This window comes from uncultured Kordia sp. (assembly GCF_947489565.1).
Classification (GTDB): domain Bacteria; phylum Bacteroidota; class Bacteroidia; order Flavobacteriales; family Flavobacteriaceae; genus Kordia.
Map to the genome: position 1 here is coordinate 230,687 of NZ_CANLEA010000008.1, position 46,273 is coordinate 276,959.

The window sequence follows — 46,273 nt, forward strand, 5'->3', positions numbered from 1 at the left end:
TGAAATCGCATGAAATTAAAGACATATTAGAAGAGCGCAGGATCGAAGCATCTGAAAATTCGTGGGAAAAACTCGCAGGGCAATTGGATGCAAACGACCGAAAAGGCCGTAAAAAAGGATTTTATTACATGTATGCTGCTTGTTTAGCAGTGTTAGTAAGCATGTTGGTGTTTATGTTTGCAAAATCTGTAACGAGCATTGAAGATGGAACACTTGTAAATGAAGACATCAATTCAAAATCAATCATAAAAGAAGAAAAATTACAAAAAGAACAAGAAAAAGTAGAAAAAGAAATCATAAATAATACGCAAATCGCGATTGAAGAAAAAGCTATAAATAATACTAAAGAAGAAGTCGTAGAACGACAAATAGTTCCGCAACCCAAAGAACAATTAACTGTTGAATTACGAAAAGAAATTCAATCAACAATAGCGATACAAGAAAAAGAAATCCAACCGAAAATTGAAACCATTATTGCGCAAAAAGAAGTTGTTGCTGATACAGATTCAGCACTAAAAGAATCAATAATTGCATTGTTACAAAAAGAAAAAATGGCCATTACCAATGCAGAAATTGATCAATTGCTTCTGGAAGCACAACAATCATTAAATCAATTAGACATTAAGGAAGAAAAAGTTGACGTCTTACGATTCGCAACTGCAGACGAATTGTTAAACGACGTAGAATACGAATTAGACATGTCATTCAAACAAAAAGTATTCGAACTTATCAAACAGAAAGTCAAAAAACGAAGCATTGTAGAAGAAGATTAAGTATACAACGCTTCAAAAAAATCATCAACAAACATCATTAAAAAAAACGAACATGAAAACAAGTACTTTGTATTTATGCCTGATATTCCTATGCGTAAATTTTAGCATGCAGGCACAAAAAATTGACAGCAAAACCATCAAAAAACGACAAGATTCTACCGCTATTAAAAAGGAGCAAGAAAAAAAATATTTAGCAGAGCGACTTCGCGTTATTACACTAGAGGAGAAAGAAGCACTCAAATATTCTGTAGAAGAAATAAATGAAAAATTTGAAAAAGGAGAAATAACCTTGCAAGAAGCTGAAAAGCAAAAAAAGAAAGCGGCAAGGCTTGCAGCCGCAACAATTGAGTATCGTATGGCGAAAGCAAAACGAGAAATGCTTACAGATTATTATGTGCAAGAGTATGGATCTTTTATACGATTCGGAGAACTCTTTGATACGAGAATTAGGAAAAAGAGAGCATTGCGATATGATAGACGTACGTATTCCGATATCATATTTGCATTCGGACTGAACAATGCGATTCAAGATGGGAAATCATTGCAAGATTCGGATTATAAAGTTGGTGGATCGCGCTTCTTTGAATTTGGAATTCTATGGAGCACACGTGTCGCAAAAAATCACAACTTTGTACGTTTTCGCTACGGATTAACCTTGCAGTACAACAATTTAAAACCTACAGGAAATCGTGTCTTTGTTGATAATGGAGATGTAACAAGCTTAGAACAATTTCCAAACGATTTACGCCGCTCAAAAATAAGAATGACCAACTTAACAATTCCATTATACTTTGAATTTGGTCCGTCTAGAAAAAAACAAACAGATAGATATGTTCGTTATTACACAAATAACAAGTTTAAGTTTGGAATTGGAGGTTATGCCGGAGTCAATTTAGCCGTAAAACAAAAACTACGCTACAAAGAAAATGGAGAAGGAGTTGATCAAGAAACACGAAGAAACTTCAATACAAATAACTTTGTATACGGTTTAGGAGCTTATATTGGTTGGGACGACATGAGTTTGTATTGTAAATACGACTTATCGCCAATCTTCAAAAGTCCAAATGCAGACCAACGCAACATTTCACTTGGCGTACGATTGGATGTATTCTAAAAAACACTTTATAACGCTATGCGTCACTTCGAGTGATTTTTCAGAATAAGGTGAAGAAAAATTGTATCGAGAAGTACTTTGAAAATAACAAGTTCTAATTAGATCTCGATACAACGAATCACAGATTCGCCACTCGATCTGACGTTTTTCTTAATAGAATTTATATAAAAATTACTTTTTACAACTGATTTTTAATAGTTGTACAGACTCTTATTGTCAAAACACACATGAAAACACTAACTACATTTATCATTATTCTTATTTCGCTTTGCGCGAATGGACAAACGTTACAGCAAGAAATTAATAAAGTAAAAACAAACCTAGATGTATCATCAACGCAAAAATTAGATATGTCTTTAGATGCGCTTGTCTCTGAAATTGGAGACAAGCGTATTATTGCGCTCGGAGAAGATACACACGGAACCAAAGAATTCTATGAACTCAGAAGCATCATCACTAAAAAATTAATTGAAGAAAAAGGATTCAATATGGTTATTTTAGAAAATCCGTATGAAGACTTAGAACGTTTATCTCAAAATCTGCAAACAGAACCGATAGATTCTTTAATGAAGAAACACCTTTTTTCCATCTATCAAACAGAGAAAATGAAAGACTTTTTACTTTGGCTAAAAAAATACAACCAATCACATACGCCAGTTCCATTCAAAGGTTGTGACGATTCGTATCGAGAAATCTTACCAGAAATGCTTTCCAAAGAATTAAAAGCAAACATGACAGCTGCAATGGAGAAGATTTTGGAAGAATTCAAATTGCGAGTGGAGTTATTTCCAAGTGAATTCTATACAAAATTCCCAGAAAAAAAACCTGCAAAAGTTGATAATTACGGATATAATCGTGAAATCTACCGTTTAATCATCAACCTTGAAAAAGAAGTCAAAAAGGAAAACATCGTCTCAAAACGATTGGAAGAATTATTAATGAATGCGAAAAACTCGTATATCAATTATGAAATGGTGTATACAGGAAGTATCATTACCAGAGATATTGTCATGGCAGAGCGTGTTGCGTTTTTTGCGAAAAACCCAACCGCAAAAATTGTAGTTTGGACGCACAATGCACACATTTCAAAAGAAGTCATTATTGATAATGAAATTGGCTTGATGGGAAGAAATCTCAAAAAAGAATTTCCAGAAGAATATGTTGCGGTCGCAATGAGTAGTTTCAGTGGAAGTTACTCGTACATGAAAAAACGCTTAATCAATGATGATCACGACTATGGCGATCAATTATACAAAGAAGAATATCCAGCTTTACCTGAAAATACCTTTGAAGAAAAATTAGCGCAAAACACTGCAGAAGCATATTATTTTCCAGTCAATCAAAACATAAAAAACATTTGTGCCAAACTGCCAAAACAAAAGCTCAAACTATTTGGCTACAGAATCAATACTGAAAAAGACTATTACGAAGTCAGTCCAGGAATCATGTATGATTATGTTCTTTTTGTCAAAAACACGAATGCTACCACACCTTTGTTCAAGTATGAATAGCTACGCATTTTAGAAATTTGCAACCAAAAAGTGTCTGGATTTTCATACCTTTAAATAAACCCGATTATTATGAAAATTCAGATGCTTTTAGTGCTAATTGCAAGTAGTTTTTTGAGCTCTTGTTTGATGTCTGAACCAAGTGAACATAGAGAGTTTATGTCACGATCTGATTGTTATGTATACGAATGCGAAGTTGCGTCTGAGATGTATGTTTTTGGAAAGGTTGAATATGTGAAAATGAACAATGCGGGTAAGTGTGCCAAACTTCAACTTCAAAACACATTCCTATTACATTTCAACAAAGATATTATTGAGGTATATGGTCAGCATCCGAAACACAATATCCGATCAATTATTAAAGAATATGCAAAGCATGCAAGCGACACTACAAAATTAGGGACATACTTTGCTGATGAAGATGGATATTCTGTTACTGTAAACCGACTTTGTAAGGACAAAAAAAATGTGTATTACAATCGTTTTATTCTTTGGAAGAGTCTTGATTTTGAAACAGAAAACGAGCAATCAAAATGTATAAGTCAACAAATACTCACTACTTTTCATGATTGGGATAAAAACAAAAACAGCGAAATCAATGCTTCAAATTTGATTCAGTTTCTAAAAAATCCAATCCAATTACAAGAATTCAAGAAAAAGAAAAATAGGGAATATGTAACTACGAGTGTGCAAAATGGAAAAGCATACTATTTCAATCCAAAAAATAAAGATTCTACATATTACAACTATAACTTTATCCCTGAAAATGTAGCTAGTAATGGAGTTAATAAAATAAAGGTCTTCAAACATGGAAAAAACAAACATAGTTATGAAGATGACACGGAAACATTGATTGAATTAAATATAACGAATAAAGATGAAGCTTTAGGAGAAGCAAATCTTGTCGGACTTTCCAAAACAGCCTTAGAAGCAAAATTTGGAAAAGCGAAGCTTATTTATAAAGGTCAAAGTATTTACAGTTACAAAAATAAAATCTTATGTGTTGATTTTGAAGATGCTGTCATAAAATCTTTTCAATATATTCACTTGAACACTACGGGAATGACGGATGCGCTGCTCGAACAAATATTTGATTAAAATGTCTTGAAACTAGCAGATACATAGTGTTAAAAATGTTTTTCGCATTCAAGTTGCTCTTAAAAATCGTAGTATTTCTTTTGATCTTGCGTAAGATTATTATAGTTTTAAAGGAAACTAACCAGATTCTATGGAAACAAAGAATCTTTCCTAAAAACCATAAAAAATGTCAGAACAAACAGATCCTAATCGTATTGTGAAGGCCGCCATTTATCCGCCAATTGGAGTCATGCGTGTTGGAAACAGTAAAGAGGAGTATTTTCTCGGACCTTTGGTAGATGAGCCAGAGGTGAAAAGTGATATATACGCTTACCGAGATAAAACAGGAGCTATAAAACGTCAAGCGGCTCAATTTCGAATCTACGGATTGAATGCCGATGGAGAAGCCGTAAAGGAATTGACCATGGATAATGCAGATATTACATGGCATTCAAATCTAGCCAATCAAAAATCTTCTTGGTATCAATTTCAAATTGCTTTAGATATTCCAGATGCTTTAGCGCCAGATATTCCACCTTCACTATTAAGAAATATTGATGTGAAAGATCGTAGTTCGTTAATCATCAAAGGAAAACCACAAAAAATATCGAAACCCAATGTAGAAAAAGGGAAGAAGTTTAGAGGTAAATTCTTTTCAAAATCTGTGTATTTGGGAGAAATGCGAACGGACGATAAAGGACGTTTGATCATGTTAGGAGGACACGGAGTTTCTGCCAATGTTGACGGAAATATTGCGGTTACTTTTGCGAATAACGAAGGTTGGCACGACGATATGTCGGACGGACCTGTAACGGCAGAAGTTACTTATGACGGACTCAGCTTAGAAGTAGATCCAGCATGGACAATTTGTGCACCGCCAGATTATGCGCCGATGCAAAAATCAGTCAGAACCATGTGGGATTTAATGCGAAGTGTGGCTGTACAAGCAAAAATGATGGATGCACCAGAAAAACCATCATTCACTAAAGACATACTTCCTATTTTTGAACGTATGACAAACCTACAATGGGTAAACGCAGGATTTGCGGCTGCCTTTGGTTGGGGCGGACAATTTAATTATACAAGTTTGGAATGGGTGCAGAAATTAAACGATCCTTCCAAAGCAAATCTGGAAATGCGCCGCACGATTTCAAACAACTTCCGACGATTTGATCAATCGGGAGCAGAAGCACCACAATTGTGGCCTTGGTTGTATGGAGATGCAGTAGCGATTCCTACGCAAGGATCAGTACGACAACATTCGACACTTTCTAAACTGCAACTCACGTTCTTAGATCAATGGGTTCAGGGAGATTTTGAATCAGATTTTAAAGGCTTTAGTACCAAAAAACGAAAAGAAATTGATGATTATCCTGTCAAAGAACAACCAGACATGCTCACAAAAGCAGCGATGGATTTCTGTTTGGCAGATGCGTTTCATCCTGGTTGCGAAATGACGTGGCCAATGCGAACTTCAGGAATGTATATGGCACCTTTCCGATTAAAACACGCACCGAAAGAACCAAAAACGGATTATTATTACTACGGTTCCACATTGGATAGTGGCGTCTTAGGAATGTCGGCAGGTCCATTGCTTGGCGGACAAATTGCAGGTGGCGTTACCCGTTGGATGGCGGTACCTTGGCAAACAGATACAGCAAGTTGTAGAGATGGATATACAACCGCGTACGATCCGTATTTACCAACATTTTGGCCAGCGAGAGTTCCAAACAATATTCTAGGAGAAAAACAATATCAAGAAGTTTTAGATACGAGTTTGTCTGAGGACGAGCGTAGACTTGCCTTTGCAGATCGTTATTTCTGGTTAGATGACCTTCCATTAGATGGAGAACAGCCAACACAGACCAATCAAATTAATGCGATGGTAAAATATTTTGATAAACTTGCGATTGTACAACATCGAAAAGGAGTCAAAAAAGATAAAAACTTTCCGCCAGAAATGCAGATAGGAATTGTTCCAAGTGAAGCACAAGAAAAAGTATTGTTGGAAGAAACCTTGCAAAAAATTCATGCAATTCTTAAGAGTAAAAAACTCAACAAAAAAGAAACAAGTATTCTCGATACTACAGTAAAACATTTATCGGAGAAGAACTTATTGGATGAAAAACTGCTAATGAGCAATGCAGAAGATCAACTGTTTTCATTAATAAAACATGAACTGACAGACGAATACAAATTGATGCCAGAAATTAAAAAGCTGTTAAGTGTATTAGCGTCTAAGAAGCATAAAGAATCTGGAATGAAAATCACCGATTATTTACGTAAAGAACGTCACGAAACAGGAATTCCTGAGCAATTAATTCGTTTCCAACGTTTCATTCCAAAATAAAATTTACTTGTCAAAATTTAAAACAGACATCTTAATTATAGGTGGCGGTATTGCAGGTTGCATTGCCGCCATTGCTTTAGCAGATATATATCGAGTTACTTTGGTTGATAGATTGGCTGAGCCCAAAGAGAAAATAGGAGAATCATTAGCGCCTGCGGCAAATCGCATCTTAAAAGAACTGGATTTATTAAATGATTTAGAGAAAAAAAATAATCAAGTCTTCCAGCAAAATTTGGGAATGCAATCGTATTGGGGAAGTTCGCAAGTGCAAATTGTAGATCACTTAAGAAATCCGGATGGATTTGTAAAAAGTCTCGATCGAAAAGCGTTTGAAATATTTTTAAGAACAGCTGCTGAAAAACGCGGTGTAACTTGTTTTTGGGAAACGGATTTTTTGAGTAGTACTTATGAAACTACATGGAAAGTTCAGCTGCAATCTGGAAATGCAAAGGAAACGTTTCAAATAGAAGCAGATTTTGTCATCGATGCCAGTGGAAGACAATCGCGTTTTGCCAGAAATCTCGGAATCAAACGAGAAGTCGAAGACAAACTAATCGCATGTTGGATTTCGTTGCCCAATACAGCAGTAAACACAATGAGCACAATCAGTGCTAGCAAAAACGGTTGGTGGTACAGTGCTGTGACGCCAAACAACAAACGTGTTATTGCGTATCATACAGATGCAGACATCATTGAGAAAAGCGAGCTAAAAACAACTGCGTCGCTTCTGGAGTTTGCCAAAGAAAACAATGAAATTTCTGCTTTATTAAATGGAGAAACAACTACAATAGAATTTCATGGAATTGTTGCAGCAAATTCTACAAAACTATCACAAGTAGCAGGAGAAAAATGGGTAGCAATAGGTGATGCGGCTATCAGTTTTGATCCCTTATCATCGCAAGGAATGTTCAATGCAATGGCAAGCGCCATGCAATTAAGAGCATTGATCCAGCAGTTTGGTTTTACAGATACAATTCAAAGCAGATACACAACTCAAATAACACACATTTGGCAACATTATCTAAAACATAAAAGCATTTTTTACCAAGTAGAACAACGATGGAAAACGACTGAATTCTGGAAGCGTAGGAATCGTGATTTTATATAAAAAGGAGTTTATCGCAGAACTCTTAAAGCGATAATAGCAACTTCAATATGCCAAGAAGTCGAAAAAGTTTCAAGGAGTTCATTCTATATTAGTCGAAACTTAGTATTTTTGACGTTCATTCCTAAAAATCCCGAAACCATTGATCTCAAAATCAACCATAGATGCCGTATTTGATATTTCTCGTGTAGAAGAAGTCATCGGTGATTTTGTACAACTCAAAAAATCGGGAAGCAACTTCAAAGGGTTAAGTCCATTCTCGGACGAACGCACGCCATCGTTTATGGTGTCACCTGTAAAGCAAATATGGAAAGATTTCAGTTCTGGAAAAGGAGGAAACGCAGTGGCATTTTTAATGGAACACGAACATTTTACCTATCCGGAAGCCATAAAATACTTGGCAAATAAATACGGAATTGAAATTCAAGAAACCGAACGTACCGATGAAGAAAAAGCTTTAGCGAACGAAAAAGAAAGTATGTATTTGGTGTCGGAATATGCCAAAAAGTATCATCAAGAAACACTTTGGGAATCGCCACAAGGAAAAGCTATCGGACTCACATACTTCAAAGAAAGAGGTTTTACAGCCGAAACGATCAAAAAATTTGGTTTGGGATATGCTTTAGATGAATGGAGTGCCTTTACCGATGCTGCTATCAAAGAAAGTTACAATCTCACCTATCTCGAAAAAACAGGTTTAACGATTGTAAAAGGCGAAAAACGTTTCGATCGCTTCAAGGGAAGAGTCATGTTTCCTATTCATAGCATGAGCGGACGTGTTTTAGGCTTTGGTGGAAGAATCTTAACGAACGACAAAAAAGCGGCGAAATATCTCAACTCGCCCGAAAGTGATATTTACCATAAAAGTAAAGTCTTATACGGTTTATATTATGCAAAACAATCCATTGCCAAAGAAGACAATTGTTATTTGGTGGAAGGATATACCGATGTCATTCAGATGCATCAAGCAGGAATTCACAATGTGGTTTCTTCTTCAGGAACAGCTTTAACTGCGGAACAAATCCGTTTGATAAATCGTTTAACGAAAAATATTACCATTCTTTATGATGGAGATGCTGCGGGAATTCGTGCATCGCTTCGTGGTGTAGATTTAATTTTGGAGCAAGGTATGAATGTGCGCGTATGTACCTTTCCAGATGGTGATGATCCAGATAGTTTTACAAAAAATAATGCCTTAGAAGATGTATTGGCATATTTTGAAAACAATGTAAAGGATTTTATCAGTTACAAAGCTTCTTTATTGATGGAAGTCGCTAAAAACGATCCGATCAAAAAAGCGGAAGTCATCAACGATATGATGTCGAGTATTTCCAAAGTATCCGATCGTATCAAACAAGAATTGTACTTGCGTGAAACATCGCGTATCATGGACATTTCGGAAGAAGTGTTGTTTGCTACCTTGGCACAATTGATGAACAAAGACATCAAGGAAGTCAACAAACAAATCAAGCAAGAAAAAAAGGCGTTTGATGTCATTAAAACAGAGAAAAAATCTGAAAGTGTTGATGTGCAATATGTCTTGGAGCGAAAAATTATTGAAATTCTGCTGATTTACGGCAACATGGAAGCCACTTTTGAAGACTTGATTTTAAAGGAAGATGAAGATGGCGAATTGCAAATGGAACGTGAACTCTTTGAAGCAAAAGTCTTTCAAAAACTCTACTTAGATTTACAACAAGACGAAATAGACTTAGCAAACGAAAAATTCAAAACGATTTATTATCGCGCGATTGAAAAACTCAATGAAACGGGCGATTTGGAAATAGATACTTTTGTCAATGAAATTGAGCCAGAAGTTGCCAATGAAGTCACGGACATTCTTATGAGTGAAGAACGTTACGAATTGCACAATTGGTCAGCGCAAAACATTTTTGTAAAACCAAAGGAAGAAACCATTGCACAATTGACAAGCGAAACAATACTTTCTTTACGTTGCTTCCTAATCAATCTTAAAATAGAAGAACTCAAATTGAGTTTGACACCAGAAACAAAAGTGGAAGAATTACAAAATGTACTAGAAGAAATAAAAGATTACATCTTCCTCAAAAAATCCTTATCTGAGCAGTTGAAAAGAGTGTTATAAGTTTCGTATATTTAAGAAGAAGCATTTACACATGAAAAAAATAATTACGTGCATATTCTTTTTGCAGTCACTGTTTCTATGTTCTCAAAACAATAAAGAGATCGAAGCGGATTATGAAATGCAAGGATATTTTAAGAATTACCAAGAATTCAATCTTGACTCCTTACAAAAGAAAAAGTTTACCTATATCCGTGATATTAATTCAACAAACGGAGGTTTTGAATTTGAAAGAAAATTGGATGAGGGTTTAAAACAATCAATCTACACGATTACTATTGATTATCCTTCGGGTAAATACATGAAGTATAAAGAATATAAGGTTTATGTATTTTCAAAAAAGGACACTATCATTGGATTGATTAATTACGATACATATCGGAAAAAAACGAACTCCTATTTTGATTACGAAAAATTGAGTCTATATGTCAAGCAGCACAATGAATTTTACAAAACGACATTGGAAATTTCAGATTTTGTAGATCAACTAAAACAAATGGAAATCTATGGATATTCATGTGGATATTCTCCTGTAGCGAATGCGCTATTAGAGCATAGAGATTTGTATTTTGATGATCTCAAAAATGCAGAATACTTCAGAGAATGGTTGACATCATTTAACCCAGAATTACAAGCTTACGGACTAGATGCATTAGAACATTTAGAAGAAAATGAACAATTGCCATTATCGCCTTTAGAAAAGAAAATTATCAAATATATAAAGACGCGAAATACCACATTACTACAATGTGGAGGTTGTGTAATCTTTCCAGATAAAATTTACAAAGAAATCAAAACAAAAAAATGATGATATGCACATTCTAATAAAAATACATACATATCATCATCAAAATTTTTTACTGTAGTAAAGGGAAATCTTTACAAAAAATGCAATTACAGTAATTCTAATGCTTTCGCTTGTTGTAGTAAATCAACTAAGTTGTCTACGTTTAACTTACGCATTAGGCGAGCCTTGTACGTGCTCACAGTTTTTTCATTCAGATTTAGCTCTTCAGCAACATGTTTGTTACGTTTACCAGAAGCTAAAAGTTTTAAAACTTCTACTTCTCTTGTAGACAAACGTCTGAAGAATCTGCGGGGTTTGTTTGTGCTTTCGTCAAATGCTAAACGTTGTGCTAATTCGTTGCTGATATAGATGCCTCCATTTGCAACTTTAACAATAGCGTCTTTAATAACATTTGTAGCTACGGATTTCGATAAGTAACCAGAAGCTCCAGCTCTTAATGTGCTTACTGCGTAAACATCTTCAGAGTGAGAACTAAACATAATTACTTTTACGTCAGGGAAGTCTTTTTTAAGTCTTCTCAAAGCAGTAATTCCATTGACTTCGGGAATATCCATTTCAAGTAAAACAACGTCTACATTTTCTTGACTAATAAAGTCAAATAACTCAGAAGTAGTAGCAGCTTTTCCTACTACATCAATCTCTGTAGAGTTCTTGAATAAGGATTTAATTCCTTTTCGAACAATGGGATGATTGTCTGCAATTAATACTTTAACCATAATTTAGTTTTTAAAGTTATTATATAAATCAGACCATCACATAAATAAAGCCTCGTTTATAGGTATGTCATGCTAACATAAAAAACGAATCAATTTTTATTTCAGGTTTAGGGGGTCTGTAGCAACAAATTTAAACAAATTTTTATAAAAACTATTAAAAAAGGTGATTTTTTATGTAAGATTTTGCGGTATTATGCAGACTGGAATTGGAATCATTTTGTGTTGGTTCGCTGTATTATATCTTTTGTAAATTTTGAATACTTCTTGTTGTCTTCCAGTAAAATCCGTTGCAGTTTTTCCTGCATCATTCATGCGCATTGCCCACTCCAGCTCGTCATAGTTAGCGCCAATTTGATCTTCATCACTTCGCGCATCTCCAAACAAGCCATCGGAAGGTGCAGCTTTCATAATAGAGCTAGGAACTTCGAGTGCTTCACCAAGCATATATACCTCACTTTTCATCAAATCTGCAATAGGACTTAAATCAACACCGCCATCGCCGTATTTTGTGTAAAATCCTACACCAAAATCTTCTACTTTATTTCCGGTTCCAGCAACCAATCTTCCTAATAAACCTGCGTAATAATACAGTGTAGTCATACGCAAACGCGCTCTGGTATTTGCTAAAGCCATATCAACAGTTGCTTGTGCGCCTTCGAGAGAAACTTCGGTTTTAAATTCCTCAAAAACAGGTGTTAAGTCTGTACGCGTATCTGTCACATTATCAAAGCGTTCTTTCAATTGTTTAATATGTTCTTGCGCACGAGTTACATGACTTTTTGCTTGATGAATTGGCATTTCAATACACAAAGTCGGTAAGCCAGTTTTTGCGCATAAAGTAGAAGTCACAGCAGAATCAATTCCGCCAGAAACACCTACAACAAATCCATTTACTCTTGCGTTGGTAGCATAGTCTTTTAACCACGCTACAATATGATCTATAACCTTGTCAGTTTTCATCTATTTATCTTTAATTTTTAATTATTTCTATCGGATGGAATTTGCCAATCATGTTTTTCGTTGTTTTCAACAGAAATATCATGGCGCATTTCATGTTTTTCGATTTTTTTACAAGATAAAAAAAGTAACTTTGCACACAAAAATAGACTCGCAATAAAATTTATAATTATAGATTGCGTTTACTTATCTGATTAATAGAAGTTTTTATGAAAAAAATATTGTATTTCTGCTTGCTAATTCTTGCAGTAGGATGTGCCGAAGAAAATGCACTTGAAAAAGAAATCGCTGCCATTCCAATCGATATGAATGTGGTTCGATTTGATCAAGTGTTTTTGGACGCAAAGCCGTCAGATTTACCAAAACTGAAAGAAGCATATCCGCTATTTTTTCCGAGTTCTGTACCAGATTCTACATGGATTTACACAATGAACGATCCATTGCAAAAAGAATTGAAAACTCAAATTGATGAGGTATTTACGGATTTTGCGACTGTACATCAAGATATTAAATCTTTATTGCAACATATCGAATTTTACTTTCCAGAATACGATCAGCCCCAAGTGTTTACAGTAACTTCTGAAGATTATCGCAAAAAAGTCATTTTGCATCAAGATATGATTCTAATTGCATTGAACACGTATTTAGGAGCAAATCACAAATATTATGAAGGAATTCAGAAGTATATTTCTCAAGGTTTTGAAAAGAAAATGATTGCTGTTGATGTTGCGAGTGAATTTGCATTTTCGCAAGTACAAACATCGCGTGAACGTACATTTTTAAGCAAGATGATTTATTATGGGAAAATACAATACATAAAATCACTCTTAGTGCCAAAAGCCAGTGTTGCTATGCAATTTGGGTATACAGAAAGACAAGCAGATTGGGCTGCGGCGAATGAAAAACAAATTTGGACGTACTTTATAGAAAAAGATTTATTGTACAGTACAAACAATAAATTAGACGCTCGCTTTTTGAATTTGGCGCCTTTCTCAAAATTTTATTTAGAATTAGATAACGAATCTCCAGGCGGAATTGGTCGCTATATTGGTTATCAAATTGTAAAGGCATATATGGAAAATAATGATGTATCTTTGCAAAATCTTTTGGGAAAATCTTCCAAAAAAATATTTAACAATTCAAAGTACAAACCAAAGAAATAATGGCGAAAAAAACGACGTCCGAAATAAAAGTTGCAGTAACTGTCGATGAGAATAATGTGCCAGAAACAATCAATTGGACCGCAAAAGATGGTGGTATAGAAAATGAATCTTCAAAAGCAGTAATGTTGTCTGTTTGGGATCATAAAGCACAAGAAAGCTTGCGTATCGATTTATGGACAAAAGACATGCCTGTAGACGAAATGAAAGTATTTTACCATCAAACATTAGTCTCTATGGCACGCTCATTTCAACGTGCTACCAATGATGAAAAAATGAGCGCTACAATGATGGATTTCTGTGATTATTTTGCAGAAAAGTTAGAGATTGTTAAAAAGTAATCAACAAAAGCTCTTGGAAATCTTAGGATATACTATATGGAAACCTCTTGTAACATGTCAAGGAATTTGCGATAAAGAACCATTTGAAACTCCCTTACTAATCTTTATTAAAAATTTTCCTGAATTGATAAATGAATTTTATGCAGGAAATGAATTTTGGATCACACCAAAAGAAGAATATGTTGATTTCTTAAAAACACTTATATCTGAAAGACTTGAGTTTATAACTAATAAAGGAGATTGGAGAGCTGACTTCTCAAAAGAACAATTAAAACTTTTTGAAAACTCAGAAATGATTGTTCAATCTGCTTTTTTGGGAAAACAATATGAGATGAATATGATGGATCGATTTAATTCTATTACAGTAAGTTTAATCTCTTTTTATGATAATTTAGTTGCTGTTAAGCAAGGCTCAGGTCTCAAAGTTATTCCTAAAGTAAACGGATGAAGATGAATGTCTAATCTTTCTCTAAAATCTCAATGCGTGTTTTGATAGTACCTGTTTCTTCCAGACGGATAATCTTAAACAATAGTCGAATTAAAAATCCAGGATTGATTACGATTTCAGCCTTTTTAGTAACTTTTACATCGCGTTCTTTAATTAATGTTGGCCAATCTGTTTTGGGCGAAGAAGCTAATAGTTTAGCATATTTCCAAGCGCCATCTCTGGCAAGTTTCATGCTAAAATCAATCAAAATAGTATCAAACTTTTCGGTGACTTTTATGATCTTCGCTAAAAACGTCCAGATCAATGACAACTCTTTTTCTACGTCGTGAACTAGTTCGCTCAAAATTTCATTAATCTTATTAAAATCATCATGTAAATCGTTGATGTCTTTTCCTTTCATCACTTCAGCCGCTGCAATTCCTAAATCCAAATTAATGTGTGCATTCATGCCCAATAGCAAATGTTGTAGCACAATCAACCAATAACTATCTGCTTTTTCAAAAGCAATTTGCCAAGAAGTCGACGGTTGCGTTCCGTTTTTAAACTCAGTATATGCTTTTAGGTAACGATTCGCAAAAATAACATCTAGCTTTTCCATGCGCGGATTATCGTCAAAAAAACCGTTATCAATACCTTCCTTCACTTTGCAAGTCACTTTGTGATACAAGGCAGCAAAATATCCCATAGTGCTGGGAATTTCTTTATTCTCTTCAATGATTTGATTTAAAAATGAAATTACTTCCTTAATCGTAGTTGCTTGCATGGTTGGATTTTTTTAATCTCTTAAAAGTATAAAATTATGTGAAAGTTGAAAAGGAATCTGTCTTTAATGCGACTTATGTTTTAGTATTGAGATATGAGTATTTCGTATTGAGTAGCTTGATTTTGTCTTTCTATCTTTATGACAGCTAAATTCATCATGCTATTTAAAAACTGCTATTTAGAATAAAAATTAATGAAAAAAATCATTTTCATATACAATGCACGATCAGGGAAACTCAATAGTTTGCTCGATGTTGCACATAAATTAATTAGTCCCAAAACCTATCAATGTAAGTTATGTACAATAACACACGATACGTTTACGGAAAATACACTTTGGAAAGAATTTAGAAAAAACACATCGCTTCCGCTGGAATTTTTTCATAGCGACGAATTTGAAAAGCAACACAAAAATATAGAAACTAAATATCCAGTCATCTTTCTTCAAGAAGATCAAAAACTAACAGAATGGATTCCGAAAAGTGAGATAGAAAAAATAGAAACGACTCAAGAATTGATTCAGTTGATAAAATCTAAATCAAAAACTATGAATTTTTCAAATCCTCATTGATTTGTCCAATAAAATTCAATACTTCGTCGCGACCAATAGCTTTTGATGATGAAGTCACAAAATATTGTGGCATTTCTTCCCAAACATCTTCCAGTAATTTTGCGCGATATTTCTCGACATGCGTGTCAATTTGTGAAGGACGTAACTTATCAGCTTTGGTGAAAATAATGCAAAAAGGAATCTGATTTTCGCCCAACCATTGCATAAATTCTAAATCGACTTTTTGCGGTTCATGACGAATATCTACCAAGACAAATCCGCATACCAACTGAGTGCGTTTTCTAAAATATTCTGTAATAAATTTTTGAAAAACTTTCTTTGCACTTTTAGAAACACGTGCATATCCATAACCTGGTAAATCGACCAAAAACCATTCATTATTAATCTTAAAATGATTAATTAATTGAGTTTTTCCGGGTCTTCCCGAAGTTTTAGCCAGACTCTTTCGTTGTGTCAACATATTGATCAATGATGACTTTCCAACGTTTGAGCGTCCGATAAAAGCATATTCAGGAATTGGATTCTTTGGACATTTTGCAACATCAGAGTTGCTCATCACGAATTCGGCAGATTTGATTTTCATAACTGACTAAAAATTACGTTTGGTCAGCCAATCTTGCAAACATTCATTAAACTCTTGTGGATGTTCCATCATAGGAGCGTGGCCACATTTATCAATCCAGTATAAATCAGAATCTGGCAATAATTCATGAAACTCTTCAGCAACATTTGGTGGTGTTACCGTATCGTTTTTTCCCCAAATAATTCCTGTAGGAATGTTCATTTTAGGTAAATCTTTTCCCATATTATGACGAATAGCACTCTTAGCAATTGCCAAGGTTTTTATCAACTTACTACGGTCATTTACGGTCGCAAAAACTTCGTCAACAATCTCTTTTGTAGCAACAGCAGGATCGTAAAACACGTCTTCACTTTTCTTTTTAATAAACTCGTAATCACCACGTTTAGGGTATCCATCACCCATAGCGCTTTCATACAAACCAGAACTTCCTGTAATCACTAAACCTTTTACTAATTCAGGATACAATTTTGTAGTTAGTAATCCGATATGCCCGCCAAGTGAATTTCCAAGTAAAATGGCTTTATCGAGTTTTTTATGGAGTATAAATTCTTTGACATACTTCGCAAAATTCTTTACGGTTGTCTTTAAAAGTGGCATTGTGTAAATAGGCAACTCGGGAATTAAAATTTTATATCCTTTCGTTGAAAAATTCTCAGTAACGGCTTCAAAATTGCTCAAACCGCCCATTAAGCCATGCAAAATAACGATAGGTGTTCCTTCTCCTAATTCGAGATAATTGAATTTCCCTTCCTTTTTAAAGCTTTCTTTCATTAATGGCTATCATTTTTAACAAGAGACAAATATAGGCATTTCGAAATTATTAAAATGCTTTTTTTTTAATGTCTCAAAAATTAATAAAACATAACAAAAATATTCCAAAAAACGAAGGTTTTGGTTTAAAAATCCCACTTTCAACGAGTTGATTTATAGCCTATTTACGGGCTTTTTAGAAGAAAAATGGAAAAACTTATCAACAAAGTGGTAAAATGTGGTAAAATGTGGTAATTTTTTCAATATATTTGAATCTTATAATAGGTAAGCCATATTCTCACGTGATAAATTTAATTGGAACATACGAATGTAAAGTCGACGCCAAAGGGCGAATGCTTGTTCCTGCTGATTTAAAAAAGCAGTTGTCTCCAGTGTTACAAGAAGGTTTCGTGATCAAAGAAGGGCTGTTTGGTTCGTGTTTAGAATTGCATCCGATGAGTGAATGGAATTTGATGACGCAAAAACTAAACAAACTAAATCGCTTTAAAAAGAAAAATGTGGATTTCATTCGAAGATTTAACAAAGGTGTTCGAATGGTGGAAATTGATGCAGCAGGAAGATTGTTGATTCCGAAAGACTTAGTAGGTTTTGCAGGTATCAAAAAAGAAATTGTACTGTCATCAGCAATCAACATTATTGAGATTTGGGATAAAGAGCAATACGACGCGGCAACAGATGATGCAGATATTGACATAGGAGATTTGGCAGAAGAAGTAATGGGAAATGACGATGGAGATGGAATATCATAATCCGGTATTATTGAAAGAAACAGTTGATGGATTAAACATCAAAGAAGATGGAATCTATGTAGATGTGACTTTTGGTGGTGGCGGACATTCAAAAGAAATTTTGAATCGATTAGGAGCACATGGAAAACTATATGCATTCGATCAAGATCAAGATGCGCTTGACAATGCAATCGACGATCCACGGTTTACGTTGATCAGTCAAAATTTTAGACATCTTAAAAAGTTTTTGCGATTTCATGGAGTGCGAAAAGTAGATGGAATTCTAGGTGATTTTGGAGTTTCATCACATCAGTTTGATAAAGCAGAAAGAGGTTTCTCGTTACGATTTGAAGCAGATTTAGATATGCGAATGGATCAAGAAGGAGAAATTTCAGCGTATCACGTAGTGAATGAATATGAAGAAGAAGACTTGCGATCAATCTTGTCATTATATGGTGAATTGCGAAATGCGAAAGCAATTGCAGCGCAAATAGTATTGGTAAGATCAGAACAACCTATTCGTACAACGGAAGACTTACGTGAGGCATTGCAGCGATTTTTGCCAAAACACAGAGAGCATAAAGTATTGGCGCAAATCTATCAAGCAATTCGCATTGAAGTGAATCAAGAAATAGAAGTCTTAAAAGAATTTCTATTGCAAACGCAAGAAATATTAGAAGAAGGCGGAAGAATTAGCATGATCAGTTACCATTCACTGGAAGACAGATTGGTAAAACGATTCATTCGAAATGGACTCTTTGAAGGTGAACCTGAAAAAGATTTTTATGGTAGAGTAGAAGTGCCATTCAAAAAAGTTGGAAAATTAATCATTCCATCACACGAAGAAATAAAAACAAATAACAGAGCGCGTAGCGCAAAACTCAGAATAGCAGAACGTCTGTAATATGAAATGACTCAAGGCTAGTGGTAGAAATTAAACGATATGGTTATTGACGAATTCCATCTGACATATTTATAAAAATAAAATTCACAGATGAAAAAGCAGAATATATATGACATACTAAAAGGGAAGTTCCTTATAAAAGATGACGCCATCAAAAATTGGCGTTTCATTGTGTTTGCTTCTTTTTTAGCATTGATCATGATTGCAAGTTCGCATTGGGCAGATCAAAAAGTGCACAGAATTGCAAAACTGAATGATGAAGTGAAGGAGTTGAAAAGTGAATTTGTAGATGCGAGGACAACATTACAACAATTAAAGTTTGAATCGTACATCACAGAAAAAGTTGCCAAAAGCGGATTGGCACCATCCGAAAATCCGCCGAAAAAAATTAGAGTAAAGTCACAACAATAATCATAAATGTCAGTAACCGAAAAAAACATATTAAATCGTTTATATTTTGTCGCAGGAGGTATGTTTCTCTTCGCGATTGCGGTTGTGGTACAATTGGTCAACGTGCAATTTGTGGAAGGTGACAAATACAAAGCGATGGCACTAGAAAGTACAGTGCGAAAAGCTGTGATAGAACCAAGTCGCGGAAATGTATATGCAGATGACGGAAGCTTGCTGGCTACTTCAGTATCTAAATACGATATCTATTTTGATACAAAAACGGTTAACAAAACTGTATTTACTGATAATGTAAAAGCATTGTCGGATTCATTATCGAGATTGCTTGGAAAATCTTCTGCGTATTACGAAAGCAGACTTACGACAGCGCGTACCAACGAAGCACAATTCTTTCCAATTGCAAAAAATCTGAGTTATTCGGAGTACATACGTATCAGACAATTTCCAATTTTCAAACGTGGCGCATACAAAGGTGGATTTATTGATAAAGTGAAAACCGTACGAGAACATCCTATCGGAAATATTGCAAGACGTACCGTTGGTTATGAATTGAAAGATAAAGAAGGACACTATACTAAAGTTGGTCTAGAAGGTGCTTTTGGAAAATACTTGCGAGGAAAAGAAGGAAGTCGCATCGAACAAAAAATAGCAAAAGGACAGTGGAAACCAGTTTCAAACGACAACGATTTAGAACCGCAAGATGGTTTTGATATCATTTCTACAGTCAATGTAAATATTCAAGACATTGCACATCATGCCTTATTAGAGCAATTAGAAAAATATAAAGCAGATCATGGTTGTGTAGTAGTTATGGAAGTGGCAACAGGTGAAATAAAAGCCATTTCAAACTTAGGAAGGAACAGCAAAGGAAACTATTCAGAACGTCTCAACTATGCAGTTGGTGAGCGACACGAACCTGGTTCTACCTTTAAATTAATGTCAATGGTAGCGGCACTGGAAGATAAAGTGATTGACAGTGATTATTTGGTAAATACCGAAAATGGAAAGCTGACATTTTATGGAGAAACGGTTGAAGATTCCAACAGACGTGGATACGGAACTATCACAGCTTCCAAAGCATTTGAGGTTTCTTCGAATGTGGGAATCGTAAAAATCATTGATAATTTCTACGGGAAAAACCCGAGAAAATTTGTGGATAGACTCTACAATATGAATTTGCACGAAACACTGGAGTTGCCAATTACAGGAGAAGGAAAGCCCATTGTGCCACATCCAAATGATAAAACTTGGAGTGGAATTTCATTGCAATGGATGGCGTATGGTTATGGAGTTGAATTGACGCCATTACAAATACTTGCTTTTTACAACGCAATTGCAAATAATGGAGAATTAGTACGTCCGCGATTTGTAAAAGCAGTCCGTGAAAATTGGTACACAAGCGAGCAAAAATTTGAAAAAGAAGTCATCAATCCGTCTATCTGTTCGCAAGAAACTGTAGCGAAAGTTAAAAAGATGATGCAAAATGTGGTGGAGAAAAAACACGGAACAGGAAATGGTTTGTATTCGTCAAATTTCTCAATGGCAGGGAAAACAGGGACTTGTCAAAAAAATTACGGAGGAAAACGCAGTGAAGTAAAATACATTTCAAGTTTTGCAGGATTCTTTCCAGTAGAAGAACCAAAGTATTCGTGCATTGTGGTAATTCATGAACCTGTTCAGGAAATCGGATACTATGGAGCAGATGTGTCTGGACCAGTATTTAAAAAAATAGCACACAAAATATACAGAGATACGCCAATATTTGATCAAGTAGAAGATATTGAAAAAGTGAATAATGTTGTAGAACAAAGCTATAAGTCGTATCAAGACAAATCAATAAAATACAAAACAATCATACCAAATGTAGTTGGAATGCCAGCAATGGACGCTATTCCACTACTGGAAAATTTAGGATTGCGTGTAGAAATTAACGGAAGCGGAAAAGTGACGAAACAATCACTTGAAGCAGGTAAAAAAATAGGAACGGAAAAACGAATTGTACTAGAACTATCGTGAAAATACTAAAAGACATATTATATAAAGTACATATCGAAGCAGTGACTGGCGATACAAATATCGCTGTGCGCGAATTGGTCTTTGATTCACGTAAAGTGCAATTAAATGATGTCTTTGTGGCGATCAAAGGATATGAAGTTGATGGACATAGCTATATCAAATCGGCAATAAAATCGGGAGCTATCGCGGTAATTTGTGATGAAATTCCAGAAAAAATAGTCAATGGAGTTACCTATATCCAAGTCGATAATGGAAATAGCGCATTGGCAATTATGGCATCCAATTTTTATGGAAATCCTTCCGAAAACTTAAAGTTGATTGGTGTTACAGGAACCAACGGAAAAACGACGGTTGCTACCTTACTATATCAACTCTTTAAAAAAGCAGGATACAAAGTCGGATTGTTGTCTACGGTAAAAATTCTAGTGGATGATGCTGAATTTAAAGCTACACATACAACGCCAGATTCGTTGACCATTAATAGGTATTTGGAAAAAATGAATCATGAAGGTGTGGAATATTGCTTTATGGAAGTTTCTTCACACGGAATTCATCAAAAAAGAACAGCAGGATTAACGTTTCAAGGAGGAATTTTTACAAATCTCTCACATGATCATCTAGACTATCACGATACGTTTGCTGAATACAGAGATGTAAAAAAGAAATTCTTTGACGAATTGCCAAAAGAAGCTTTCTGTTTGGTGAATATAGATGATAAAAATGGCTTGATCATGATGCAAAACACACAAGCCAAAAAATATACATACGCGCTCAAAACCTATGCAGACTATCGTGCGCAAATCTTGGAAAATAGATTGGCAGGATTGCTTTTAAAAATAAACGACAACGAAGTTTGGACAAAACTTATCGGAAGTTTCAATGCGTATAATCTATTGTCTATTTACGCTACGGCGGAATTATTAGGCTTAGAAGAAATTGAAATCTTACGATTAATAAGTGAACTTGAAAGTGTAAGTGGACGCTTTGAATATTTCATCACAAAAAACAAAATAACAGCAATTATTGACTATGCGCATACGCCAGATGCTTTAAAAAATGTATTGCAAACGATCAACAACATTCGTACAGGAAACGAGCAACTCATTACGGTAGTTGGTTGTGGAGGCGATAGAGATGTAACGAAACGTCCGAAAATGGGGAACATCGCATCAGCGCTAAGTACGAAAGCCATATTTACTTCAGACAATCCACGAAGTGAAGATCCGATGAGCATTATTGAAGCTGTTGAAAAAGGTGTAGAGCCACAAAACTATAAAAAGACACTTTCGATTACCGATCGGAAGCAAGCTATAAAAACAGCATGTCAAATGGCGAATGAAAACGACATCATTCTCATTGCAGGAAAAGGGCATGAAACCTATCAAGAAATCAACGGAAAACGAACGGATTTTGACGATTACAAAATAGCCAAAGAAATACTTGATCAACTCAACGAATAAAAAATATTAAAGCCTCAACAACAAAGAAAGAATATGTTATACTATCTATTTGAATATCTCGAACAGCAATACCAGTTTCCAGGTGCTTCCTTATTTGGATATCTAAGTTTCAGGGCAGCAATGGCAGTGATTCTTTCGTTGTTAATCTCTATGATTTTTGGAAAAAAGATCATCAACTACTTGCGTTCAAAACAGATAGGAGAAACGGTTCGTGATTTAGGATTGGCTGGGCAAAAAGAAAAAGCAGGAACGCCAACTATGGGAGGAATCATCATCATTTTGGCAACTTTAGTGCCAGTACTGCTTTTTGCAAAACTAGAAAATATCTACATCATTCTATTAATCGTCACCACAATTTGGATGGGAATTATTGGCTTTATAGATGATTATATCAAAAAATTTAAAAACGATAAAAAAGGACTCAAAGGAAAGTTTAAAATACTAGGACAATTAGGTTTAGGAATCATCGTCGGAGCAACACTATTCTTTCATAATGATGTTACCATTCGTGAAGAATTACCTGTCAATCAACAGCAGGAAATTATAATGAATAACAATGTGCCAACGAAGAAATTTGGAGAAGAAGTGCGTTCTATGAAAACAACCATTCCTTTTGTAAGAGACAATGAAATTGACTATGCGAAGCTTGTAACGTGGATCAATCCAGACTATGAAAAATACGCATGGTTAGTATTCATTCCAATTGTCATATTCATCATTATGGCTGTTTCAAATGGTGCAAATCTCACCGATGGAATTGATGGACTCGCCGCCGGGACTTCGGTCATAATTGTGCTCACCTTAGGAATATTTGCATGGATCTCTGGTAACTTAATTTTCTCTGAATACTTGAATGTCATGTACATCCCAAGAGCAGGAGAAATTACCATATACATTGCCGCCTTTGTGGGAGCACTCATTGGATTCTTATGGTATAATACCTATCCAGCACAAGTATTTATGGGAGACACAGGAAGTTTGACCATAGGAGGAATCATTGCTGTAATTGCAATTGCAATTCGTAAAGAATGGCTCATTCCAATTCTATGCGGAATCTTCTTGGCGGAAAATTTATCGGTCGTCATGCAGGTGAGTTATTTCAAATACACGAAAAAGAAATTTGGAGAAGGAAGGCGGATATTTAAAATGTCGCCACTGCATCATCACTATCAAAAATTAGGATATCACGAAAGTAAAATTGTAACCAGATTCTGGATTATCGGAATCTTACTAGCAATTCTAACAATCGTAACCTTGAAAGTGCGATAGGTTTTGGGTGTAAGGTGTTAGGAATTGAGTTATGAGTATTGGGAAGTGAAGTCAAGAAACTAACAAAAAAAACGAATACACGAATTAACGAATACACAAAAAAAAGCCAACGGCTAAAGCAAATAAAAAATAAAAGTTACGAGTAAGAAAACCAGCAACCAACAACGAGTAACTAACAATAAAAAACAAGTAGTGTCAAAACAACGATTGGTCATATTAGGCGGAGGAGAAAGCGGTGTTGGAACAGCAATTTTAGGAAAACAACAAGGCTATGAAGTATTTGTTTCAGACAAAGGAGCCATCAAGCAGCACTACAAAAACGTTCTGAATCAGTTTGAAATAGATTGGGAAGAAAAGCAGCATACAGAAGCAAAGCTTTTCAACGCAACTATTGTAATGAAAAGTCCTGGAATTCCAGACACCATTCCTTTGGTAAAAGCACTCAGGGAAAAAGGAATTCCTGTGATATCTGAAATCGAATTTGCTATGCAATTCACAGAAGCAACGATTGTAGGAATTACAGGAAGCAATGGGAAAACGACAACGACGATGTTAACGCATCATGTATTAAAACAAGGTGAATTAAATGTCGGAGTCGCAGGAAATATGGGCGATAGTTTTGCGAAACAAGTAGCAGAACAATCGTATGATGAATATGTGTTAGAACTCAGTAGTTTCCAGTTGGATGGAATCATTGATTTTAGACCGCATATTGCCATCATTACTAACATTACGCCCGATCATTTAGATCGATATGACTATAAGTTTGAAAACTACATCGCATCAAAATTCAGAATTGCGATGAATCAAACAGAAAACGATTATCTCATCTATGACGCAGATGATGAAGTCGTAGTTGAAGGAATAAAAAAACACAAAGTAAAATCGACATTAATACCATTCTCACTCAAAAACAAACTAGAGAATGGTGCATATATAGAAGACAAAAACATAATACTAACGATACAAAATAAGACAATAACTATGCCGACGGACTCGCTAGCACTAGAAGGACAACACAATGTAAAAAACGCAATGGCAGCTTCTGCAGTAGCACAATTATTAAACATCAGAAAACAAACCATACGCGAAAGTATGTCAGGATTTCAAGGTGTAGAACATCGCTTGGAAAAAGTATTAAAAATCCAGAATGTTCAATACATCAATGATTCCAAAGCAACCAACATCAATGCAACGTATTATGCTTTAGAAAGCATGACAACGCAAACGGTTTGGATTGTTGGTGGTGTTGATAAAGGGAATGACTATTCAGACTTGTTGCCACTAGTGCATGAAAAAGTAAAAGCAATTGTTTGTTTAGGAGTTGACAATTCAAAAATCATTGAATCATTCGGAAGAGTTACAGATTTAATGGTAGAAACAACTTCTATGGATGAAGCTGTAAAAATTGCTCATAAAATTGCAGAAAAAGGAGATAACGTATTACTATCGCCAGCATGTGCAAGTTTTGATTTATTTGAAAATTATGAAGAACGCGGAAAGCAATTCAAAGCATCTGTAAGAAACCTATAATCAAAAAACCAAACAACCAAATAGTCAAATCAACAAACAAACAAAAAAAACAATGAACACCATCTTTAAAAACATAAAAGGAGATAGAGCGCTTTGGGCAGTAGTTGCCTTGCTAGCGTTATTCTCGTTTTTACCTGTATACAGCGCAAGTAGCAACTTGGCGTATCTGTATGGAGATGGAAATACATTGAAGTTTTTAGTGAAACATGCTTCGCATTTATTCCTAGGATTTGCGATTATATATGGAGTCCATCGAATGCCATATCATTACTTCAAAGGCTTGTCTATCATTATGTTGCCAATTGTCTTGTTCTTTTTAATGTATACGCTAGCGCAAGGAACAACCATTGGAGGAGCAAATGCAAGTCGTTGGATGCGAATTCCTTTTGTGGGACTCAAATTTCAAACTTCCACATTGGCAGGTGTTGTTTTGATGATTTATGTAGCTAGATATCTGTCGAAAATAAAAGATAAAGTAGTCACTTTCAAAGAAACAATTTTGCCACTTTGGATCCCTGTATTTTTAATAGTTGGATTGATATTACCTGCAAACTTTTCAACCGCAGCCATCATTTTTTCAATGGTATTAATGTTGTGTTTTTTGGGAGGTTATCCATGGAAATATCTCTTAATGGTAGTGGGTTCAGGAATTGTAGGTCTATTATTATTTATTGTAATTGGAAGAGCGATTCCAGGACCAATTCAAACCAAAATACAAACATGGGAAAATCGTGTTGCAAACTATTGGAGTGGCGATAAAAAACAAAATAGTGAAGGAGATTACCAAATAGATCGATCAAAAATTGCAATTGCAACGGGAGGTATTGTAGGTGTAGGAGCAGGAAAAAGTGTCATGAAAAATCTATTGCCGCAAAGTGCATCCGATTTTATCTATGCAATCATTGTAGAAGAATATGGTTTAGTAGGAGGTTTATCGTTACTCTTTCTATACTTGTTACTTCTATTTCGGATTGTTATTGTGGCGCACAAGGCAGATACAATATTTGGAAAATTACTCGCCATTGGTGTCGGATTGCCGATCGTATTTCAGGCACTCATAAACATGGCAGTTGCGGTAGAATTATTTCCAGTAACAGGACAAACATTACCATTAATCAGTAGTGGAGGAACTTCTATTTGGATGACGTGTTTAGCTATCGGAATTGTATTAAGTGTGAGTAAAAAACGCGAAGAGATATTAGAACAAAAAGAAAAAGAAGAAAATCCATTAGCAGTTTTAAGTGAAGCTATTTGATGCAGAAAGTATTGAGTATTGAGATGTGAGTATTGAGAATGTTTCAAAGAAAACTAAGATAGCAAAGAACAAATAGACAAATAGCCAAATAGACAAATCAACAAATCAACAAATCAACAAATCAACAAAAAACACAAAAGAGTAAGCAAATAAAAAAAATGAGTAACAAATCGTATCGTATCATATTATCAGGTGGCGGAACAGGAGGACATATCTATCCTGCGATTGCGATTGCGAACGAATTAAAAAAACGGTACCCAGAATCGGAATTCCTATTTGTAGGAGCAAAAGATCGAATGGAGATGGAAAAAGTGCCACAAGCAGGGTACAAAATTGAAGGTTTGTGGATCTCAGGATTGCAGCGAAAACTGACATTAAAAAACATGATGTTTCCGTTCAAGTTGATAAGTAGTTTGATGAAGTCGCGAAAAATTGTCAAAAAATTCAAACCAGATGTAGTCATTGGGACTGGCGGATTTGCAAGTGGACCATTGCTAAAAGTAGCATCTGGAAAAAAAGTACCTGCGTTGATTCAAGAACAGAATTCGTATGCAGGAATCACAAATAAATTACTTGGAAAGCAAGTGCAAAAAATATGTGTCGCGTATGACAATATGGAACGTTTCTTTCCGCAAGGGAAAATTATAAAAACAGGAAATCCTGTACGACAAGATTTATTAGAAATAACAAGTAAAAGAACCGAAGCAAAAACGTTTTTTCAACTAAAAGAAAACACCAAAACGGTATTGATTATTGGAGGAAGTTTGGGCGCAAGAAGAATCAATCAACTTATAGAAGCATCATTGAATTTCTTCAAAGAACAAAACGTACAACTCATATGGCAATGCGGAAAATTCTATTACGAAAACTATAAGAAACACAACGAATTGGCGCATGTGCAAGTGCATCAATTTGTCAATAAAATGGACTTAGCGTATGCTGCTGCAGATGTAATCATTTCACGCGCAGGCGCAAGTTCGGTATCGGAATTGTGCATTGTAGGGAAACCTGTAATCTTTATTCCGTCGCCAAATGTAGCAGAAGATCATCAAACAAAAAATGCATTGGCAATTACGGAAAAAGATGCAGGAATCTTAATTAGAGAAAGTGAACTAGATGAACAGTTTGATAAACAGTTTGAAATATTAATGCAATCAGAAAAAAAACAAGCTGAATTAGGTGAAAAAATCAAAGAATTAGCATTACCTGACGCAACTTTGCGAATCGTAGATGAAGTAGAAAAATTATTGAATAAGTCAACTGCCTAATGGTAAGTTGTAAAGAGCAATTAAAAGAATATAAACTGAACATTTTGACGCAAGCGTTGAAATAATAAAATCTCAATTATTGAGAATGAATTTGAAAAACATACATAACGTTTATTTTGTAGGCATTGGCGGAATCGGCATGTCTGCTTTGGCGCGCTATTTCAAATTCAATAACAAAAATGTAGCGGGCTACGATAAAACAAAAACTGAAATCACTGACGGATTGGAGGCTTTGGGTATTTTGGTTTCGACAAAAGATGATGTAACTGGGATTCCAACAGCATATCTCAATAAAGAAAATACGATCATCATTTATACGCCAGCTGTTCCAAGTTCACACGCGGAATTAACTTATTTCCGTGCGCATGATTTCCATATATACAAAAGAGCAGAAGTATTAGGTTTAATCACAAAAGATACCTTTTGTTTAGGTGTGGCAGGAACGCATGGAAAAACCACAACATCTAGTATTTTGGGACATTTGTTGGCAGCATCAGGAACTGATGTAACCGCTTTTTTAGGTGGAATTGCAGAAAATTACAATTCCAACTTAATTCTAAAAGGAACTGAAATCACAGTCGTTGAAGCAGATGAGTTCGATCGTTCCTTTTTGCAGCTTTCGCCAGATGTAGCTTGTGTTACATCTATGGATGCCGATCATTTGGATATCTATGGAGAAAAAGAAGCTTTGCAAGATTCATTCGTAGCATTTACCAAATGCATCAAGCCAAACGGGAAGCTGTTTGTGCAAGAAGATATTACTGAATTAGATGGAATTACATACGGATTCAAAGAAACATCTAATTATCATATAAAAAACATACACATACAAAATGGGGCGTATGTGTTTGACATTGTAACGCCATTGAAAATCATTGAAGACGTGCAATTTTTTATTCCCGGACGACACAACTTGTTAAACGGTCTAGTAGCTTTCGCGATGGCGGACATTATAGGAACCCCAACCGACCGCCTCGCCAAAGCTTTGGGAACTTTTACAGGTGTCAAGCGAAGATTTTCGTATCAAATTAAAACGGAAGACTTTGTATTTATTGACGATTATGCGCATCATCCTACAGAAATAAATGCCTTGCATCAAGCGGTACGTGAAATGTATCCTGAAAAAAAAGTAACGGCTATTTTTCAACCGCATTTATTCAGTAGAACAAAGGATTTTGCAGATGAATTTGCAGAAAGTTTAGCGCAGTTTGATGAAATTATTTTGTTAGAGATTTATCCCGCAAGGGAAAAGCCAATAGAAGGTGTTACTTCAAGTTGGTTGTTGGATAAAATAGAAAATGACCAAAAACAATTGATCGCAAAAGAAAATTTAATCGATCATGTGTCTGCTGTTAATACAGATGTATTATTAACGGTTGGCGCTGGCGATATAGGAGAAGAAGTAGTAAAAATTAAAAATGTATTAACCGTTGAATATTAATTGGAATCTTATAAAAGGAATTGCAATTGTCGCAATATTGATCTTTCTATATGCCTTTTCGGCGAATAGAAATGCGTCGCGTGTCATTGAAAATCCAGACATCAAATTTTTGGAAAGAGAGCAAGATTTCATCACGAGAACGATGGTTAATAAATTGTTAATACAAAATCAGGATAGCGTTACGAACGTAAGAAAAGAACAACTAGATTTGGATGTTCTAGAGGAACGTTTACGCGCGAATGAAATGATTCAAGATGCAGAAGTGTATCTGTCTGTAAATGGGACTCTTGGTGCAAAAATTAAACAGCGAACACCAATTGCACGTATCGCAACAAAAGACTCTTATTACATCGATTCTGAAGGGAAGGCTATGCCTTTGTCTTCAGTTTCTGCTGCTCGCGTTCCGTTTGTGGAAGGAAAAGTAGATAAAAAAGAGTTGCAAAACATATATGTACTCGCAAAATATATTGCCGAAGATGACTTTCTAAAAAAGAATGTGATCGCTATAGTACAAAACGAAAACAAAACATTCAATCTTAAATTAAGAACGAATGATTTTGTTGTGCTATTTGGCAACATAAAAAATAAAGAGAAGAAGGTGAATAATTTGAAAGCGTTTTATAAAAAAGCAACAAAAGATAAAACATTGAACGATTATGCAAAAGTTGATTTAAAATTTACCAATCAAGTAGTGTGCACCAAAAAATAAAGTATGGAAAACAATAGCATCGCAGTAGGATTAGACATAGGAACCACAAAAATTGTGGCAATGATTGGGCGAAAGAATGAATATGGTAAGCTCGAAATTCTTGGAGTAGGAAAATCCAAGAGTCTCGGTGTGCATCGTGGTGTGGTAAATAATATTACACAAACGATTCAATCCATACAACAAGCTGTGCAAGGCGCAGAAAGTGATTCTGACTTTAAAATCAGTGAAGTTGTGGTTGGAATTGCAGGACAACACATCCGTAGTTTGCAACACAGCGATTATATCACACGGACCAATGCTGATGAAGTTATTGATGACGGTGATATTGATTTATTGATCAATCAAGTATATAAATTAGTGATGCTTCCGGGAGAAGAAATTATTCATGTGCTTCCGCAAGAATATAAAGTAGATGGGCAAGCTGAAATCAAAGAGCCTATTGGAATGTATGGCGGACGTTTGGAAGCAAATTTCCACGTTGTTGTGGGACAAGTTTCTTCAATCCGAAATATTGGGCGTTGTGTGAAAAGCTCAGGATTAGATTTGGCAGGAATCACGCTTGAACCGTTAGCTTCAGCAAATGCAGTATTAAGTCAGGAAGAAAAAGAAGCAGGAGTTGCATTAATTGATATTGGTGGTGGAACAACCGATTTGGCCATTTTTAAAGATGGAATCATTCGTCATACGGCAGTAATTCCATTTGGAGGAAATGTCATCACAGAAGATATCAAAGAAGGCTGCTCTATCATTGAAAAACAAGCAGAATTACTCAAAATAAAATTTGGATCTGCTTGGCCAGGAGAAAACAAAGACAATGAAATAGTGTCAATTCCTGGATTACGAGGAAGAGAACCCAAAGAGATTACCTTAAAAAATCTCTCAAAAATAATTCATGCACGTGTTGTTGAAATTATAGAACAAGCGTACTTAGAAATTAAGAATTACGGACATGAAGAACAAAAAAAGAAACTAATTGCTGGAATTGTGCTGACAGGTGGCGGAAGTCAGTTGAATCACTTAAAGCAATTGGTGGAATACATTACAGGAATGGATACCCGAATCGGTTATCCAAACGAACATCTAGCAGGCGATTCAGACCCAGATATGGCAAGTCCATTATATGCAACGGCTGTCGGATTAGTAATGAATGCAATTGAAAACCAATCAAAAGTTATCATCGAAGAAGAAGTTGTGGAAGCACCTACAGAAACAACTTCAGCAGCAGAAACTGCTATCGAAGAAAACGAAGAACAAACCAATACCAGTGCTCCAATACAATCGGAACCAAGAAGAGAACGCAAGTCGATCTTTGAAAAATGGGCCGATAAGTTGAAAGATTTTTTAGATAACGCAGAATAATAAAAAACCAGTTTTAAGAATTATGAGTAGCAACACAGAATTCGGAAACATTTCATTTGATTTGCCAAAGAACCAATCAAATGTAATCAAAGTGATCGGTGTAGGCGGTGGCGGAAGTAATGCCATTAACCACATGTTCCAGCAAGGAATAAAAGGTGTAGACTTTGTGATTTGTAATACAGATTCACAAGCTCTACAAAACAGTCCAGTGCCTAACAAAATACAGTTAGGAGTTTCATTGACAGAAGGACTTGGTGCAGGCGCCAATCCAGAAGTTGGTGAAAAAGCAGCTTTAGAAAGTATTGAAGACATCGGAATGATGCTCGATACCAATACAAAAATGGTATTCATTACAGCCGGAATGGGTGGTGGAACCGGAACAGGAGCTGCACCAGTAATTGCAAAATTAGCCAAAGATAAAGACATACTTACGGTAGGTATTGTAACGATTCCTTTTAAGTTTGAAGGCAAAATGCGTAATACACAAGCACGTGTTGGAGTAGAAAAATTGCGTACACATGTAGATTCTCTGATTGTGATTAATAATGACAAACTAAGAGAAGTTTACGGAAACTTAGGATTTAAAGCAGGATTCTCTAAAGCAGATGAAGTACTTTCTACAGCTTCTAGAGGAATTGCAGAAGTAATAACGCATCACTATACGCAAAATATTGACTTGCGTGATGCGAAAACAGTGTTATCTAATAGTGGAACAGCCATCATGGGATCTTCTAATGCTTCTGGAGCTAACAGAGCCAGTGAAGCCATTATGAAAGCCTTAGATTCGCCATTATTAAATGATAACAAAATTGATGGAGCTAAAAACGTACTGTTGCTTATCGTTTCTGGTTCAGAAGAAATCACGATTGATGAAATCGGAGAAATCAATGATCATATTCAAAATGAAGCTGGTGGAAGTGCAAACATCATCATGGGAGTTGGAGAAGATGAAACCTTAGAAGATGCAATTTCTGTAACAATCATTGCTACTGGTTTTGATATAGATCAACAGGATGAAATCGTGAATACAGAATCAAAAAAAGTGATTCACACCTTGGAAGATGAGCAACCAGCAGTTCAAAACTTAACACCTAAGTCAACAGCAGTTGTAACACCAAATATTCCTCAACAACCTGTAGAAGCGCCAAAGCCAAAAAAGGAAGAAGTCATTCGCCATACGTTGGTAGATGATACTGCAACACTCAATTTGATTCCAACTACGGAAATCATCAAAAATATGTCTGTAGTTTATGAAGAAGTGAAAGCGACACACGTAGAGGAAGATTTTATCATTACGACATTGACAGATGAAATTAGGGATATTCAGGTGAATGAACCAGAATTTGTTGTAGTAACGCCAAAAGAAGAGGAAGAAGAAGAAAACCAAATTTCTTTTACTTTTGACATGCCGTTAGCGGAACCTGTACAAGAAGAAGCTCCAAAGCAAGAAGAAAAAGTGAGATTTGACTTGTCGGAAGACGTAAATGCTATTCAAGTAAATGATCCTGTGGAAGTCATTCCTGTGACAGAAGTGCATGACAAAGGTGTCACGCGTTACAGCTTAGATGACTATATGGATGAAGAACCTACTTCTGAAAAAAATATTTCTCAGGCAGCTGAAGATGGTATAGTTTTTGAGAAGAAAACCGTTGAAAGTCCAATCGAGGAAACTCCAAGTGCTGATAGTGTTGATCCTTTCAATAGTACTATTGAAGAGAGTTTAAAAAGTAGAACGGACGAACGAAAGAGAAAGTTAAAAGAATTTAATTATAAATTCAATAACAATAATGTCAATCGTATTGAAGATATTGAGAAACAGCCAGCTTACAAAAGAGCAGGTATTGAGCTTAATGATGCCAATTCGACTGATACTAAAGCTTCCCGAACCAGTTTAGGTACGGATAGCAATGATGATATGCAATTGAGAAATAATAATTCTTTCTTGCACGACAACGTTGACTAATTTGATTTAGTACTATTATATATGTTTTTTTTAGACCCGGAAATTGCTGTTCGATTTTCGGGTTTAATTTTTTATCTTCGCTTCTTCAAAAACAAAAACCATGGGATTACAACAAGATATAATGACGGCTATGAAAACGGCTATGAAAGCGAAAGATCAAACGGCTTTGGCAGCTTTACGTGCTGTAAAATCGGAAATACTTTTAGCAAAGACGAGTGGAGCAGGAGATGAGTTGTCGGAAGCAGATGAAATTAAGTTATTACAGAAGTTAGTAAAACAGCGTAAAGACAGTGCTACAATTTTCACAGAACAAGGACGTGAGGATTTAGCAGAGCCAGAAATTGCACAAGCAGCGATTATAGAACAATTCTTACCAGAGCAACTAACTGCAGAAGAAATAGAAAAAGTAGTGGTAATGACTATCGATGATATTGGAGCTTCAGGAATGAAAGACATGGGAAAAGTAATGGGACTCGTTTCTAAACAATTGGCAGGTCAGGCAGATGGAAAAACCATTTCTACGATTGTAAAGGCAAAACTTTCTAACTAATATATAGAATTTAGATAATAAAATTCCCGTTTTTACGGGAATACAATAGGCTGCGTAGTTCAACTGGATAGAATATCAGATTTCGGCTCTGAGGGTTGGGGGTTCGAATCCCTTCGCGGTCACATCAAGCAAGAAACCATGCCATTTGGCATGGTTCTTTGTTTTTATAAAAAGAGCCAAACCTAGTTTGAGCTCTTTTTATAAAAACAAAGAACTAGAGCGTAAGCTCGTAGTTTCTTATTTGCAGCAGTGAGTTACAAGGGATCATGAAATAATCCTGTCAGGGTCACTACGGAAGTTTCTTTCACTAAAAATCCCAACTATTTAGTTGGGATTTTATATGTTAAATAAAATAACTATCATGTAATAAAATTCAACCTGTATTTTAATGTATTAAGTTTTTAGTTATATATGGAGAGTTAATAGTTCTTAATAAAGCTTCATAATTAAGTGTAAACTCTACTGTATCACCAACTTTTAAGTCAGTTTTAGTATTATCAACTATAATATGATCACTACTTGCTCCTATAATAATTATATCTTGTTTTGGAATTATTCCTGAAATTATAGTGTCTTGTAAACCAATATTTAAAATAGCTCTTTTTATAAAACCACGATCTCTAATTGCTGGAATTATTCCACCAACATTTTGATATATTTCTCCATAAGGCATAGATGGTTTTAATTTTGATTCAATAACTTCAGTAATCAATGTGAAAATATCAGTAAATAACCCAGATATGGGGTTTCTGGAAAGTGTTTCTCTACCAAGAAAAATAGATTCTCCAATGCGTAAATTGTTTATTCTACCTATATTTTTAGAAGATTTGAACCATTGATAATTTGCAGAGTTTCCTCCTGAGATAATATGCAATAGTATTTTGAATTTTCTTTCTATATGAATGGCTATTGAGGATAACTCGTTCATTTTATCTAAACTTGGATTTATTCCATTTAAACAAGCAAGATTTGCCCCTATTCCTATTAAACAAAGTCCTTTCAATTTTAATATTTCTCTTACTGTATGATCAACTTCTGAAGGCATAACTCCTTCTCTCAGATCACCGAGTTCTATCATAAGAATAACTTTATGTGTTATGTGTTTTTTTAAAGCATATTTTGATATTTTTTTTAGAACTACTAATTCAGAATTTAAACTTATATCAACATTATCAATAACTTCTTTTACTTGACTTAATGAAGGAGTTCTGAGTAATAAATATTGTGCTAGTATGCCAGCCTCTTTCATTTTTTTAATATTGATAATTCTAGAGTCGGCAAGAATCTTAATGCCATTTTTAACTAAAATACTAGCTATTAATGGATTTCCTCCTATAACCTTTGTAACTCCTATAATATTGATTCCTTTTGAAGCGTAGATTTTTTTTAGTTGTTTGACATTATGGGTGATTTTTAAGGTGTTTATATCTATTCGAGGAAGATTCAAAGTAGTGCAGATTCTCTTTTTAACTTTGGGAATGTCATCAATAATGCTTTTACTAGTTTATCACACCCATGTTGCAAAACATCTGTAGTTGGTAGATTATATTTAGATTCATATGTATTAATAATATCATTTACTTCTGTAGTTGACATGTTTTCATGATTGATAGTAATAGCAATGACCTTTGATTTAGAAAAGATTTCTACCATTTTAATTTCTTCTTCCAATGTTGTCATTGGAATATTTGGATAGTCGCAATAGTTTTTTCGTTTTGGTGGATGCTGTATAATAATTGCATCTGGCATTGCTCCACGTATAATAGCACTTGAAGAAGTAAATCCAGGATGACCTAATGCCCCTTGTCCTTCGACAATGATAATGTCTGGATCCTCCGTCTTACAAGCCTGTAGAATGGCATTCTCAACTTCGCCAGAAGCATATCCTGAAGCTAAAACATCTACAGCTATTCCGTAGTTAGAGCCTTGTAGCAGTCCTGTTTGACCTGTAGTTATAAATACTACATTGAGCCCTTCCTTTTTCAATGCGTTAACAAGAAGTAGTGCTGAAGTACGTTTACCTACTGCACAATCAGTTCCCATTACAGTAACTGTTGGAGTTTTTATATCTCTAATACGTCCTGAAAAATTGTGAAGATTTTCACGTTTTGGCGGTTTTCTTATATCACGAATAGTAACTCCATATGTAAGAGCTGCATTTGTAAATTGTTCATCTTCATTAAAAAATTCTGGTAAGCCATTTACAATATTCATCCCGCTTTTTATAGCGGTTAAAATTATCTTTCGGTGTATTTCGTTTAAAAATGAAGTTATTGGTGCAATACCATAAATAAAACTATTAGGAACGGAGTTTAACTTTTTTAAAGCAGTTTCAATGCTTTCAAAAATTGGAATTCCATTTTTTATTCCTTCTAAATATTCTCCTGCATCCAAACCAGACTTAGTACTGTCTATGATTCCAATAATATTATAAGTATCTGATTGTCGTACTAAACCATTAGCTACTTTTCCATCTACTTTTCCAAATTCATTTTCACAGTAGATTAATGCATTTGACTTCATAAGTGTATAATTGTTAAGTGGTGAGTTAAATTATTTTTTAGGAGTTTCGGTCTATCTAACAAAAAAATGAGCTAGCTAGCAAAGGGATCATTTCGAACAGTACAATAGTGAAGAATATAGAAGCTCATAAGAAGTATCACAGGAAATTAATTTTTATGAATACTATATCTCCATTGTAATTGTATTATGCTTCTTTTTATAATATATTAACTATTGTTCATTGTGATACAAATCATCTTAAATTGATGATTTGCTTCAACTGAACTATCTGTGTGTGCAGGAATAAGAATAGAATCTCCTTTTTGCATGAAAGTTGAGTTGTTATTTATAACCACTTCTGCTTTTCCTTCAATAATATAGATAAATCGTAGTGAAGAAGATTTATGATAAGACAGTGTTTTTCCAAAATCAAAGCTCAAGGCTTGAATAGCACATCCATTGTTTGTTACTATATTATTTATGATAATATTGTTTCGTTCGTAATTCAGTACATCCGATAAGTTGAATGTTTTTGATTCTTCAAACTCATCTCTCTTCATGGTTAAATCTCTCGTATAGATATTTTCTTTTATTCACCTCTGTTTTTTGCGTTTCGTTTGGCAATTTTAGCTGCTTTTTTTTCTTTTGCAGTTCTTGTGGGAGCTGTTTTTCCTGATTTCCCTTTTCCTTCTTTCTCTTTCGACATAATAAATTATATTTGATATGTTTTAATTTAACATTTACAAAGATGATGCTTATCTATAAGTGGATTGTTACATAAATGAAACTAAATATTACATAAATCACAGGTCTTCTAAATTTCTTTCTCTCTTCATTTTGAGTTTTTTATAGTAAGTTGGACTGAACCCTGTTACCTTTTTAAATTGGTTAGACAGGTGTGCCGTACTACTATAGTGAAGTTTATGTGCAATTTCAGTAAGATTAAATTCTTTGTAAAACAATAATTCTTTTACTAGTTCTATTTTATGATTGATGATGTAATGTTGTAAAGTGATTCCTTTTATTTCCGAAAAAATATTCGCCAAGTAAGTATAATTATATCCAAGCTTTTCACTTAAATATGTGGAATAATTAGTTTTAGGAGCTTCTTCGATATCATGAATCATTTCTACAATTGAACTCACTATTTTTTCTATAAGAATACTTTTCTTGTCATCTAATAGTTCAAGCCCTGATTTAAACAAACCATTTTTGAATAGCATTCGCTTTTCTTTTGTTATATCTTCTATAATTTCTACCATGCCAAGACTTACTGTGGCATGTCCTAGTTTTAACTTTTTTAATTCTTTTTCTACTGACATTTTACAGCGTAGGCTGACCATGTGTTTTATGTATAATTTCATTTGTTGATTTTTAAATATTCCATACATGACTCACTATTATTAGTGATTTAGATAATAACTATAAAAACATTTTAGTTTCAATAGTCTTAAGTGGAGAAAAATAATATGTAGTCTATATCATTTATTACCAGATGTATATTGGGTAAGATTTTTATGAAATATTATTCTTATAAAGATAGTCAATATACATCTGGTTATCAAGATGTAATCATACATATTACGGAAATATTATTAGAGAGTTATTTTTCTCAAAAAAAACAACCCAATCTCCTTCAAATCCTCCACCAAAAAGTTCGAGCTTTGAAGGTTCGCGGTCACATCAAGCAAGAAACCATGCTATTTGGCATGGTTCTTTATTTGCAGTAGTGAGTTACAAGGGATCATGATAATAATCCTGTCGAGGTCATAAAAATTGTAAGATCTTGTAATTTAAAAGGTTACAGGATTTTTGTTTTTTATACTCGAGCGGACAGTATTTGTGTAATTCTTTGATTTTAAGTAAAATAAAAATTTAAATTTAATTCAAATAATAAATAATTTACTTTTTCAACTTTCGTAAAGCTTCTAAAAATCCTTTTTCTCTTCTAATTGAAACAGACAAGATTATTTCATTTTCTAAGATAGCTTTTCTTTGTTTTTTCTGATAACTTTTTACTTGAATTAAATTCACCAATTTCGAGTGATGTATTCTAAAAAAATGGTTTCCCTTTAATTGTTTTTCATAATGAAGTAAGGTTTTTGCAGATGTAATCTTTTTATGGTTAGTTAAATGAATTGTGGTATAGTTTCCTTTTGCTTCAAGAAAACTCAAATTTCTTATGTCTAACTTATGAATTCTTTCTGTAGTATTAACAAAAATAAATATAGGCTGCTTGCTTTCTACATATTCAGCGAGAGACTCTAATCTGTCAATATATAATCTTTGCTTTATAAGATCATTCATTTTTGATAAAGCCTCTCTAAAATTGTTAGATTCAACAGGTTTCAAAAGATAATGCAAGGCATTAAATTCAAAAGCTTTAATTGCAAATTCGTTGTGAGCTGTGACAAAAATTATTTTAAAATTAATATTAGGTAAAAATGTATTAAGATAATCAAATCCAGTAGTTTCTAACCTCAAGTCAATATCTAACAATACTAAATTTGGTTTTTCAATAATAGTTAATTCAATAGCATGTTGTAACGTAAGTGCTTCTCCACAAATTATATAGTTATCGTATGGTATTAAAAGCTCTTTTAAGTTGTCAATAGCTGGTTGTTCATCATCAATAATTAAAACCTTGATCTTCATTTTATTCATCTAATATTAACGGTAATGTTACAATCACTTTTACACCAATTTCTTCCTGATTTTTTATTTCAAATTTAGCATTAGATTTTTTTGACTTGTTTAAAAGGCGTAATCGATTTTTAACATTTTCTAATCCAAAAGATTTATGCAATGGATTTTTAGATTCAGTACTTTGGAATCCCGTTCCATTATCTTCTATCATGCAGACTAAATTACGTTTGCCTCGTGAAAATGAAAGTGAAATATGACCTTGTTTAACAGCAGATAATCCATGCCATATACTATTCTCTATAAATGGTTGTAATAATGAAGGAGGTAATAGAGTAATTTCTGGATTTATGTTTTGATCTACTTCTACATTAAAAGTAAAATTGTGTTGAGATCTTTTTTGCTCTAAAGCAACATAACTTTTAAGAAATTCAATTTCTTCAGCTAATGACACTTCTTCCTCTTCTGTATTTTCCAATATACGGCGCACCATAATGGAAAATTGCGTTAAATAATTACTAGCTTTTTGTTTATCATTTTTTAGTACATAATCGTTTATAGAGTTTAGTGTGTTAAAAATAAAATGAGGGTTCATTTGCGCTCTTAAACTTTGTAATTGGGAAGAGCTTAGTTGTGCATTGTAATTAGCTTCTCGTTTTTTTCTCCATAAAATAAATCCTATTGATAATAAACCAATTACAAATATACCTGCTCCTATACTCAAGTTTCTTATAAAAACCTGTTTTTCAATATTGGCTTGTTGTATCTCCTGATCTTTTTTGAAAGTGGCTTCTATGACAGCTTTCTCTTTATCAAATTCATATTGTGCCTTTTGAACAGCAAGTTCTTCTTTTTTATCATTAGAGAATAATTCATCTTTAATAATTACTGCTTCTTCCAAGATTTTAAAAGCTTCTCTGTAATTACCTAAAAGAGAAGTTGCCTCTGATAGTCCACGTTTTGCTTCATGAATTTTCAATTTATCACCAGCGTTTTCAGCGTATACAAGACTAGAGTCAAAGTATTTTTCCGCTTCTTTTGCATTATTTTTTTTAAGAAGAGAAATAGCCTTATTATTATAATTTTCAGCTAAAGAACCATAACTTTTTAGTTTTTTATTAATAACTATTACACTATCATAGTACGCAATAGCTATACTGTGTTTTTTTAATCTAGAATTTATTATACCTATATTATTCATTGCAGAAGCCATAGAATTTAGGTTTTGATTCTTTTTATGAATGTTATATGCTGCTTTATAGTTTTTAAGAGCTTCAGTAAAGTTCTCTTTTTGAAAATGAATATTACCAATATTATTATATTGATGTGCCATAAAATCTTGCATATTACTTTTTTTGAAAGTATTTAAAGATTTTTGATGAAACATTAACGCATCGTCATATTTACCTAGTTTGTAATAAAGTAACCCCATGTATACTTGAATTTCAGCATAATCTTCAGTTCCTTGAAGATTCATTTCGTCTAAAAGCTTTATACCTTTTAATAATGACTCCATCGAACCTGTATAATTACCAAGGTACATTTTTTCATTACCTATAGCACCATAAGTTAGCGCCATATGTATAGTATCCTTTTGTTCAATAAAAACATCTTGTATATTTTGATATTTTTCAAGAGCTTTTTTATGTTTCTTTCTTAAAGAAAATAATTTTGCTGTGTTTTTAGAAAGTATTGTAAATGCCCGAATGCTATCTATTACTTTGTAAATTTTACCTGCTTTATCGTGAAATTCAAAAGCAATTGAATCTCTTCCAAGTCTAAAATTGTTCGAGCCTTTATTATAATAAACAGTAGCCAACATAAAAGAGTCTTTATTTTTCATGGCCAGTTCTTCGGCTTCTTTAAGTCTTACCAACCCTTTTTTTGGATTAGAATATTGATAATAAAAACCAAGTTTCAATAAGTTATACAATTTAGTTTTCCCATTAGTAGGATTTTCCAATTGCAACTCCAAAGAATCAATAATTTTCTGTTGACTAAAACTAAAATGAATATTTAGTAATAATAGAATAATAGTTACATATATACTTTTCATGATTGGTAGTAAAAGTTGTGTTAATATGTTCTTAAAAATAAGCTATTATTGTGAATTTCACTAGAATAAGTGAGATGATTTTTACAGTTACTAATTAGTTGTGTGCACTTACTAATTCAATCTTTTAGAAAAGCCGATATGTCTTTAGTTTTAAATAAATCAAAATATTATAACGATGAAAAATTTATTAAAAACAGTGTTAGTTGTATTCCTTTTTTCAAGTAACCTTTTTTCGCAAACTACTTTAGAAAAATATTTAAAGAGTACTCCTGCACTAGAAGATTTCTGTACAATAGCACATCCTTTCAACGATTGTGTAAGCTTAGATTATCGTTTGGATAGTAATTATGTAATTATAGAACTTGTTTCTAGAAGCTTTGGTATTAATCTTTGTACAAATTTAAAATTGACTAGAGGCTTTGGTGATTTGTATTTTAATAATATAGAGATTATTAGAGATTGTAATCTTATACCTCCATTCACTGCATTTAAAGCTATATCAACTTTAATTTATGAATTAATGAAAAAAATAGATCCCGAAACAACCCAGAAAATATCAAATGCCATTGCATCTAACTTTGGATCAAATCCTGAAAATTGGTCCGATAATACATGGGCTTTATATGCAATTAATCTTTCATATGCTTTTTATTTAGCAACACATTAGAGCAAATCCAAACAACGTTTGAGTTTTGAACTAAAAACGAAGAACTATAACACAAACTCGCGGTTTCTTATTTACAGCAGTAATCAGAAAAGGATCTCGCGAATAATTCTGCAGAGGTCACAAATAAACAAAAAGCAAACTAACATAAATAGCTTGCTTTTTTATTTTAATACGTTTTTCATTTTCAAGACGGAGATTCAAGGAAATAGAAACTTTTTATAAGTCTTAAAAAAATAATATCTACATCTGCTTTCTCAAAACAAGTAGTTCAGCAAAGAACTCGTACATTTCAGAAAGGAAGACATTTCCTTTTTATAATTTATAGTACTTTTATTGAAACTTTTTCACTTGCGACAGTTAGTACTCATCATATATTTAATCCTTTCAAGCTCGGTCATTTGGGCGCAAGAACCTGTTAGTATTCACCTAACAGAAGCAAACGGCTTACCAGATATTGAATTTTATGACAGTATCGAAGATACAGAAGGTTATATATGGCTCGCAGGAAATAAAGGGCTTTTTCGATACGATGGAAAAGAATACATAGCCTATTCACATCCTGAAAAACGAGGACGTTCCTTCTTTAACTTAAAATTAGACGCAAAAGGACGTTTGTGGTTTAATAATATTGCAGGACAGTTTTTTTATATAGAGAACAACAAAATTATACTATTTATCGATGTACAAGATCGACTCAATGGCGCATTGGTAGATTATGCAATTCATGAAAAATACCTTCTTGTTCGTGAGCCAAAAGCCACAATATGGATAGATCTTAACACTAAAAAAATAGTCAATACAACACCAAATGTCGTTGGTACAAATATCGGTTACCTAGCAAATGATCGTTATTATTACCTTTCAACAAGTAACAAATTAGTATACCAAAACATTCAAACAAAAGAAATTCAGGAAGCTGTAAAAACGCAATTAAATCCCACAAAAGAATATGCAGCTTTTACAGCCTTTTATAAAATTTCCAATGGACATTTGTTATTTTTTCAATCCAAAACAGGCGATCAAAACAGTTTATTTCATATTCAAAATGAAACCATCACTGAACTACAATTGCCTGTCGAACTAAACAAAACACGAACACAAGCCATACAAGAATTTGACAAACTCTTCTATTTTGCGACAATGAACGGTGTTTTTGTGACGAGACGCTTCGGAAACCAACTCAAAATTATAGCACATTATTTACAATCGTATGCCGCAACAGAAATCATAAAAGATTTTCAGCAAAACCTATGGATTCCTACACTAAACACAGGTGTTTTTGTTATTCCTAATGAAAGTTTACGGATCCTATCAAACACAAAAAAAAATATTTCTACACTCGAAAAAGAAACAGATTCAACTTATTTTATAGGTGATACGAAAGGAAACTTACAAACAGTCAACTTGAAAGGAAACATCAAAAAAAACTTCAATTTTAATGATAATTCAAACATTCGCAAGCTCAATTACAATCCAACAACAAAAATACTCTATTACAATTCCGACAAGCAAGTTTTAAAATATCATACTGAAAATAAAACGAGCAATCGCATTCAAAAATTAAGTCCTGCAAAGTCAATTTCGCATATAAAAGACGATCAATACTTGCAGAGTTATTCACATGGAACGTTCTATGGAAATGATAAAGAAACCAAAGAAATCAACCAAAAAAGAGCTTACAAATCCATTTATTCAAAGCGCAATAAAAAAGCTTATATCGCCAATATTGACGGTTTATTATTGTACGATTCGCTATTTAATTTTCAAAAGACAATTCAACACAACAACAAACCTATTTTTAGCTTTGACATTGACGAAGCTTCCGATGGAATCATTTGGGCTGCAACCTACGACAATGGTGTTTTAGGAATTAAAAATGATGAAGTTGTTACCGTATTAACAACCAAAAACGGATTGGCTTCAAAATCGATCAATAAAATAAAAACAGATGGTAGAAATCTCTGGATTGTCACGGATAATGGATTGCAATACTACACTAGTGATACACAAACATTTCAAACCATTAACAAACGTGATGGCTTACTTTCATACAACATTAACAATATTGAAACCTTTGGAAATGAAGTCATATTCAGCTCTAATATTGGAATGTTTTGTTTTGACAAACGCACAGTTTTCAAACAATGGAACACACCAGAAATATACTTTACGCACCTAAACTTAGAGGAAAGACAAGTGCCATTGGCAAATGCATACATTATAAAACAGCAACAAAGTGAAATTGAAATCCGATTCAACTCAAAAGGATTTCAATCCAATAAATTTGTGCGTTACGAATACCAACTAAAAGGTTTTAACGATTCCTGGAATGTTGTTGATAAAGGACAATTGGCAGTTAAATTCAACACCTTGCCTGCTGGAAATTTTACGTTCAATTTACGTGCAAAAAACGCTAGTGGAACACAATATTCCGAGCCAAAAAGCATTAAATTCAGCATTACGCTTCCGTTTTGGAAACAAGCGTGGTTCATCATTTTGTCCATGTGTACCGTATTGGCGATCGTAATTTTATACTACAAAAAACAAATTCGTTCACGCGAAAAGCAAAAAAACAAAGAATTGCAGCAATTGGAGATCGACAAACAATTGGTGAACTTACGTTTAGAAAACTTGCGCTCGCAAATGAATCCACATTTTATCTTCAATGCGCTCAACTCCATTCAGGAATACATTGTACTAAATCAACAAAACTTAGCGAGTACATATTTGGTGAAATTCTCACGCTTAATTCGCACGTATTTAGAGCAAAGTCAAGAAAAAGAAATCACGCTCGATCAAGAACTCAAAGCCTTGTACTTATACCTCGAATTGGAAAAAGTTCGGTTTGAAGAAGAACTCACTTACGAAGTTTCAGTAGCCGAAAATTTGGAGTTGGAAACCATCAAAATTCCATCACTTTTCATTCAGCCGTACATTGAAAATGCTATAAAACATGGTTTGCATCACAAAATAAACAACCGAAAACTAGCAATTTCTTTCCAAAAACACAACGAACAATTAATCTGTGAAATCACGGATAACGGTATTGGTCGAAAAGCGGCTCAAAAACTCAAAGAAAGTCAAACGCAGTATTACAAATCGTTTGCAACGCGTGCAAATACGGAACGTGTAGAACTCATAAACAAAGATCGTCTGCAAAAAATAAAAGTACTTATTAGCGACTTAATAGACGAAAATCAACAACCTACAGGAACGCGTGTCAGCATCCAAATTCCTTTAAAAAAATAGCCATGAATGTATTAATCATAGACGACGAACGAAAAGCGCAAAACCTACTAGAAGCACTCTTGCAGCAAAATTGCCCGCAAATTTCGGCAATTGACAAAGCGTCCAATTTACTTGAAGGCGTAAAAGCGATCAAAGCCAAAAAGCCACAAATTGTATTCTTAGATATTGACATGCCACAACATTCGGGATTGCAAATTTTGGAATTCTTTGAAAACGAACCTGTCGATTTCCAAATCATCTTTGTCACGGCGTACAACGAATTTGCCGTAGAAGCCTTCAAACTGGCTGCGGTTGATTATCTGTTAAAACCTATTGACGTTTCCGAACTTTCACAAGCTGTAAGCAAGGCGGAAAAAATTATCAATGATAAAAATATCAATACGCAAATTCACGATTTAAAACTGGCATTCAAACAAATGGCTGTCAGTAAAATAGCGCTCGAAATCCCGAAAGGAATCATCTTTGCTTCCGAAGACGATATTTACTATTTTGAAGCGGACGGAATGTATACAAAAGTATATTTGCAAGGCAATAGAACCGAATTTATTTGCAAGCCGCTCAAGCATTTTGCCGATCAATTGGCACACAAACCTATCTTTTACAAACCGCATCGTTCCTACCTTATCAATCTAAAGCACATCAAAGAACTCTCCAAAAAAGATGGCTTTCATCTCATCATGGAAAACAACAAAACCATTCCAATTTCGCGCGACAAAAAAGACACCTTCATGCAGGTCATTGCGGAAATATTTTAAGAATTAGAAGCTATTTCCTGCTATCACTACTCAATCTTTTTTCCCGCTAAGGCGTCAAAAAAGGATTTCAGACAAACCGTTCTATCAGGGCTAGTTGGAACGCTGCGCTGTTAGATTTTAGACGCGCTACGCTTTTAGATCGTTATTGCTTTTAGACATACTTTATTTCAGTAAGTTTCATGAGAACATACGAATAGATAAACCAACAAAAGGCGCATTAAACATGTCTAACATCTAGTAGCGAAGCGGTCTAATAATCCAAAAATGCAAAGACTTTTGATTACAAATCAAATTCCAGTCTATTACTTCATAGCAATAAGCAATAATTTAAAATTCAACATATAACATTTAAAATAGCAAAAATCTAAAAAGCAAAACACATCTAACTTTCAA

At 34.2% G+C, this 46,273-nt stretch carries 41 protein-coding genes and 1 tRNA gene (2 of these 42 cut by a window edge); 31 read left to right on the forward strand and 11 right to left on the reverse strand.

The annotated features are described in order from the left end of the window. Nucleotides 1-13, forward strand: partial view of an RNA polymerase sigma factor gene (locus tag Q0845_RS13080; RefSeq protein ID WP_298513928.1) — the end only. 551 nt of this gene lie to the left of the window's left edge; 13 of the gene's 564 nt are visible here — the last part of the coding sequence; its start codon lies beyond the left edge, outside the window; the stop codon is at nucleotides 11-13. After that, a protein-coding gene (locus Q0845_RS13085) for a hypothetical protein (RefSeq protein ID WP_298513834.1) crosses the window boundary here: on the forward strand, nucleotides 1-773 show its 3' portion. 1 nt of this gene lie to the left of the window's left edge; only the last 773 of its 774 coding nucleotides appear in the window; its start codon straddles the left edge of the window (only 2 of its three bases are visible, at nucleotides 1-2); it ends in the stop codon at nucleotides 771-773. Before Q0845_RS13080 ends, Q0845_RS13085 begins: the two co-directional genes overlap by 14 nt. Nucleotides 774-825: 52 nt before the next feature. Continuing rightward, the gene (locus Q0845_RS13090; RefSeq protein WP_298513836.1) at nucleotides 826-1,887 is read left to right on the forward strand and encodes a hypothetical protein; all 1,062 of its coding nucleotides are present in this window, start codon (nucleotides 826-828) and stop codon (nucleotides 1,885-1,887) included. A 227-nt stretch (nucleotides 1,888-2,114) separates the two neighbouring features. Then, complete coding sequence (locus Q0845_RS13095; RefSeq protein ID WP_298513838.1) at nucleotides 2,115-3,398, forward strand: erythromycin esterase family protein; 1,284 nt, start codon at nucleotides 2,115-2,117, stop codon at nucleotides 3,396-3,398. Between the two features lie 69 nt (nucleotides 3,399-3,467). After that, a complete protein-coding gene (locus Q0845_RS13100; RefSeq protein ID WP_298513840.1) occupies nucleotides 3,468-4,493 on the forward strand; it encodes a hypothetical protein in 1,026 nt (341 codons plus the stop codon). A gap of 166 nt (nucleotides 4,494-4,659) precedes the next feature. Next, nucleotides 4,660-6,822: a LodA/GoxA family CTQ-dependent oxidase gene (locus Q0845_RS13105; protein ID WP_298513842.1), complete on the forward strand. Its 2,163-nt coding sequence runs from the start codon at nucleotides 4,660-4,662 to the stop codon at nucleotides 6,820-6,822. A 7-nt stretch (nucleotides 6,823-6,829) separates the two neighbouring features. Further along, a complete protein-coding gene (locus Q0845_RS13110; protein WP_298513844.1) occupies nucleotides 6,830-7,930 on the forward strand; it encodes a tryptophan 7-halogenase in 1,101 nt (366 codons plus the stop codon). Nucleotides 7,931-8,069: 139 nt separating this feature from the next. After that, entirely contained in the window at nucleotides 8,070-10,031 is a 1,962-nt protein-coding gene (gene dnaG / locus Q0845_RS13115; protein WP_298513846.1) for a DNA primase, read from the forward strand. A 31-nt stretch (nucleotides 10,032-10,062) separates the two neighbouring features. Beyond that, nucleotides 10,063-10,836: a hypothetical protein gene (locus Q0845_RS13120; RefSeq protein ID WP_298513848.1), complete on the forward strand. Its 774-nt coding sequence runs from the start codon at nucleotides 10,063-10,065 to the stop codon at nucleotides 10,834-10,836. A gap of 86 nt (nucleotides 10,837-10,922) precedes the next feature. Here the strand turns inward: Q0845_RS13120 and Q0845_RS13125 are convergent, their stop codons facing one another. After that, nucleotides 10,923-11,552 (reverse strand): response regulator transcription factor, encoded by a 630-nt coding sequence (locus tag Q0845_RS13125; protein ID WP_298513850.1) that lies wholly within the window; start codon nucleotides 11,550-11,552, stop codon nucleotides 10,923-10,925. A 171-nt stretch (nucleotides 11,553-11,723) separates the two neighbouring features. Continuing rightward, nucleotides 11,724-12,512, reverse strand: coding sequence for an NAD(+) synthase (gene nadE / locus Q0845_RS13130; protein ID WP_298513853.1), 789 nt, complete (start codon nucleotides 12,510-12,512; stop codon nucleotides 11,724-11,726). Between the two features lie 206 nt (nucleotides 12,513-12,718). Here nadE and gldB point away from each other — a divergent pair, with 206 nt between their 5' ends. Genes gldB through Q0845_RS13145 form a run of 3 tightly spaced genes read left to right on the forward strand, consistent with a single transcriptional unit; the run spans nucleotide 12,719 to nucleotide 14,458 of the window. Then, the gene (gldB, locus tag Q0845_RS13135) at nucleotides 12,719-13,672 is read left to right on the forward strand and encodes a gliding motility lipoprotein GldB (protein WP_298513855.1); all 954 of its coding nucleotides are present in this window, start codon (nucleotides 12,719-12,721) and stop codon (nucleotides 13,670-13,672) included. Next, entirely contained in the window at nucleotides 13,672-14,010 is a 339-nt protein-coding gene (gldC, locus tag Q0845_RS13140; RefSeq protein ID WP_298513857.1) for a gliding motility protein GldC, read from the forward strand. Before gldB ends, gldC begins: the two co-directional genes overlap by 1 nt. A gap of 13 nt (nucleotides 14,011-14,023) precedes the next feature. After that, a complete protein-coding gene (locus Q0845_RS13145) occupies nucleotides 14,024-14,458 on the forward strand; it encodes a hypothetical protein (protein WP_298513859.1) in 435 nt (144 codons plus the stop codon). 10 nt (nucleotides 14,459-14,468) lie between these two features. On the opposite strand, the gene Q0845_RS13150 is transcribed toward Q0845_RS13145, so the two are convergent. Continuing rightward, nucleotides 14,469-15,221, reverse strand: a complete 753-nt coding sequence (locus tag Q0845_RS13150) for a DUF5995 family protein (RefSeq protein ID WP_298513861.1) — start codon at nucleotides 15,219-15,221, stop codon at nucleotides 14,469-14,471. Between the two features lie 192 nt (nucleotides 15,222-15,413). Between Q0845_RS13150 and Q0845_RS13155 the strand changes: the two genes are divergently transcribed. Beyond that, the gene (locus Q0845_RS13155) at nucleotides 15,414-15,791 is read left to right on the forward strand and encodes a GTPase (RefSeq protein WP_298513864.1); all 378 of its coding nucleotides are present in this window, start codon (nucleotides 15,414-15,416) and stop codon (nucleotides 15,789-15,791) included. On the opposite strand, the gene yihA is transcribed toward Q0845_RS13155, so the two are convergent. Next, nucleotides 15,766-16,374: a ribosome biogenesis GTP-binding protein YihA/YsxC gene (gene yihA, locus Q0845_RS13160; protein ID WP_298513866.1), complete on the reverse strand. Its 609-nt coding sequence runs from the start codon at nucleotides 16,372-16,374 to the stop codon at nucleotides 15,766-15,768. The genes Q0845_RS13155 and yihA overlap by 26 nt on opposite strands. Nucleotides 16,375-16,380: 6 nt before the next feature. Then, nucleotides 16,381-17,145: an alpha/beta hydrolase gene (locus Q0845_RS13165; protein WP_298513868.1), complete on the reverse strand. Its 765-nt coding sequence runs from the start codon at nucleotides 17,143-17,145 to the stop codon at nucleotides 16,381-16,383. Between the two features lie 281 nt (nucleotides 17,146-17,426). On the opposite strand from Q0845_RS13165, the gene mraZ reads away from it, so the two are divergent. From mraZ to Q0845_RS13240, 15 genes are all read left to right on the forward strand, one after another. Next, nucleotides 17,427-17,894 carry a division/cell wall cluster transcriptional repressor MraZ gene (gene mraZ / locus Q0845_RS13170; protein WP_298513870.1) on the forward strand — a complete coding sequence of 156 codons (468 nt, stop codon included), beginning with the start codon at nucleotides 17,427-17,429 and terminating at the stop codon, nucleotides 17,892-17,894. After that, the gene (gene rsmH, locus Q0845_RS13175) at nucleotides 17,881-18,777 is read left to right on the forward strand and encodes a 16S rRNA (cytosine(1402)-N(4))-methyltransferase RsmH (protein WP_298513872.1); all 897 of its coding nucleotides are present in this window, start codon (nucleotides 17,881-17,883) and stop codon (nucleotides 18,775-18,777) included. Before mraZ ends, rsmH begins: the two co-directional genes overlap by 14 nt. Before the next feature lie 90 nt (nucleotides 18,778-18,867). Then, the gene (locus tag Q0845_RS13180; RefSeq protein ID WP_298513874.1) at nucleotides 18,868-19,188 is read left to right on the forward strand and encodes an FtsL-like putative cell division protein; all 321 of its coding nucleotides are present in this window, start codon (nucleotides 18,868-18,870) and stop codon (nucleotides 19,186-19,188) included. 6 nt (nucleotides 19,189-19,194) lie between these two features. Next, complete coding sequence (locus Q0845_RS13185) at nucleotides 19,195-21,201, forward strand: penicillin-binding protein (RefSeq protein ID WP_298513876.1); 2,007 nt, start codon at nucleotides 19,195-19,197, stop codon at nucleotides 21,199-21,201. Beyond that, nucleotides 21,198-22,661: a UDP-N-acetylmuramoyl-L-alanyl-D-glutamate--2,6-diaminopimelate ligase gene (locus Q0845_RS13190; RefSeq protein ID WP_298513878.1), complete on the forward strand. Its 1,464-nt coding sequence runs from the start codon at nucleotides 21,198-21,200 to the stop codon at nucleotides 22,659-22,661. The genes Q0845_RS13185 and Q0845_RS13190 overlap by 4 nt, the downstream gene beginning before the upstream one ends. Before the next feature lie 33 nt (nucleotides 22,662-22,694). After that, nucleotides 22,695-23,930 carry a phospho-N-acetylmuramoyl-pentapeptide-transferase gene (gene mraY, locus Q0845_RS13195; protein WP_298513880.1) on the forward strand — a complete coding sequence of 412 codons (1,236 nt, stop codon included), beginning with the start codon at nucleotides 22,695-22,697 and terminating at the stop codon, nucleotides 23,928-23,930. Between the two features lie 192 nt (nucleotides 23,931-24,122). Then, complete coding sequence (gene murD / locus Q0845_RS13200; protein WP_298513882.1) at nucleotides 24,123-25,463, forward strand: UDP-N-acetylmuramoyl-L-alanine--D-glutamate ligase; 1,341 nt, start codon at nucleotides 24,123-24,125, stop codon at nucleotides 25,461-25,463. Between the two features lie 52 nt (nucleotides 25,464-25,515). Then, nucleotides 25,516-26,718 carry an FtsW/RodA/SpoVE family cell cycle protein gene (locus Q0845_RS13205; protein ID WP_298513884.1) on the forward strand — a complete coding sequence of 401 codons (1,203 nt, stop codon included), beginning with the start codon at nucleotides 25,516-25,518 and terminating at the stop codon, nucleotides 26,716-26,718. Between the two features lie 158 nt (nucleotides 26,719-26,876). Beyond that, nucleotides 26,877-27,986, forward strand: coding sequence for an undecaprenyldiphospho-muramoylpentapeptide beta-N-acetylglucosaminyltransferase (gene murG / locus Q0845_RS13210; RefSeq protein WP_298513887.1), 1,110 nt, complete (start codon nucleotides 26,877-26,879; stop codon nucleotides 27,984-27,986). Nucleotides 27,987-28,071: 85 nt separating this feature from the next. After that, nucleotides 28,072-29,427: a UDP-N-acetylmuramate--L-alanine ligase gene (murC, locus tag Q0845_RS13215; RefSeq protein ID WP_298513889.1), complete on the forward strand. Its 1,356-nt coding sequence runs from the start codon at nucleotides 28,072-28,074 to the stop codon at nucleotides 29,425-29,427. Next, nucleotides 29,417-30,136: a cell division protein FtsQ/DivIB gene (locus Q0845_RS13220; RefSeq protein WP_298513891.1), complete on the forward strand. Its 720-nt coding sequence runs from the start codon at nucleotides 29,417-29,419 to the stop codon at nucleotides 30,134-30,136. Before murC ends, Q0845_RS13220 begins: the two co-directional genes overlap by 11 nt. Nucleotides 30,137-30,139: 3 nt before the next feature. Then, entirely contained in the window at nucleotides 30,140-31,495 is a 1,356-nt protein-coding gene (gene ftsA, locus Q0845_RS13225) for a cell division protein FtsA (RefSeq protein WP_298513893.1), read from the forward strand. A gap of 22 nt (nucleotides 31,496-31,517) precedes the next feature. Then, nucleotides 31,518-33,458, forward strand: a complete 1,941-nt coding sequence (gene ftsZ, locus Q0845_RS13230) for a cell division protein FtsZ (protein ID WP_298513895.1) — start codon at nucleotides 31,518-31,520, stop codon at nucleotides 33,456-33,458. 100 nt (nucleotides 33,459-33,558) lie between these two features. Beyond that, entirely contained in the window at nucleotides 33,559-34,008 is a 450-nt protein-coding gene (locus Q0845_RS13235; protein WP_298513897.1) for a GatB/YqeY domain-containing protein, read from the forward strand. Nucleotides 34,009-34,056: 48 nt separating this feature from the next. Further along, nucleotides 34,057-34,130: transfer RNA gene (locus Q0845_RS13240), tRNA-Arg, on the forward strand. 263 nt (nucleotides 34,131-34,393) lie between these two features. Here the strand turns inward: Q0845_RS13240 and Q0845_RS13245 are convergent. The 6 genes from Q0845_RS13245 to Q0845_RS13270 all read right to left on the reverse strand — a co-directional run bounded on the left by Q0845_RS13245 (nucleotide 34,394) and on the right by Q0845_RS13270 (nucleotide 41,209). Further along, nucleotides 34,394-35,455 (reverse strand): alanine/ornithine racemase family PLP-dependent enzyme, encoded by a 1,062-nt coding sequence (locus Q0845_RS13245; protein ID WP_298513899.1) that lies wholly within the window; start codon nucleotides 35,453-35,455, stop codon nucleotides 34,394-34,396. After that, on the reverse strand, nucleotides 35,452-36,531 hold the full coding sequence (locus Q0845_RS13250; protein ID WP_298513901.1) for a DUF1611 domain-containing protein: 1,080 nt from the start codon (nucleotides 36,529-36,531) through the stop codon (nucleotides 35,452-35,454). The genes Q0845_RS13245 and Q0845_RS13250 overlap by 4 nt, the downstream gene beginning before the upstream one ends. A gap of 206 nt (nucleotides 36,532-36,737) precedes the next feature. Beyond that, a complete protein-coding gene (locus Q0845_RS13255) occupies nucleotides 36,738-37,070 on the reverse strand; it encodes a cupin domain-containing protein (protein ID WP_298513903.1) in 333 nt (110 codons plus the stop codon). Nucleotides 37,071-37,313: 243 nt separating this feature from the next. Continuing rightward, a complete protein-coding gene (locus tag Q0845_RS13260; RefSeq protein WP_298513906.1) occupies nucleotides 37,314-37,874 on the reverse strand; it encodes an AraC family transcriptional regulator in 561 nt (186 codons plus the stop codon). A gap of 538 nt (nucleotides 37,875-38,412) precedes the next feature. Further along, complete coding sequence (locus tag Q0845_RS13265) at nucleotides 38,413-39,165, reverse strand: LytTR family DNA-binding domain-containing protein (RefSeq protein ID WP_298513908.1); 753 nt, start codon at nucleotides 39,163-39,165, stop codon at nucleotides 38,413-38,415. Between the two features lies 1 nt (nucleotide 39,166). Continuing rightward, nucleotides 39,167-41,209, reverse strand: a complete 2,043-nt coding sequence (locus Q0845_RS13270) for a tetratricopeptide repeat protein (protein WP_298513910.1) — start codon at nucleotides 41,207-41,209, stop codon at nucleotides 39,167-39,169. A 175-nt stretch (nucleotides 41,210-41,384) separates the two neighbouring features. On the opposite strand from Q0845_RS13270, the gene Q0845_RS13275 reads away from it, so the two are divergent. The 3 genes from Q0845_RS13275 to Q0845_RS13285 all read left to right on the forward strand — a co-directional run bounded on the left by Q0845_RS13275 (nucleotide 41,385) and on the right by Q0845_RS13285 (nucleotide 45,880). Next, nucleotides 41,385-41,876: a hypothetical protein gene (locus Q0845_RS13275; protein ID WP_298513912.1), complete on the forward strand. Its 492-nt coding sequence runs from the start codon at nucleotides 41,385-41,387 to the stop codon at nucleotides 41,874-41,876. 348 nt (nucleotides 41,877-42,224) lie between these two features. Further along, nucleotides 42,225-45,125 (forward strand): sensor histidine kinase, encoded by a 2,901-nt coding sequence (locus Q0845_RS13280; RefSeq protein ID WP_298513915.1) that lies wholly within the window; start codon nucleotides 42,225-42,227, stop codon nucleotides 45,123-45,125. Nucleotides 45,126-45,127: 2 nt separating this feature from the next. Then, complete coding sequence (locus tag Q0845_RS13285; protein WP_298513918.1) at nucleotides 45,128-45,880, forward strand: LytTR family DNA-binding domain-containing protein; 753 nt, start codon at nucleotides 45,128-45,130, stop codon at nucleotides 45,878-45,880. Nucleotides 45,881-46,273: the final 393 nt, after the last annotated feature.

Excerpts from the sequence above, each read along its gene's own strand:
- ftsZ (WP_298513895.1), top strand. The coding sequence starts at position 31,518 with ATGAGTAGCAACACAGAATTCGGAAACATTTCATTTGATTTGCCAAAG.
- gldB (WP_298513855.1), top strand. The coding sequence starts at position 12,719 with ATGAAAAAAATATTGTATTTCTGCTTGCTAATTCTTGCAGTAGGATGT.
- gldC (WP_298513857.1), top strand. The coding sequence starts at position 13,672 with ATGGCGAAAAAAACGACGTCCGAAATAAAAGTTGCAGTAACTGTCGAT.
- Q0845_RS13095 (WP_298513838.1), top strand. The coding sequence starts at position 2,115 with ATGAAAACACTAACTACATTTATCATTATTCTTATTTCGCTTTGCGCG.
- Q0845_RS13180 (WP_298513874.1), top strand. The coding sequence starts at position 18,868 with ATGAAAAAGCAGAATATATATGACATACTAAAAGGGAAGTTCCTTATA.
- Q0845_RS13120 (WP_298513848.1), top strand. The coding sequence starts at position 10,063 with ATGAAAAAAATAATTACGTGCATATTCTTTTTGCAGTCACTGTTTCTA.
- Q0845_RS13090 (WP_298513836.1), top strand. The coding sequence starts at position 826 with ATGAAAACAAGTACTTTGTATTTATGCCTGATATTCCTATGCGTAAAT.
- Q0845_RS13165 (WP_298513868.1), bottom strand. The coding sequence starts at position 17,145 with ATGAAAGAAAGCTTTAAAAAGGAAGGGAAATTCAATTATCTCGAATTA.
- Q0845_RS13125 (WP_298513850.1), bottom strand. The coding sequence starts at position 11,552 with ATGGTTAAAGTATTAATTGCAGACAATCATCCCATTGTTCGAAAAGGA.
- mraY (WP_298513880.1), top strand. The coding sequence starts at position 22,695 with ATGTTATACTATCTATTTGAATATCTCGAACAGCAATACCAGTTTCCA.
- Q0845_RS13260 (WP_298513906.1), bottom strand. The coding sequence starts at position 37,874 with ATGAAATTATACATAAAACACATGGTCAGCCTACGCTGTAAAATGTCA.
- Q0845_RS13150 (WP_298513861.1), bottom strand. The coding sequence starts at position 15,221 with ATGCAAGCAACTACGATTAAGGAAGTAATTTCATTTTTAAATCAAATC.
- murC (WP_298513889.1), top strand. The coding sequence starts at position 28,072 with ATGAATTTGAAAAACATACATAACGTTTATTTTGTAGGCATTGGCGGA.
- ftsA (WP_298513893.1), top strand. The coding sequence starts at position 30,140 with ATGGAAAACAATAGCATCGCAGTAGGATTAGACATAGGAACCACAAAA.
- Q0845_RS13205 (WP_298513884.1), top strand. The coding sequence starts at position 25,516 with ATGAACACCATCTTTAAAAACATAAAAGGAGATAGAGCGCTTTGGGCA.
- Q0845_RS13270 (WP_298513910.1), bottom strand. The coding sequence starts at position 41,209 with ATGAAAAGTATATATGTAACTATTATTCTATTATTACTAAATATTCAT.
- rsmH (WP_298513872.1), top strand. The coding sequence starts at position 17,881 with ATGGAATATCATAATCCGGTATTATTGAAAGAAACAGTTGATGGATTA.
- Q0845_RS13155 (WP_298513864.1), top strand. The coding sequence starts at position 15,414 with ATGAAAAAAATCATTTTCATATACAATGCACGATCAGGGAAACTCAAT.
- yihA (WP_298513866.1), bottom strand. The coding sequence starts at position 16,374 with ATGAAAATCAAATCTGCCGAATTCGTGATGAGCAACTCTGATGTTGCA.
- Q0845_RS13250 (WP_298513901.1), bottom strand. The coding sequence starts at position 36,531 with ATGAAGTCAAATGCATTAATCTACTGTGAAAATGAATTTGGAAAAGTA.
- Q0845_RS13235 (WP_298513897.1), top strand. The coding sequence starts at position 33,559 with ATGGGATTACAACAAGATATAATGACGGCTATGAAAACGGCTATGAAA.
- Q0845_RS13100 (WP_298513840.1), top strand. The coding sequence starts at position 3,468 with ATGAAAATTCAGATGCTTTTAGTGCTAATTGCAAGTAGTTTTTTGAGC.
- Q0845_RS13105 (WP_298513842.1), top strand. The coding sequence starts at position 4,660 with ATGTCAGAACAAACAGATCCTAATCGTATTGTGAAGGCCGCCATTTAT.
- Q0845_RS13275 (WP_298513912.1), top strand. The coding sequence starts at position 41,385 with ATGAAAAATTTATTAAAAACAGTGTTAGTTGTATTCCTTTTTTCAAGT.
- nadE (WP_298513853.1), bottom strand. The coding sequence starts at position 12,512 with ATGAAAACTGACAAGGTTATAGATCATATTGTAGCGTGGTTAAAAGAC.
- Q0845_RS13265 (WP_298513908.1), bottom strand. The coding sequence starts at position 39,165 with ATGAAGATCAAGGTTTTAATTATTGATGATGAACAACCAGCTATTGAC.
- Q0845_RS13285 (WP_298513918.1), top strand. The coding sequence starts at position 45,128 with ATGAATGTATTAATCATAGACGACGAACGAAAAGCGCAAAACCTACTA.
- Q0845_RS13185 (WP_298513876.1), top strand. The coding sequence starts at position 19,195 with ATGTCAGTAACCGAAAAAAACATATTAAATCGTTTATATTTTGTCGCA.
- Q0845_RS13255 (WP_298513903.1), bottom strand. The coding sequence starts at position 37,070 with ATGAAGAGAGATGAGTTTGAAGAATCAAAAACATTCAACTTATCGGAT.
- murG (WP_298513887.1), top strand. The coding sequence starts at position 26,877 with ATGAGTAACAAATCGTATCGTATCATATTATCAGGTGGCGGAACAGGA.